The sequence below is a fragment of the Acerihabitans arboris genome (assembly GCF_010131535.1).
GTDB classification, from domain to species: Bacteria; Pseudomonadota; Gammaproteobacteria; order Enterobacterales; family Enterobacteriaceae; genus Acerihabitans; species Acerihabitans arboris.
Window position 1 is genome coordinate 288,068 of the sequence record NZ_WUBS01000003.1, and the last position, 57,671, is coordinate 345,738.

The 57,671-nt window shown below is 59.5% G+C and carries 48 protein-coding genes and 3 pseudogenes (1 of these 51 cut by a window edge); 32 read left to right on the top strand and 19 right to left on the bottom strand.

Going from position 1 to position 57,671, the window contains the following annotated elements:
* From GRH90_RS05645 to GRH90_RS05655, 3 genes are all read left to right on the top strand, one after another.
* A protein-coding gene (locus GRH90_RS05645) for an Lrp/AsnC family transcriptional regulator (RefSeq protein WP_162364950.1) crosses the window boundary here: on the top strand, window positions 1-169 show its 3' portion. The gene continues 338 nt to the left of window position 1, outside the view; 169 of the gene's 507 nt are visible here — the last part of the coding sequence; the start codon falls outside the window, past its left edge; the stop codon is at window positions 167-169.
* Window positions 170-339: 170 nt separating this feature from the next.
* Entirely contained in the window at window positions 340-2,400 is a 2,061-nt protein-coding gene (locus GRH90_RS05650; RefSeq protein WP_162365066.1) for a hydantoinase/oxoprolinase family protein, read from the top strand.
* On the top strand, window positions 2,390-4,372 hold the full coding sequence (locus GRH90_RS05655; RefSeq protein ID WP_162364951.1) for a hydantoinase B/oxoprolinase family protein: 1,983 nt from the start codon (window positions 2,390-2,392) through the stop codon (window positions 4,370-4,372). Before GRH90_RS05650 ends, GRH90_RS05655 begins: the two co-directional genes overlap by 11 nt.
* A gap of 100 nt (window positions 4,373-4,472) precedes the next feature.
* Here GRH90_RS05655 and GRH90_RS05660 read toward each other — a convergent pair whose 3' ends face one another.
* Entirely contained in the window at window positions 4,473-5,405 is a 933-nt protein-coding gene (locus GRH90_RS05660; RefSeq protein ID WP_162364952.1) for a sugar-binding transcriptional regulator, read from the bottom strand.
* 232 nt (window positions 5,406-5,637) lie between these two features.
* Between GRH90_RS05660 and GRH90_RS05665 the strand changes: the two genes are divergently transcribed.
* The 11 genes from GRH90_RS05665 (at window position 5,638) to frdD (ending at window position 14,644) form a co-directional block, all read left to right on the top strand.
* Entirely contained in the window at window positions 5,638-6,582 is a 945-nt protein-coding gene (locus GRH90_RS05665; protein WP_162364953.1) for a tagatose-bisphosphate aldolase, read from the top strand.
* Between the two features lie 100 nt (window positions 6,583-6,682).
* Window positions 6,683-7,219, top strand: coding sequence for a P-loop nucleotide/nucleoside kinase family protein (locus GRH90_RS05670; protein WP_246235905.1), 537 nt, complete (start codon window positions 6,683-6,685; stop codon window positions 7,217-7,219).
* A 232-nt stretch (window positions 7,220-7,451) separates the two neighbouring features.
* Window positions 7,452-7,895 (top strand): PTS sugar transporter subunit IIA, encoded by a 444-nt coding sequence (locus GRH90_RS05675; protein WP_162364955.1) that lies wholly within the window; start codon window positions 7,452-7,454, stop codon window positions 7,893-7,895.
* A 27-nt stretch (window positions 7,896-7,922) separates the two neighbouring features.
* Window positions 7,923-8,915 carry a 6-phosphofructokinase gene (locus GRH90_RS05680; RefSeq protein WP_162364956.1) on the top strand — a complete coding sequence of 331 codons (993 nt, stop codon included), beginning with the start codon at window positions 7,923-7,925 and terminating at the stop codon, window positions 8,913-8,915.
* 12 nt (window positions 8,916-8,927) lie between these two features.
* A complete protein-coding gene (locus GRH90_RS05685) occupies window positions 8,928-9,227 on the top strand; it encodes a PTS sugar transporter subunit IIB (RefSeq protein ID WP_162364957.1) in 300 nt (99 codons plus the stop codon).
* Between the two features lie 50 nt (window positions 9,228-9,277).
* On the top strand, window positions 9,278-10,543 hold the full coding sequence (locus tag GRH90_RS05690; protein ID WP_162364958.1) for a PTS sugar transporter subunit IIC: 1,266 nt from the start codon (window positions 9,278-9,280) through the stop codon (window positions 10,541-10,543).
* Window positions 10,544-10,560: 17 nt separating this feature from the next.
* Complete coding sequence (locus GRH90_RS05695) at window positions 10,561-10,866, top strand: hypothetical protein (RefSeq protein ID WP_162364959.1); 306 nt, start codon at window positions 10,561-10,563, stop codon at window positions 10,864-10,866.
* A 466-nt stretch (window positions 10,867-11,332) separates the two neighbouring features.
* Window positions 11,333-13,138 carry a fumarate reductase (quinol) flavoprotein subunit gene (frdA, locus tag GRH90_RS05700; RefSeq protein ID WP_162364960.1) on the top strand — a complete coding sequence of 602 codons (1,806 nt, stop codon included), beginning with the start codon at window positions 11,333-11,335 and terminating at the stop codon, window positions 13,136-13,138.
* The gene (locus GRH90_RS05705) at window positions 13,131-13,865 is read left to right on the top strand and encodes a succinate dehydrogenase/fumarate reductase iron-sulfur subunit (RefSeq protein WP_162364961.1); all 735 of its coding nucleotides are present in this window, start codon (window positions 13,131-13,133) and stop codon (window positions 13,863-13,865) included. Before frdA ends, GRH90_RS05705 begins: the two co-directional genes overlap by 8 nt.
* A 16-nt stretch (window positions 13,866-13,881) precedes the next feature.
* Window positions 13,882-14,280: a fumarate reductase subunit FrdC gene (gene frdC / locus GRH90_RS05710; RefSeq protein ID WP_162365067.1), complete on the top strand. Its 399-nt coding sequence runs from the start codon at window positions 13,882-13,884 to the stop codon at window positions 14,278-14,280.
* Window positions 14,281-14,293: 13 nt separating this feature from the next.
* Window positions 14,294-14,644, top strand: a complete 351-nt coding sequence (gene frdD, locus GRH90_RS05715; protein ID WP_162364962.1) for a fumarate reductase subunit FrdD — start codon at window positions 14,294-14,296, stop codon at window positions 14,642-14,644.
* A gap of 98 nt (window positions 14,645-14,742) precedes the next feature.
* On the opposite strand, the gene hybG is transcribed toward frdD, so the two are convergent.
* From hybG to hybO, 8 genes and pseudogenes are all read right to left on the bottom strand, one after another.
* Window positions 14,743-15,030: a hydrogenase maturation factor HybG gene (gene hybG / locus GRH90_RS05720; RefSeq protein ID WP_162364963.1), complete on the bottom strand. Its 288-nt coding sequence runs from the start codon at window positions 15,028-15,030 to the stop codon at window positions 14,743-14,745.
* Between the two features lie 17 nt (window positions 15,031-15,047).
* A complete protein-coding gene (hypA, locus tag GRH90_RS05725; protein WP_162364964.1) occupies window positions 15,048-15,389 on the bottom strand; it encodes a hydrogenase maturation nickel metallochaperone HypA in 342 nt (113 codons plus the stop codon).
* A complete protein-coding gene (hybE, locus tag GRH90_RS05730; protein WP_162364965.1) occupies window positions 15,382-15,909 on the bottom strand; it encodes a hydrogenase-2 assembly chaperone in 528 nt (175 codons plus the stop codon). The genes hypA and hybE overlap by 8 nt, the downstream gene beginning before the upstream one ends.
* A gap of 97 nt (window positions 15,910-16,006) precedes the next feature.
* A pseudogene (locus tag GRH90_RS05735) lies at window positions 16,007-16,480 on the bottom strand (HyaD/HybD family hydrogenase maturation endopeptidase); the annotation flags it as partial.
* Complete coding sequence (gene hybC, locus GRH90_RS05740; RefSeq protein ID WP_162364967.1) at window positions 16,480-18,183, bottom strand: hydrogenase 2 large subunit; 1,704 nt, start codon at window positions 18,181-18,183, stop codon at window positions 16,480-16,482. The pseudogene GRH90_RS05735 and the gene hybC, both read right to left, overlap by 1 nt.
* Complete coding sequence (hybB, locus tag GRH90_RS05745) at window positions 18,161-19,360, bottom strand: Ni/Fe-hydrogenase cytochrome b subunit (RefSeq protein WP_162365068.1); 1,200 nt, start codon at window positions 19,358-19,360, stop codon at window positions 18,161-18,163. Before hybB ends, hybC begins: the two co-directional genes overlap by 23 nt.
* A gap of 130 nt (window positions 19,361-19,490) precedes the next feature.
* A pseudogene (gene hybA / locus GRH90_RS05750) lies at window positions 19,491-20,474 on the bottom strand (hydrogenase 2 operon protein HybA); the annotation flags it as partial.
* 3 nt (window positions 20,475-20,477) lie between these two features.
* A complete protein-coding gene (gene hybO / locus GRH90_RS05755) occupies window positions 20,478-21,605 on the bottom strand; it encodes a hydrogenase 2 small subunit (protein WP_162364969.1) in 1,128 nt (375 codons plus the stop codon).
* A gap of 502 nt (window positions 21,606-22,107) precedes the next feature.
* On the opposite strand from hybO, the gene GRH90_RS05760 reads away from it, so the two are divergent.
* The 8 genes from GRH90_RS05760 (at window position 22,108) to glpC (ending at window position 32,843) form a co-directional block, all read left to right on the top strand.
* Window positions 22,108-23,721 (top strand): sensor histidine kinase, encoded by a 1,614-nt coding sequence (locus tag GRH90_RS05760; protein ID WP_178113024.1) that lies wholly within the window; start codon window positions 22,108-22,110, stop codon window positions 23,719-23,721.
* Window positions 23,722-23,725: 4 nt separating this feature from the next.
* Window positions 23,726-24,448 carry a two-component system response regulator DcuR gene (gene dcuR / locus GRH90_RS05765; RefSeq protein ID WP_162364970.1) on the top strand — a complete coding sequence of 241 codons (723 nt, stop codon included), beginning with the start codon at window positions 23,726-23,728 and terminating at the stop codon, window positions 24,446-24,448.
* A gap of 728 nt (window positions 24,449-25,176) precedes the next feature.
* On the top strand, window positions 25,177-26,517 hold the full coding sequence (locus GRH90_RS05770) for an anaerobic C4-dicarboxylate transporter (protein ID WP_162364971.1): 1,341 nt from the start codon (window positions 25,177-25,179) through the stop codon (window positions 26,515-26,517).
* Between the two features lie 79 nt (window positions 26,518-26,596).
* Complete coding sequence (gene fumC / locus GRH90_RS05775) at window positions 26,597-27,994, top strand: class II fumarate hydratase (protein ID WP_162364972.1); 1,398 nt, start codon at window positions 26,597-26,599, stop codon at window positions 27,992-27,994.
* Between the two features lie 154 nt (window positions 27,995-28,148).
* Window positions 28,149-28,544, top strand: a complete 396-nt coding sequence (locus GRH90_RS05780; RefSeq protein WP_162364973.1) for a tautomerase family protein — start codon at window positions 28,149-28,151, stop codon at window positions 28,542-28,544.
* Window positions 28,545-28,719: 175 nt separating this feature from the next.
* Window positions 28,720-30,384 carry an anaerobic glycerol-3-phosphate dehydrogenase subunit A gene (glpA, locus tag GRH90_RS05785; protein WP_162364974.1) on the top strand — a complete coding sequence of 555 codons (1,665 nt, stop codon included), beginning with the start codon at window positions 28,720-28,722 and terminating at the stop codon, window positions 30,382-30,384.
* Entirely contained in the window at window positions 30,374-31,660 is a 1,287-nt protein-coding gene (glpB, locus tag GRH90_RS05790; protein ID WP_162365070.1) for a glycerol-3-phosphate dehydrogenase subunit GlpB, read from the top strand. The genes glpA and glpB overlap by 11 nt, the downstream gene beginning before the upstream one ends.
* Window positions 31,644-32,843 carry an anaerobic glycerol-3-phosphate dehydrogenase subunit GlpC gene (gene glpC / locus GRH90_RS05795; RefSeq protein WP_162364975.1) on the top strand — a complete coding sequence of 400 codons (1,200 nt, stop codon included), beginning with the start codon at window positions 31,644-31,646 and terminating at the stop codon, window positions 32,841-32,843. The genes glpB and glpC overlap by 17 nt, the downstream gene beginning before the upstream one ends.
* Here glpC and robA read toward each other — a convergent pair.
* Window positions 32,815-33,723 carry an MDR efflux pump AcrAB transcriptional activator RobA gene (robA, locus tag GRH90_RS05800; RefSeq protein ID WP_162364976.1) on the bottom strand — a complete coding sequence of 303 codons (909 nt, stop codon included), beginning with the start codon at window positions 33,721-33,723 and terminating at the stop codon, window positions 32,815-32,817. The two genes, glpC and robA, sit on opposite strands and share 29 nt — an antisense overlap.
* 715 nt (window positions 33,724-34,438) lie before the next feature.
* Here robA and ompF point away from each other — a divergent pair.
* From ompF to GRH90_RS05820, 4 genes are all read left to right on the top strand, one after another.
* Window positions 34,439-35,530: a porin OmpF gene (gene ompF, locus GRH90_RS05805; RefSeq protein WP_162364977.1), complete on the top strand. Its 1,092-nt coding sequence runs from the start codon at window positions 34,439-34,441 to the stop codon at window positions 35,528-35,530.
* A gap of 472 nt (window positions 35,531-36,002) precedes the next feature.
* Window positions 36,003-36,977 carry an SIS domain-containing protein gene (locus tag GRH90_RS05810; protein WP_162364978.1) on the top strand — a complete coding sequence of 325 codons (975 nt, stop codon included), beginning with the start codon at window positions 36,003-36,005 and terminating at the stop codon, window positions 36,975-36,977.
* A gap of 9 nt (window positions 36,978-36,986) precedes the next feature.
* On the top strand, window positions 36,987-37,829 hold the full coding sequence (locus tag GRH90_RS05815; RefSeq protein WP_162364979.1) for a PfkB family carbohydrate kinase: 843 nt from the start codon (window positions 36,987-36,989) through the stop codon (window positions 37,827-37,829).
* A gap of 73 nt (window positions 37,830-37,902) precedes the next feature.
* On the top strand, window positions 37,903-38,637 hold the full coding sequence (locus GRH90_RS05820; protein ID WP_162364980.1) for a GntR family transcriptional regulator: 735 nt from the start codon (window positions 37,903-37,905) through the stop codon (window positions 38,635-38,637).
* Here GRH90_RS05820 and GRH90_RS05825 read toward each other — a convergent pair.
* Together GRH90_RS05825 and GRH90_RS05830 are read right to left on the bottom strand one after the other, a co-directional pair.
* Window positions 38,634-40,001 carry an MFS transporter gene (locus GRH90_RS05825; RefSeq protein ID WP_162364981.1) on the bottom strand — a complete coding sequence of 456 codons (1,368 nt, stop codon included), beginning with the start codon at window positions 39,999-40,001 and terminating at the stop codon, window positions 38,634-38,636. The two genes, GRH90_RS05820 and GRH90_RS05825, sit on opposite strands and share 4 nt — an antisense overlap.
* Window positions 40,002-40,098: 97 nt before the next feature.
* The gene (locus GRH90_RS05830; protein WP_162364982.1) at window positions 40,099-41,262 is read right to left on the bottom strand and encodes an L-talarate/galactarate dehydratase; all 1,164 of its coding nucleotides are present in this window, start codon (window positions 41,260-41,262) and stop codon (window positions 40,099-40,101) included.
* 217 nt (window positions 41,263-41,479) lie between these two features.
* Between GRH90_RS05830 and GRH90_RS05835 the strand changes: the two genes are divergently transcribed.
* Window positions 41,480-42,433, top strand: coding sequence for a LysR family transcriptional regulator (locus GRH90_RS05835; RefSeq protein ID WP_162364983.1), 954 nt, complete (start codon window positions 41,480-41,482; stop codon window positions 42,431-42,433).
* Here the strand turns inward: GRH90_RS05835 and GRH90_RS05840 are convergent.
* The 3 genes from GRH90_RS05840 to GRH90_RS05850 all read right to left on the bottom strand — a co-directional run bounded on the left by GRH90_RS05840 (window position 42,430) and on the right by GRH90_RS05850 (window position 47,104).
* On the bottom strand, window positions 42,430-44,139 hold the full coding sequence (locus GRH90_RS05840; RefSeq protein ID WP_162364984.1) for a putative bifunctional diguanylate cyclase/phosphodiesterase: 1,710 nt from the start codon (window positions 44,137-44,139) through the stop codon (window positions 42,430-42,432). The two genes, GRH90_RS05835 and GRH90_RS05840, sit on opposite strands and share 4 nt — an antisense overlap.
* Window positions 44,140-44,334: 195 nt before the next feature.
* Window positions 44,335-45,216: a MurR/RpiR family transcriptional regulator gene (locus GRH90_RS05845; protein ID WP_162364985.1), complete on the bottom strand. Its 882-nt coding sequence runs from the start codon at window positions 45,214-45,216 to the stop codon at window positions 44,335-44,337.
* 91 nt (window positions 45,217-45,307) lie between these two features.
* Window positions 45,308-47,104 carry a glycerol-3-phosphate dehydrogenase/oxidase gene (locus GRH90_RS05850; RefSeq protein ID WP_162364986.1) on the bottom strand — a complete coding sequence of 599 codons (1,797 nt, stop codon included), beginning with the start codon at window positions 47,102-47,104 and terminating at the stop codon, window positions 45,308-45,310.
* Between the two features lie 240 nt (window positions 47,105-47,344).
* On the opposite strand from GRH90_RS05850, the gene GRH90_RS05855 reads away from it, so the two are divergent.
* Complete coding sequence (locus GRH90_RS05855) at window positions 47,345-48,640, top strand: NCS2 family permease (RefSeq protein WP_162364987.1); 1,296 nt, start codon at window positions 47,345-47,347, stop codon at window positions 48,638-48,640.
* Window positions 48,641-48,801: 161 nt separating this feature from the next.
* Here GRH90_RS05855 and GRH90_RS05860 read toward each other — a convergent pair.
* Window positions 48,802-49,395 (bottom strand): annotated as a pseudogene (locus GRH90_RS05860) (DNA-3-methyladenine glycosylase family protein); the annotation flags it as partial.
* Between the two features lie 157 nt (window positions 49,396-49,552).
* On the opposite strand from GRH90_RS05860, the gene GRH90_RS05865 reads away from it, so the two are divergent.
* Window positions 49,553-50,503, top strand: a complete 951-nt coding sequence (locus tag GRH90_RS05865) for an L-lactate dehydrogenase (protein WP_162364989.1) — start codon at window positions 49,553-49,555, stop codon at window positions 50,501-50,503.
* A 158-nt stretch (window positions 50,504-50,661) separates the two neighbouring features.
* On the opposite strand, the gene GRH90_RS05870 is transcribed toward GRH90_RS05865, so the two are convergent.
* The 3 genes from GRH90_RS05870 to GRH90_RS05880 form a co-directional block, all read right to left on the bottom strand.
* Window positions 50,662-51,150 carry a hypothetical protein gene (locus GRH90_RS05870; protein ID WP_162364990.1) on the bottom strand — a complete coding sequence of 163 codons (489 nt, stop codon included), beginning with the start codon at window positions 51,148-51,150 and terminating at the stop codon, window positions 50,662-50,664.
* 473 nt (window positions 51,151-51,623) lie between these two features.
* Window positions 51,624-51,980, bottom strand: a complete 357-nt coding sequence (locus tag GRH90_RS05875) for a DUF496 family protein (protein ID WP_162364991.1) — start codon at window positions 51,978-51,980, stop codon at window positions 51,624-51,626.
* A 133-nt stretch (window positions 51,981-52,113) separates the two neighbouring features.
* Window positions 52,114-53,193 (bottom strand): FUSC family protein, encoded by a 1,080-nt coding sequence (locus GRH90_RS05880; RefSeq protein ID WP_162364992.1) that lies wholly within the window; start codon window positions 53,191-53,193, stop codon window positions 52,114-52,116.
* A 582-nt stretch (window positions 53,194-53,775) separates the two neighbouring features.
* Between GRH90_RS05880 and GRH90_RS05885 the strand changes: the two genes are divergently transcribed.
* The 3 genes from GRH90_RS05885 to GRH90_RS05895 are packed head-to-tail and all read left to right on the top strand — an operon-like array spanning window position 53,776 to window position 57,524.
* Window positions 53,776-54,531, top strand: a complete 756-nt coding sequence (locus GRH90_RS05885; protein ID WP_162364993.1) for a gluconate 2-dehydrogenase subunit 3 family protein — start codon at window positions 53,776-53,778, stop codon at window positions 54,529-54,531.
* A 6-nt stretch (window positions 54,532-54,537) separates the two neighbouring features.
* Window positions 54,538-56,304: a GMC family oxidoreductase gene (locus GRH90_RS05890; protein WP_162364994.1), complete on the top strand. Its 1,767-nt coding sequence runs from the start codon at window positions 54,538-54,540 to the stop codon at window positions 56,302-56,304.
* Window positions 56,301-57,524: a c-type cytochrome gene (locus tag GRH90_RS05895; protein ID WP_162364995.1), complete on the top strand. Its 1,224-nt coding sequence runs from the start codon at window positions 56,301-56,303 to the stop codon at window positions 57,522-57,524. Before GRH90_RS05890 ends, GRH90_RS05895 begins: the two co-directional genes overlap by 4 nt.
* The last annotated feature ends 147 nt before the right edge of the window (window positions 57,525-57,671 follow it).

Sequence of the window (57,671 nt, forward strand, 5' to 3'; positions counted from 1 at the left end):
TTTTATTACCCGCAGCATCGAGCATTACCAGGAAGTGATCGAAGGGCTGCTGGATGCCAAGGTGGGCATCGAAAAATATTTCAGCTATATCGTGATCAAATCACCGATCGTGAAAAGCAGCGTGCCGCTGCGATCGCTGATTTCGCGCCATACGTCGCTGGAGAATTAATCCCGCGGCATAAAATTTCTTCACACAAATAAATTCCCCCTGAATACGCTGTTGCCACCCCTGTTTGCCGAAAAACGCGGCGGATGAATTCCGTACACTTGGTGAATATCCCGCCGCGCCTGCAAGGAGTTGCCATGGTTTTGCCGCCAGATCCCGCTGGAAGACCCCCAATAACCTATCGTATCGGCGTTGATATCGGCGGTTCCTTCACCGATTTTGCGGTGCTGGACGAGCGTGACGGCAGCCTGCGCACGCTGAAGGTGCTATCGCGCCCCGACCGTCCGGGCAGCGAAATCACCACCGGGCTGGCGCTGCTGCAGCGGCGCGACGGCATCGATCCGCGCGAGGTCGGCTACTTTACCCACGGCACCACGGTGGGGGTGAATACGGTTATCCAGCGCAAGGGGGTGCGTCTGGCGCTGTTTGCCACCGAGGGATTTTGTGACGTGCTGGAGCTGGCGCGCCTGAAGATCCCCCATATCCACGATCTGTTTTCACGCCGCCCGGATCCGCTGATCCCCCGCGATCGGGTATTCGCCATCGGTGAACGCACCGACGGCGGCGGCGCGGTACTGAAAGCCGTCGACCGCCAAAGCGTGCTGGACGCCATCGCCGGCGCCCGCCGCGCCGGTTGCCGGGGCATCGTGGTATCGCTGCTGCACAGCTACCGCAACGGCGGCAACGAGGCGGAGGTCAAGGCCATCGTGGCGCGGGAAGCGCCCGACTTATTAACCTGCTGCTCGGCGGACATCTGGCCGATTATCCGCGAATATGAGCGCACCATCACCGCGGTGATTAACGCCTACGTGCAGCCGGTGGTCATCGGCTATCTCGACGCGTTTGAACAGGCGCTGGCGAACATGGGCGTGCCGGCGCCGGCGCGGATTACCAAATCCAACGGCGGTGTAATGAGCCTGGGCCAGGCCCGGAGCGAATGTGTGCAGATGGTGCTGTCCGGCACCGCGTCGGGGGTAATCGGCGCCGGGTATATCGCCGGGCAGTGCGGGCTGGACAAACTGCTCAGCCTGGATATCGGCGGCACCAGCGCCGACGTGGCGGTGATTATCAACGGCCGGCCGGAGTACGGCAGCGGGGAAATTATTGGCGAATTCCCGATTTTTATTCCCTCGGTGGCGGTCACGTCGGTCGGGCAAGGCGGCGGCTCCATCGCCTGGATCGACACGCTCGGCGTATTGCAGGTGGGACCGCACAGCGCCGGATCCCTGCCGGGGCCGGTGTGCTTCGGGCGCGGCGGCACCGGGGCCACGGTCACCGATGCTTTTGCCGCCTGCGGCCTGCTGGGGCACGGGGATCTCGGCTATAGCACGATACAGGTGGACGTGGCCGCCGCCCGCGCCGCGATAGCGTTGCTGGCCGCGCCGCTCGGCATCGGCATCGAGGAAACGGCGGAAAATATCATCCGCCTGGCGATCTCCAGCATGTACGGCGACACCAGCGGCCTGGTGTCCCGTTTCGGCATAGATCCGCGCGAGTTCTATTTCCTGGCCTTTGGCGGCGCCGGCCCGATGATGGCCTGCTTCCTGGCGCGGGAGCTGAATATGAAAGGGGTGGTGGTGCCGCCGACGCCGGGCGTGCTGTCGGCCCTCGGCGGCCTGGTGGCCGATATAAAAAACGACTTTATCCGCACGCTGTACTGCGAACTTGACGACAGCGTCGCCGCCATCCTGACGCATAATGCCGGGCTGCTGCAACAGGAGGCCGAAAGCTGGCTGGCGCGGGAGCATGGGCCGGCGCTGCCCCGCCGCCTGCGGTTTTCCGCCGATATGCGTTATCGCGGCCAGTCGTTTGAAATCGACGTGGCGCTGGAGCAGGACTGGCTGGCGCTGGGCGACCGGCAGGCGGTGCGCGAAGCGTTCGACGCCGCTCACGAACGCCTGTTCGGGCACCACGACCCGGCCGCGCCGGTGCAGGTGATCACGCTGCGACTGGTGTTATCCTCGCCGACGCCCAAGCCGCGGCTGGCCCCGCTGGCGGCGGCCAGCGGGCCGGTGGAAGCGCATGCCCGGGCCGACGCGTGGATGGACGGCCGGACGCATAGAGTTGACGTAGTGCGCCGCGCCGCCCTCGGCGCCGGCCATAGGCTGGACGGACCGGTGATTATCATCCAGGACGACTGCACCACCTGCGTACCCCCGGCGATGACGGCGACGGTGGACCGCTTCGGCAACCTGATTATTACCCCGCGACAAGGAGCCGACCATGGCAATTGACGGCCGCAACCTGCAAATCCTGGCGAACTACTGCGCCGCCGCCGCCGACGCCATGGCGTTTACCCTGATGCGCACCGCCCACTCCACATTTGTAAAGGAAACCGAAGACTTTTCCTGCCAGATTGTCAGTCGCGCGGGGCTGGCGTTCGCCTCGCCGCGCAGTTTTGGCGCGCCCTGGTACGGCGGCATCGATTACGCCCCGGTGCTGGCGCTGATCGACGATTACCAGGACGGCGACATCTGCATTACCAACGACGCCTACGCCGGCAACGTCGCCACCCATTCGCCCGATATCCATATCTGGAAACCGGTATTCCACCAGGGCGCCATTGCCTGTTTTGTCGTCGGCCATATCCACAACACCGACGTGGGCGGCGCGGTGCCGGCATCGCTGTCGCGTTCGCTGACCGACATCGTGCAGGAAGGCCTGCGCATTCCGCCGTTGAAGATCGTAACCGGCGGCAAACTCAACCAGGAGGTGGCGCGCATCATGCGCCTTAACGTGCGGGCGCCGGAGCAGAACTGGGGCGATTTCAACGCGCAGCTCGCCTCGGTCAACATCGGCGAGCGCAAGGTGCATGAGATCATCGACCGCTTCGGCATCGATGATTTCCTGCTGGGGATTGAAAGCATCCTGGATTATGCCGAACGGCAGGCGCGCGCGATTATCAAAACCATTCCCGACGGCGAGTATTTTTACGCCGACTACGCCGACGAGGATGGCGAAAACGGCTATCCGTGCCGGATCGCGGTGACGCTGCGGGTGCGCGGCGATAGCCTGGAACTGGATTATACCGGCAGCGATCCGCAGCTGATGTCCTCGCTCAATATGCCCACCGGCGGACGCGAACGCCATCCGCTGGCGCTGGTCGGCGTCACCTACGTGCTCGCCACCCTGGACCGGTCGCTGCTGCTCAACGCCGGCACCCTGCGCCCGACGCGCGCCATCCTGCCGCCGGGCACCATTATGAACTGCGAAGCGCCGGCGGCGGTCGGCATGCGTTCGCTGACCTGCGCCATGTCGCAGATTGCCACCGTCGGCGCCTTTGCCCTGGCGATGCCGCACCGTCTGCCGGCCAACTCGCCGGGGGGCAACTCGATCATCAATATCCGTACCGTCGACCGCCATAACCGCATCGTCGTCGCTTCGCTGGGCCCGGTGGGCGGCGGCGCCGGCGGCACGCCCAGGCACGACGGCCCGGATGGATCCGGCGGCCTGTCGGCGTTTTTAAAAAATACCCCGATCGAAATCAGCGAAGCGGAAGTGCCGATCCTGTTTAATCGTTACGGACTGGTGGCCGACAGCGCCGGGGCGGGTGAATATCGCGGCGGCCTGGCGACCCTGATGGAGTTCGTGGTGTCGGCGCCCAATACCACCGTGACCGCGCGCAATCGCAACCGTTCGGTATTTTCCTCGGCCGGCGCGGCGGGCGGCAAGCCGGGTCGCACCTCCAGCTTCCTGACCAACCCGGGGCGCTATAACGCCGTCGGGCATGGCAATACCGATGTGATCGCCTGCGGTCCCGGCGATGTCATACGGATCGTGGGGCCGGGAGCGGGGGGTTACGGCCCGGCGCGGCAACGGGCGGCGCAGGCGGTATTGCGCGATTGGCAATGCGGATTTATCAGCCTGGAGGCGGCGGCGCGGGATTACGGCGTGGTCATTCGCGACGGCGCCGTGGACCCGGCGCAAACCGATCGCCTGCGTGGGGTAATGGCGGCGGACGATCCGGGCGATCACTTTGACGTCGGCGACGCCCGCCGGAATTTCGAGGCCGTCTGGAGCCCGGCGCGATACGCCCTGCTGACCGCGTTCCTGGCCGCCGCGCCGGTAATCTGGCGCCATTTCCTCAAGCATAAGGTCTTTGCCGCCGTCGCCGCCGGCACCCACGGCGAACAGCCCCTGGAGCGGCAGATGGACCGGCTGTTCGCCGATCTCAGGCGGGAGTTCCCGGCCATTTACGGCGGTTAGGCCCGCGCTCAGCGTGGCGGGAACGCGGGCCTGGGCCGGCGGGCGCAGATACCGGCGTCATTCTACGCCGCGGAAAGGCAGGCGCCTATACCGGCGTCGTTCAGGCCGCCGGCAGGCGGTCCAGTATCGCCTGCGCCGTATTGACGTCGGTCACCAGGCAATTGATCATGCCCGATCGCACCGCGCCGATAATGCCGGCGGCTTTCTCTGGCGTGGCGGCCACGCCGACGGTCAGCGGCGTGCGCCTCAGCTGTTCCGGCGAGGCGGCAATCATCCGCGCCTCCCCTTCCCAATGCAGCACTTCCCCGCTCTCGGTGACGTAATGGCGCAGCACGTCGCCGGCCGCCCGGCTCAAGGTTGTTTCATCCGCGGTGGCGGTGGTGGATTCGCCGGGTTTCGGCGCATGGGTCAGGCCGATGCCGACCACCGCCACATCCAGCCGGTCCCATAACGAAATAATATCCTGCACGCTGCGATCGGCGAGAAACGCGTCGCGCAGCTCGGCGGACGAAATATAGGGCGCATGCAGGAAATGGGGCTTGCCTTCCATCTGCTCGGCGGCGCGGCGCACGAATTCGGTGATCTGGAAATGAGGCGCGGCCTGCTGCATACCGCCGTTCAGCGCCACGGTCAGGATGCCCGGCATGCGCGGCATGCCCGCCAGGGTCACCTCCCGTACCGCCCGGCCCCAGCCGATGCCCAGCACCGAGCCGGCGCCCAGTCCCGCCTGCTCCAGCAACGTCGCCAGCGGCGCGGCCAGCGAACCCAGCACATTGGCCGGCGGCGCATCCACCACAAACGCCTTCTTTAATCCCAGACGCTTAATCAGATCCGCCGTCATATTCTCGGGGGAAGAGAGCGCCACCACCTCGATGCGCACGATGCCCGCGGCGCGCGCTTTATTCAGCAGTCGTGAAATAGTCGCGGTGGAGACGTCGAACTTGCGCGCAATCTCCACCTGGGGCATGTCGGACTCGTAATGCAGCTTCGCCACCATATGCATCATGGCGCGCGTGGCTGCAAGATCTTGCAAAATTGGCTCTTTCAGCTTGAAATTCCTTTCTGTAATGTATTACACTCAGCAAATCGATTGGGGAATTATTGCGCAATACGGTGGAAATTGCAATCGGTCCCCAGGGAGAAACCCCTTATAAACCGGCGGATTGGGGAATTTTCCTCCCTTTTTCTCAAGGATGATGAAGGCGATAGGTAAATGGTAAATGAGCGTTTTTTGTCTGTAATAAATTTCATCAAAGGAGAATTTCATGTCAAAAATGTCCACCTCAGAATTACGCAGCTATCAACAAATCTGTGGCAGCGACGGCGCCATGATGGTTATCGCCTGCGATCAGCGAGGTGCCATGCGCAGCCTGCTATCCAACGATCCCGCGCGGCAGGCGCAGATTTCCGAACGCGAGCTGGGCTTTATCAAGGCGGATATCACCCGCTACCTGGCAAGCCAGGCTTCATGCGTACTGGTCGATCCGGTCTGCGCGGTGCCGCAGCTGGTGGATGACGGCATTATTGCGCGCGACACGGCGCTGCTTATCGGCCTTGACGCCTCCGGGTTTGACACCACGCCGGAAGGCTACCGCCTTTCCCGGCTGGCTGCGAACATCAGCGCCAGGCGGGTACGCGAACTCGGCGCCACCGGCGGCAAAATCATGGTCTACCTGCGCTCGGATCGCGAAGGAGCGAACCAGCACAATATCGACATACTGCGCCATTGCATCGAGGATTTCACCCGCGAGGATTTATTGTTGGTGGTTGAGTTCCTGACGTATAAACTCGATGATGAAACGGACGAGGAATTTAAGCAGAAAATCCCGGAGCTTATCTACGGCGGCACCAAAATCTGCCTTGAATGCGGGGCCAAGGTGCTGAAGTTGCCTTATCCCGGTTCGCCGCAGGCCTGCGCGGACATCACCCAACTGGCCGGCGACGTACCCTGGGCCGTGCTCTCCGCGGGAGTGGATCACGCCACGTTCCTTACCCAGGTCGCGGACGCCATGAGCAAAGGCGCCTCCGGGGTGATTGCGGGCCGTTCGTTATGGAAAGACTGTATTTCCCTGGATCGCAGCGCCACCAGGGAAAAACTGGAAACCCTGGCCATTCCACGGCTGAATGAGCTCCAGGCCGTGATTAAACAATACTTCCACGCGGGCCGGCAACACGACGACGCGCGGTCTGGGCAGGTAAAACATGTCTGACAAGAGCGCGGCGAACGACATCAATCGGTTTACCCGGGTAAACGACGCCAAGGTGTCGCCTCATGGGCAACAGGTCGATGAAAACGGCAAGCGGATTATCATGGTTAACGGTATCCCCGCCTCCGGTAAAAGCGCCCTCGCCGAACGTCTCTCGCAGCAGGCCGGCTGGCTCAAGCTCTCCCTTGACGGCATAAAAAATCCGTTCCTGCAGCATCTCGACGGCGTGGATCGGGCCTTTAACCGTACGCTGGGAAAAGCGAGCTACCAGGTGATTTGGTCCATCGTGGCGGATGCCCCGGCGGGCAGTACCTTTATTGTTGACGCCTGGTTCGGTTTCCAGCCCAGGGAGCTGCTACGGGATTACCTGGCGCAGGCGGGCGTGACGCGCCTGGTTGAAGTCTGGTGCCAGATTTCCGCTGAACGGGTCGCCGGCCGGTATGCCGCACGGCTCGGGGAAAGGTTGCCCGGCCATCCCGGCGCCGAGTATATCGCCGAATTGCGGGCGCTGGCGGAACGCGCCGGGCCGATGCAATTAGGGCCGGTATATTCCGTCGATCAGGATCGGGACCAGCCGCCGGACGTTGGCATTATTTATGACTGGATATTACACCAGCTGCCGCGGTCAAAAATAGCATAACCACTTAATGTAAGGATATTACCGGCCATGAGCCTGAAATAATATGGCACGCCGTCTTAGATGGCCGCCTGAATATATAAATAGAGCCAATAGTATTGCTCGTGATTATTTTTATAACATGCATTCATTAATATTTACATTAAGGTAGAAATAGATAAAGATAGATCACAGTTTTTATCAGTTAAAAAAACCATACTAGTATAAATCCATACTTATCCGAATAAGGGTCTTTATGTTAACGGACTGGATTAATAAAAGTAATGTTCGCTTAATTAATCGGGCGAAAGACTGGCATAGCGCGGTGGCGTTATCCGTGCAGCCATTGATCGATCAGAACGCGGTCGAGAGCCGGTACCTTCAGGCTATTTTCACCATGCACGAACAAATTGGTCCTTACTATGTCCTGGGCGAAGGCATCGCCATGCCCCATGCCCGCCCTGAGGAAGGCGTAATTAAAACCGCGCTGTCCCTGGTTATCGTTTCGGAAGGAGTGGAGTTCGGCAGCGAAGACAACGATCCGGTATATATCATTTTTGCCCTGGCGGCGGTCGACAGCCATTCACATATTGAAATGATCGTGAGCCTGTCGAAACTGTTTTGCGATGAGGAGGCGGTGAACACATTAAAACTGGCGCAGGATGAACAGGAAATTTTGGCCATACTTAGCCAATTCTGAAAAAAGAATAACGAAAAGTGAATCTTGATGAAAAAAGTAGCCATTATCGCCAGTGGCGGTGATGCCGTGGGGATTAACTCCGCCATCAACGCATTATTACAGCGCGAAGAGCTGGATATCATTGCTTTTCACGGCGGTTATGACGGCATTATTGAACAATTGCCTTTTATCCTGTCGTCAGGCGATGTCCAGGGCGCGGTGTCCTGCGGCAGGAACCTGCTGAGAAGCGCGCGCAGCCGTTCGCCGCTGACCCGTGGAGGACGCGATAGCCTGCGCGATCGCCTGCGGCGCCTGGCGGTTGACCAGTTGGTGGTGTTTGGCGGCGGCGGTTCGTCACAGGCGGCGTGGCTGCTGGATCAGGAAGGATTGCCGACGGTGGTCCTGCCGATGTCCATCGACAACGATATCCAGGGCACGCAGTACAGCATCGGCTTTAACAGCGCGGTGGAAGTGGTTACCCAGGCCCTGGATCTGCTGCATAACACCGCGCAGAACATGGAGGGACGCGTGTTCATGCTGGAAGTGTTCGGCGCCGACGCGGGACATATGGCGCTGGCCGGCGCCCTGGCCGGAGGGGCGCACGCGGTGATATTGCCCGAGTTCCCGCTGGATATCGACCGGCTGAGCGCCAGGCTGGCGGCGCGCCTGTCCGAACCGCACGGTTATGCGCTGGTGGTGTGCGCCGAAGGGTATCCGATGGCGGACGCGCATTTTGCCGGTTCCCAGGGGGTGTCGATTAAAATCGGCCGTCTGCTGGAAAACCGGCTTGGCTTCAAAATACGTCACACCGTGCTGGGATACTGCCAGCGGGCCGCGTCGCCGTCGGTCCAGGATCGGTTATTAGCGTTAACCCTGGCGCAGCGGGCGGCAAACGCCATTCTCGCCGGTGAGCATGGCATATTGATTGGCATTCAGGATGGACAGGCCGTGAGCTGTCCGCTGGAACAGGCGTTAAGCGGTAAGCGTCAGCTTGATGCCGGACTGGTGGCGGCGGCGATTAACCTACAGATGATCACCTAAGGAACCTTTATTATGAAAAAATTATCAATTCTGGCGGTATGCGGGGCAGGACTGGGCAGCAGTTTTGCATGTGAAATGAGCATTGAGGCGGCCTTGAAAGATCTGGGCGTGGATGCGGATTTATCCCATTGCGATATTTCCAGCGCCACCTCGACCAGGGCGGACATTATCATGACCGGCGAAAATTTTCGATCGCAGTTCCAGCACTATACGATAAACGCCACCATTATTTACCTTAAAAGATTAGTTGATAAGAACGAAATAAAAGAAAAACTAACGCCGGTATTACAGGAAAAGGGCTACCTGGCTTGATACTTATTAAATAATAATCCGATTATTGCGAACCCTACAGGGGACTCATTATGTCTTTTCTCCATTTTATTGTCAACGATGTACTCGGCCAGGCGTCCATACTGATATCCCTGATTGCCATGATTGGGCTTATTGCATTAAAGAAAAGCCCCGGCCAGGTTATTACCGGCACGATGAAAACGCTGTTGGGATTTTTAGTCCTGCTGGCCGGCGCCAATATTATCGTTAATGCGCTGAACTTCCTGGGCGACGTTTTCCAGAAAGGATTTCATATGCGCGGGGTGGTCACCGACGTAGGTTCCATCGCCGGTATCGCGCAGCAAACCCTCGGACGGGAAACCGCCCTGATCATGGTTCTGGCGTTTATGATAAATATCTTAATCGCCCGTTTCACACGTTATAAATATATTTTCCTTACCGGCCAGGCTTCACTGTGGATGGCCACGGTCTGTTCGGTCATTGGTTATATGGGCGGGCTGCGGGGAACGGAATTAATTATTATCGGCGGCGTTATAGCCGGCGTCATGGCAGTCGGCATGCCGGTGCTGGCGCAGCCCATCGTGCGCAAGATAACCGGCTCGGACGATATTGCGCTGGGCCATTTCTGCACCATCGGTTATATCGTGCAGGCGGGCGTGGCCAAGCTGACCGGCGATGTCAGCAAAAGCACCGAGGATCTCGAGTTGCCCCAATCGTTTTCCTTTCTGCAGGATACCTATCTTTCCATGATGGTGGTGATGATCCCGGTGTATCTGATCCCATCCATTGCCGCTGGGCCAGCGGTGATTGCACCTTATGCCAACGGCGTCAACTACCTGGTGTACGCCTTCCTGCAATCGGTGCAGTTCGTGGTCGGGGTCTATGTGCTGCTGGCCGGCGTCAGGCTGCTGCTGGCGGAAATCGTACCGGCGTTTCGCGGCATCGCGCTGCGCATCGTGCCGAACGCCATTCCGGCGCTGGACTGCCCGGTGCTGTTCCCCTATGCGCCGAACGCGGTGATCATCGGTTTTATTTCCACCACCATCGGCTCGATTATCGGCATGTTCCTGTTCCCGAGCATCGGCCTGGCGATGATCCTGCCGGGCATGCTGACCAATTTCTTTGCCGGCGGCACCGCGGGTATCTTCGGCAACGCGGTGGGCGGCAGGCGGGGCGCCATTATCGGCGGCGTGTTCCATGGGCTGTTTATAACGCTGCTGCCCGCTCTGCTGTTGCCGCTGCTCGGCCAGTACGGCTTTTCCAACGTGACGTTCAGCGATTCGGACGTTATCGGCGTCGGACTGGTGTTCGGCCATATTCTTAACTTTTTCCATTAATCGCGTGCGGAGGATCTATGGTCTCGTCGATTGAAGCCATTCTGGCGCAGGACCTGGCGCCGAAAGAGTGCGCCAAGGCGCTTAACGAGCTGGGTAAAACCTTGTTTGAGCAGCAGGATGCGGACGGCGCCATCGCCTGCTGGGAAAAAAGCGTCGAGTGCTACGGCAAGCCCGGCCCCGCCCAGGCGCAGCTGATGAAGGCCTATAACCTGAAACGGCGGCAGTGCTCGGAGCACGGCGATAGCGCGGGCATCGAGACTTTTTCCCAGAAGATCGATGCGCTGATGCAGCAAAGCAAGGACGCCATCCGATATGGCTTCTGACGCCTGGGGCTGATGTGGCTAAAGCGGCTTATATTGCTGATAAAACACAAGACTGATAACAAAGCGGCGCCTGCGGGCATCATGGGCGGGATGATATCTTCTTCTTGCCCATCTTGCCTTCTCCAGGCTCGTGCGCACATTTGCCAGCGCTAACCTGCATCCGGCCCCCGCTCGCCAAAGTAGTTGAACGCCTATTATTTCGCTTTCCCACCGATTTAACAAAATGATTTCACTTTGCTTTTTTGTTGATCTACGTCATACCTATTATCATCCATACTCGCATTATTACCCATACAGAATATATTATTATCAAGTGAACTTTAGGCATCATTCAAAGAATCAAATTAATTAGTGTGCTTAATTTAGTTAATTTAAAAGTTTCAGTTATTTTAATTATTAAAGTCAATTAAATATCCAGCTGCGTTTTGTTGATTTTAATGCAATGTCCGATGAGCAGGAGAATAAAGTGCAAACCTTTAACGCCGATATCGTCATCGTCGGGGCGGGGGGCGCGGGTTTACGCGCAGCCATTGCCGCCGCGCAGGCCCATCCCAACCTGACTATCGCCCTGGTATCGAAAGTATACCCTATGCGCAGCCATACCGTGGCCGCCGAGGGTGGATCCGCCGCCGTCACCCAAGATCATGACTCCTTTGACTCCCATTTCCACGATACCGTTTCCGGTGGCGACTGGCTGTGCGAACAGGATGTGGTCGATCATTTTGTCCGCCACTGCCCGGAGGAGATGACCCAGCTCGAACTCTGGGGATGTCCCTGGAGCCGTAAGCCCGATGGCCGGGTTAACGTTCGCCGTTTCGGCGGGATGAAAATCGAACGCACCTGGTTTGCCGCCGATAAAACCGGCTTCCATATCCTGCACACGCTGTTCCAGACCTCGCTGAAATATCCGCAGATTAAACGCTTCGACGAACACTTCGTGCTGGATATCCTGGTGGACGACGGCCAGGCGCGCGGCCTGGTGGCCATCAATATGATGGAAGGCACGCGCATCTGCATCCGCGCCAACGCCGTGGTCATGGCCACCGGCGGCGCCGGCCGCGTTTACCGTTATAACACCAACGGCGGCATCGTCACCGGCGACGGCATGGGCATCGCCCTGCGTCACGGCGTGCCGCTGCGTGATATGGAGTTCGTCCAGTATCACCCGACCGGCCTGCCCGGTTCCGGTATCCTGATAACGGAAGGCTGCCGCGGTGAAGGCGGCATCATGGTCAATAAAGACGGCTACCGTTATTTGCAGGACTACGGCATGGGCCCCGAAACGCCGCTCGGGCACCCGGAAAATAAATATATGGAACTGGGCCCGCGCGACAAACTGTCCCAGGCGTTCTGGCACGAATGGCGCGCCGGCCGCACCATCGCCACCCCGCGCGGCGACGTGGTCTACCTGGACCTGCGCCACCTGGGCGAGAAAAAACTGCTCGAACGGCTGCCCTTTATCTGCGAGCTTTCCAAGGCCTATGTCGGCGTCGATCCGGTCAAGGAACCGATTCCGGTTCGTCCCACCGCCCACTACACCATGGGCGGCATTGAGACCGATGGGCAGTGCGAAACCCGTATCCGTGGGCTGTTCGCCGTCGGCGAGTGTTCCTCGGTGGGCCTGCACGGCGCCAACCGCCTCGGCTCCAATTCGCTGGCCGAGCTGGTGGTGTTCGGCCGCCTGGCGGGTGAGCAGGCCGCCGCGCGCGCGGCCGGGGCCTCCGCCGCCAATAATACCGTCCTCGACGCCCGGGCGCGGGATGTGGAAACCACCCTGCAGGGCCTGATGGACCAGCGGGGCACGGAAAAATGGTCGGCCATCCGCGATGAGATGGGCCTGTCGATGGAAGAAGGCTGCGGCATTTACCGTACCCCCGAACTGATGCAAAAAACCATGGATAAGCTGGCCGAGCTGAAAGAACGCTTTAAGCGGGTGGCCATCACCGATACGTCCAGCGTGTTTAATACCGACCTGCTTTACACCATTGAATTGGGCAACGGGCTGGAAGTGGCCGACTGCATGGCGCACTCGGCGTTTCACCGCCGGGAATCGCGCGGGGCGCACCAGCGGCTGGATGAGGGCTGCACCGAGCGCGACGACGTGAATTTCCTCAAGCATACCCTGGCGTTTTATAACCCCGACGGCGCGCCGCGCCTGGAATACAGCGACGTGAAGATCACCACCCTGCCGCCGGCCAAACGCATGTACGGCGGCGAAGGCGCGGCCGCCGCGGTGCAGGATAAAAAGGATAAGGAGCAGGCCAATGGCTGATACGAACACGCTGAAGCTTGAGGTGATGCGTTATAACCCCGAGCGGGACGAGGCGCCCCACCCCGTCGTCTACGACGTGCCCTATGACGAGCAAACCTCGCTGCTGGACGCGCTGGGGTATATCAAGGACAACCTGGAGCCGGATCTGTCCTTTCGCTGGTCGTGCCGGATGGCCATTTGCGGATCCTGCGGCATGATGGTGGACAATGTGCCTAAGCTGGCCTGTAAAACCTTTTTGCGTGAATATCCGCGCGGCATGAAGGTCAAGGCCTTGGGCCACTTCCCCATCGAGCGCGATCTGGTGGTGGACATGACCCACTTTATCGAGAGCCTGGAGGCGATCAAGCCTTATATTATCGGTAATAACCGCCGGCCGTCTGAAGGGACCAACCTGCAGACCCCGGCCCAGATGGCCAAATATCATCAGTTCGCGGGCTGCATCAACTGCGGCTTATGTTATGCCGCCTGCCCGCAGTTCGGGCTGAATCCTGAGTTTATCGGCCCGGCGGCCATTACGCTGGCGCACCGTTACAACCTGGACAACCGCGACCATGGCAAAAAGGATCGGATGGCGCAGTTGAACGGTGAAAACGGCGTCTGGAGCTGCACGTTTGTAGGTTACTGCTCGGAGGTGTGTCCTAAGCATGTGGATCCCGCCGCCGCTATCCAGCAGGGCAAAGTGGCGAGTACCCAGGACTTTATGATCGCCATGCTGAAACCTCGCTAAGGGAGTGAGAAACATGATAACAACCAAACGCAAGCCTTATGTCCGCAGCATGCCGGCCAACTGGTGGCAAAAACTGGGGTTCTACCGTTTTTACATGCTGCGCGAAGGCACCGCCGTGCCGGCGGTATGGTTCAGCCTGGAGCTGATCTACGGCCTGTACGCGCTGAAAGCCGGCGAGGCGAACTGGGATGGTTTTGTGCATTTCCTGCAAAACCCGGTGGTGCTGGTGCTTAACCTGCTGACGCTGCTGGCGGCGCTGCTGCATACCAAAACCTGGTTTGAGCTGGCGCCCAAGGCCACGGTGCTCATCGTCAAAGATGAAAAGGTTGGTCCGGCGCCGTTTATCGCCACGCTCTGGGGCGTAACGGCGGTGGTGACGGTGGTGATACTGGCCGTGGCCCTGGCCTTCGTTTAATCAGGAGAACGTTATGAATCAGAACCCCAAACGCGCCGATGAGCCGGTATTCTGGAGCCTGTTCGGCGCCGGCGGCATGTGGAGCGCCATCGTTGCGCCGGTGATTATCCTGCTGGTGGCCTTTTTGCTGCCGCTGGGCTGGTATCCGGGCGAGGCGCTGAGCTACCCGCGCATTCTCGCGTTTAGCCACACCCTGATAGGCCGCCTGTTCTGGCTGCTGATGATTGTCTTGCCGCTGTGGTGCGGACTGCATCGCATCCACCACTGCATGCACGACCTGAAAATCCATGTGCCGGCCGGCAAATGGGTGTTTTACGGACTGGCCGCCATCCTGACCGTGGTCACGCTGGTGGGCATCTTATAACAGGCTTAGGTTACACGCCGTATCCGCTGGTAAAACAAAATGCCCCGCCGCCCGAATCCCGGGTCGCGGGGCAAGGTAAGTACCGGGCCGGCGTTTTTTTAATCCAGCGCTCGCCGCGCCCCGTCCTGTTTCATCTCCTCCAGCTCCAGGCCGACCAACTGCATGGACCGCAGCGCCTCCAGCGTTTCGCGCGCCTCCTGTTCATCCAGCAGGCTCATGGCAAAACCCACATGCACCAGTACCCACTGGCCGACCAGGGCGGCGGGTTCGCCCTCGCATACCAGCGCGATATTAACCGCGCGCTGTACCCCGCAGACCTCGATCCGGGCCGGCTGATGGATATCGGCCCCGACGGCCACGATCTTCCCGGGAATGCCTATGCACATAACGTCTCCAATGGCTGCTATTCAAGCTCCAGCTGCCTGACGCGCAGGCTGTCGCCGCCGCTGACCTGCAGCTCGTGGCCGCCGCAGCGCGGACAGCCCGCGCCGTGGCGCGAAATCTCGACGGCGGCGCCGCAATGCCAGCACCAGGCCGGCGCCGCCCGCACCGCCAGATGCAGCATGCTGCCCTCGGCCAGCGTGCCGCGGCACGCCGAGCCAAACGCGAACCGCAGGGCGCTTTCCTCGATGCACGACAGCGCTCCCAGCTCCAGCCAGACCCCGGTCACCCGCCGCGCCCCGTGTCGCCCGGCCTGTTGCCCGATAAGCGCCAGCGCCTCATAGCACAAGGAGAGTTCATGCATGCAAGGTTCCCCGGCCGCGGGTCAGCCAGGCGCGGCGATCGGCATCCGGCGGAGCGTCGCCATCGCGCACCGGCAGCGACAGGGCCATCTTGACGCAGTGCTGCGCCAGCGCCACCGCCTCGATACCGGTAAGCCCGGCATCCAGCGGCGACATCAGGGAGCACGACAGGTACGGCCCCCGGCCGGCCAGTTCGCCCTTGATAAACGTGACATTGCCGCAGGGCAAGGCCAGCGCCAGCCGCGCGCCGTTGTCCGTGGGCTGCCAGTCCTGGCCCGGGCCGGGCAATACCCACAGGCTCAGCATCCAGGGCGTCAACAGGCAGCCGAGCCACTGCCGCTCGAACAGGGTAAAACCGCAGGCGCGCACCGGCACGTCCGGGCGGAAAAACGGCAGATCGCGCATGTCTTCCCCGGCGATACGCCGGAACAGCGGCTCCAGCCAGGCGGCGGGCGTGGCGTCAACGCCCGCCGCGGCATCATGACCGGGTGCCGGGACGGTATGGTTGTCATGCGGCGGCATGGGTGTCTCCATTAGCGTCGTTATCCTTATCGTCTGGCAGGGAGCCGGGGCCTGCGTCGCCGTTGGGCAAACGGCCGGGTCCCGTGGCGTTGAGCGCGCGCGCCGTGACGGTCACGCCGCTATGCTCCAGGGCGGCAATCACCTGCCCCAACGCCGGCTCCAGCGCCTGCGATACCCTGTCGGTCAGGCCGATATGCATGGCCAACGACTGCGGCTCCACGCCCACCAGGGTCAGGCGCCGTGGAAACTCGTCCAGCAGGCGCAGCGCCATCAGCGCGTCGGCCAGGCCCAACTGGTGCGGCGAGAGCTTTTGCGTTAAAAAGGCGGGAACGTCCCCATCGCGCAGCACCACCACGTCGCCGGGCGACTTGCCGGCCAGCACCGCGTCGGCCACGATCAGGTGATCGCGGCCGGACATCGTCTCCAGCAGCTCCATGCCCGAGGTGCCGCCGTCCAGGATATCGATGGCGGGCGTGAACGTAAAACCGCGCTCCAGCGCTTCAATGACGCGCACGCCCACCGCCTCGTCGCTTAACAGCAGGTTACCGATCCCCAGCACCAGGATAGCCATCACAGCACCCTCACCCGGTTCAGTTCGCCGCCGGTGGCGTCCACCAGGTGCACGGCGCAGGACATGCAGGGGTCGAAAGAGTGAATGGTCCTGACCACCTCCAGCGGTCGGGCCACGTCCGCCACCGGCGTGCCCACCAGCGCCTGCTCGTAAGGGCCGGGCACGTCCTGCCCGTTGCGCGGACCGGCGTTCCAGGTGGAAGGCACCACCGCCTGGTAATTGGCAATCCTGCCGTCTTTGATCACCACCCAATGCGACAGCATGCCGCGCGGCATTTCGCCGAAACCCACCCCGCGCAGCTCTTTATCCAGCGGGATATCCGGCTTGACAAAGGTCCGGTCGTCGCCCCGGCCGATATTGTCCACCAGCAGTTGCCACATCGCGCTCAACGAGTCCTTCAGCACGCAGCAGTGCACGGTGCGACCGATCACCCGCCCCAGGGTGGAGTGCAAATCCTCCTCGCCCAGCGTCTTGCCGGTAAGCCGACGGTAGGCGCCGCCCAACTGCGAGAAATGCGTTTTCGCTCCCTCATGGCCCGCCGCCAGGCCGCACAGCAGCCAGGCCAGCGGGCCGACCTCCACCGTCTGGCCGTAGAATATCGGCGATTTTACCCAGGAATATTTACCGTCCTCCTGCCAGCCGGTATAGTTGGGCCGAGTACGGCCCTCCCAGGGCGCGAGCGGCTCATCATCCTGGTACCAGGCGTGTTTGGCGCTCTCCTGGATACCGTCCATCAGGAACGGATCGGTATGGCTGGTGATGGCGCGGAACCGGGCGGCGTCGCCGTCCTCGAGGTAGCCGCCCGTAAGCCAAAAGGTCTCGCCTTTGCCATCCAGCGGCAGCTCCGGCACGCTAAGGTAATGCCGCGCCCCCCGCCCCAGCGTCAGCCAGCCCGGATAGTGGGCGGCTATCACCACGCAGTCCACCTTATAGACCTGCTCGATAAACTCGCCCAGCCGGTCGATAAAGGTCTTGACGTACATCAGCCGTTCCAGGTTCAGCACGCTGGGCATGTCCAGGTTGATGGGATTGGCCACGCCGCCGACCGCCAGGTTCTGGATATGCGGCGTTTTGCCGCCGAGCATGGCGACGATACGATTGGCGTCGCGCTGGCACTCCAGCGCCTGCAGGTAGTGGGCCACCGCAATCAGGTTAACCTCGGGCGGCAGCGCCATCGCCGGATGCCCCCAGTAGCCGTTGGCGAAAATGCCCAACTGGCCGCTGGCCACCAGATCCCTGATTTTCCGCTGGACTTTGGCGAACTCGGCCGCGCTGTTCAGCGACCAGGTGGACAAGCCTTTCAGCAGCGCTTCGGCTTTTGCCGGGTCCGCGTCCAGCGCCGAGGTAATATCCACCCAGTCCAGCGCCGACAGCTGGTAAAAATGCACGATATGGTCGTGGATGCTGTGGGCCGCCAGGATCAGGTTGCGGATATACTGCGCGTTCACCGGCACGCTCATGCCGAGGGCGTTTTCCACCGCGCGCACCGAGGCAATGGCGTGTACCGTGGTGCACACCCCGCAGATGCGCTGGACGATCATCCAGGCATCGCGCGGATCCCGCCCCTGGAGGATCTCTTCCATGCCGCGCCACATGGTGCCCGACGACCAGGCCTTGACCACTTTTCCCTGTTCAATTTCGCAATCGATGCGCAGGTGTCCCTCGATACGGGTAACCGGATCAATGGTGATGCGTTGGCTCATGCTCTACCTCAATCGGACGATCGTTATGGCTATGTCCCGGCGCCGACAGCACCGGCAACAGGCGAATCAATACTATGTAGGCGCAGACTTCAATGGCGACGAATCCCACCGAAATCAGGATTTCACTCGCGGCGGGGAAATAGCGGTACCCGCCGCCGGGATTGAAGGCGACCAGGGAATAATCCAGCCGCCACAGCGCCGCCCCCGACAGCATGCACAGCCCGCCGATAAACAGCGCGCGCGCGTCCCGGCGGCAGCGTTGCCAGCGCAGCATCAGCAACGGCAGCAGCAGCAGGCCGATTTCCGTCCAGAACAGCGCCGCGTAACGATCGCCGGTCCACAGGTAGCCGGTTTTGCCGCGCCAGATAAGCTCGGCAAAGCGCAGCAGGATAAACAACAGCAGAAAAACCGCGATAATCCGCGTCAGGCGCGCCAACAGCGGCGTGTCATCCGCCCCCCTGCCCGACAGTCCGGCCCGCACCAGCGATCCTTCAAACACCACCATCGAAAATCCCATGATAAAGGCGGTCAGCAGCGAGAACAGCGGCAGCATTTCATAGCTTTGCCACAACGGATGCACCTTGATGCCGGCGGCAATCATCAGCGATCCCATGGAGGATTGGTGCATGGTGGGCAGCAGGACGCCCAGCGACAGGATCAGGAACATCGCTTTATCCAGCCATTTGCGTGGAGCGCGCCATCCCCACTTTTCACATAACACCGGCGCGAACTCCAGCGCCATGATGCCGATGTAGATGGTCATGCACACCGCGGTTTCAAACAGCACCGACGACGTATTGAAATAGCCGGGGAGATAAAAATAAGGCAGGTTCCAGTAACGCCCGACGTCGATGGTGATCGAGAGCCCGCCCAGCGAATAGCCGAACAGGCTGGCCAGCAGCGCCGGACGCATCAGCGGGTGAAACTCGCCCCGGTTGAAGACATACACCGCCCAGGCCAGCGCCCACCCGCCGCAGGCCAGGCCGGTGCCCACCAGCAGATCGAAGGCGATCCATAATCCCCACGGATAACCGCCGTTCAGGTTGGCCACCCCGCCGATGCCAAGCCACAGCCGCTTGAGGATAAGCCCGGCGCACAGTATGGCCAGCGGCGCCAGGTACATAATGGGCCTGGCGAACAAACGTCCGCCCAGCGGTTCGGCCTTATGCGTCGTCATCATTCTTCTCCCCCGGTGGTGTTACGCGGGCGTCCCGGCCGTCTTTGGCGTCGCGGGCGCGCGGGATGCCTTGATTGCCGACGCTGGCCTTCACGTCGCCGCCGCCAGGCGCGCCGGACGCGTCCGGCTTATCGTCGGCGCCGGTGTCGTCGCGGGTATTGCGGCGCACCAGCAGCGCCAGCCCGGCAAACACCGCCAGCGGCAAGACCATGCCTTTATACAACGTATGCTGGATATGCTCCGAGCGCGCGCCGGTGGACAGCTCCGCCAGCGGCGGCAGATCGAGGTTTTGGTACGGCACCCCGGCCAGCACCAGCACCTGGGTGCCGCCGCCCTCTTTCTCGCCATAGATGTGCGGTTCATAGCGCGGCAAGGCGCGCGCATAACGATCCCGATCCCCAAGGGTCTGGCGGGGATACAGGTACTCCAGGCCCGGGGCCAGCGTCAGGCGGTGGCGGGCTTCGGCCAGCAGCGCTTCCCGGGTGCCGAAAATCACCGCGCCGGTGGGACAGACCTCGACGCAGCCGGGCAGGCCGCCGTTATCCAGACGGGCGACGCCGGGCTGGTTGCAGAGTTCGCATTTATGGATTTGGCCCAGCGGATTGTCATAATCGTATTTCGGCACGTTAAACGGACAGGCCACCATGCAATAACGACAACCGGTGCAGATATCGGCGTCGTAATGCACTACCCCGGTCGCGGGATGTTTTTTCAGCGCGGAAACCGGACATACCGACACGCAGTTCGGATCCACGCAGTGCATGCACTGCTTTTTGATATAGGCATAGCCGTCCTGCGGCTGGTCTTTGTTTTTGCCGGTGCCGGAAGTCCACACCTGGATAATATTGTTGGTATAGGGGCTGAGCTTGTCATTATTTGACCAGGTGGCCGCGCCGCCGGCGTAGGTTTTACCGCCGTCGGGTTTGGGGGAGTGGTTGACCTGCTGGCATTTCGCCACGCAGGCCTGGCAACCCACGCACAGGGTGGAATCATACAGCATGCCCAGCGCGCCCGGGATCGGCGGTTTATTTTGCGCCTGCGCCCGCGCGGCGGCGGGCACGCCGGCCAGCAGCGCCCCGGCGGATGCCAGTTTGAAAAAATGACGTCGGTTCACGGCTTAATCCTCCCGCGACGAATCGTCGGCCCGATCCTGCCGCTGCTTTTTCTGCGCCCGTCCCAGTTCGCGCACCGTCATCAGCCCCACTCCGGCCACCACGCCCAGCACGCCGCCGATAAGGCCGGCGGCGGTGGCGGACGCCGGCGCGCCCTCGGGCTGATGGACGCCGGGCTTTTCCACCCGGGGAGTGGGATTTTCCACATTGGCCAGCTGGAATATCCCCTTGGTAAAACCGATGCCCTGCTCATTACAGCCATAGCAGGGATGGCCGATGCCCACCGGCCAGATGCCGCCGCCCACGTCGCAAAATTCCAGGGTCGGGCAGTTGCCATAGGTTTCCGGTCCTTTACAGCCCAGATGGTACAGGCACCAGCCCTGGCGATGCCCCGCGTCGCCAAACTCGCGGGCAAAACGCCCTGCGTCGAAATGCGGCCTCCGCTCGCAGTTTTCATGGATCAGGCGCCCGTAGGCGAAGGTGGGCCGCCCGGCGGCGTCCAGGGCCGGGGCGCGACCCCAGGTAATGATATGGGCCACCGTCGCCAGGAAGTTATGCGGATTGGGCGGGCAGCCGGGGATATTGATGATGGTTTTGCCCGGCAGCGCCGCCTGCAGGCTGACCGCCCCGGTGGGATTGCTGCCGGAGGCCGGCACCCCGCCCCAGGCGGAGCACGAGCCGATGGCGATTATGGCGGCGGCGCCCTGCGCGCATTCACGGATATGCTCGACAATCGGCTTGCCGGCCACCATGCAGTACACGCCGCCGTCCTTAAGCGGGATGGACCCGTCCACCACCAGCACGTATTTGCCCCGATATTGTTCCACGGCGCGATGCTTATTTTCCTCGGCCTGGGTGCCGAAGGCGGCGGAAAGCACCTCGTGATACTCAAGGGAAATATCGTTAAGCAGCAAATGTTCCAACGTCGGATGCGTCGCGCGCAGCAGGGATTCGGTACAGCCGGTACACTCCTGGGCGCCAATCCAGAGAACCGGCGGCCGCGTCGGTCGCGCCAGCGAGCGGGCCATTTCGCCCGCCGCCCGGCTGCTCAGGCCCATGGTCGCGGCCAGGGCGGCGCAAAGTTTTAAAAAAGCGCGGCGATCTACCCCTGGGCGGGTAATCCGATTATTCATATCGATTTTGGGCCTCTCACATTAAAACACTGCTCAAGTACGGCTGCGTCATTGTGACCCTGTAATTAATATGAGCGGGTTAAATTGATCTCTATCAATTTACGGTCAAATGACATTTTATTTTTTTGTTATTTGTGACCAATAACATCTTTAAGTGAAATTTTATTTAAACCTCACTTTAATTATTTTTTCCTAGGCTGAGCCTATGGGAATCATATTTCTACGGCGCACTTCATTAAATAACTATTCTGTTATTTTATTAAGTAAAATAATCATAATTTGGGGATACGCCCTTGCCCGTGGCATAATCGACAGGGGTTTTTATGCGCTTCCATGGCTATTTTTACCGGTAATGTGAAGCAGGCCTGCGTCAGGAAGGCGCGAAATCCTTAACATCTCCTCTCATTTTGTGGCGTAATGATGTCGGGACGAAATTACATGCCCACGGCGCTATTTTGGTTAGCGCCTAACGGGATGGTCTCTTAATGACTACGGAGGAAACATGGCTATAAGCCGGCGTAAAACGCCGCTGACATTGAGCACCTCCGTCATTTTAATGGTATCGGGTGTCATCGTTTCGGTGTTGGTGGTGGTACATATGCTGTTTTTCAGCCAGATCAGCGAACTGGCCGAGAATAACGTGCGCGATAAAGCCTTCGCCATCGCCCGCACCCTGGCGTTGGATCCGGAAATAGTGCAGGGATTAAGCGGCCAGGGCAAGACGGGGGCCATCCAGCAGGTGGCGGAAGCGGCAAGAATCCGCAACGATCTGTTTTTCATCGTGATTACCGATATGAACCGGATCCGTTTTTCACATCCGAATGCCGAACTGCTGGGCAAGGTCTATGTCGGCGACGATATCCTGCCGGCGCTGCAGGCGCGGGAAAACCAGGCGATTAACCTGGGCACGCTGGGCCGGGCGCTGCGCATCTATACGCCGGTCTACGACGCCGCGCGGCGCCAGATAGGCGTGGTGGCGATCGGCATTTCCCTGGACACGGTACAGGCCATCGTCAACGGCAGCCGCTGGAACCTGCTGTGGACCGCGCTTATCGGCGCCATCGTGGGCGGCATGGGCACCTGGCTGCTGGTGAAAGCGCTTAAACGCATCATGCTGGGGTTTGAACCCTATGAAATCGCCCGGCTGTTCGAGGAACGCAACGCGATGCTGCAATCGGTCAAGGAAGGCGTAATTGCCGTCGACGCCGACGGGCAGATTACGCTTATCAACGACGAGGCCAAGCGGTTGTTCAAGCAGCACGGCCCCTGGGAAAACCTGCTGCTGGACGCGGCGAGCAAACACTGGCCGGCGCAGCTTTTTTTGCGCAATGTGCTGCAAACCGGCAAACCCCAGCGCGACCGTGAGAGCCATATCAACGGTAGCGTGCTGTTAACCAATACCGTGCCGGTGATAGTGAACGGGGATATCGTCGGGGCCATTGCCACGTTCCGCGATAAAACCGAAGTCGCCCGCCTGCTCGAGCGCCTGGACGGCATGTCGGCTTATGCCGATACCCTGCGGGTGCAATCCCACGAATTCATGAATAAACTGCATGTGATCCTCGGCATGCTGCACCTGAAAAGCTACCGGGCGCTGGAGTCCTACATCCTGAAAACGGCCAATAATTATCAAAACGAAATCGGCACCCTGATTCGCATTGTCAAATCACCGGTGATCGCCGGCTTCCTGCTCGGCAAGATCAACCGCGCCCGCGATCTGGATATCGGCCTGGTTATCACCGAGGACAGCTGGCTGCCGGATACCGATGATAATGACGCCACCGCTTGCCTGATCACCGTATTGGGCAATGTGATTGAAAATGCCATGGACGCCCTGGCCGATCGCGAAAGGGGCACCATCACCGTCAGTTTCCTGTATCGGGATGATATGCTGTTGGAGTGTACCGTGATTGACGACGGTCCCGGCATCAATCCGGCCGTGGGGGACACTATCTTCCAGCGCGGATTCTCCACCAAAGGCACAGGACGCGGCATCGGTCTGTACCTGGCCAGGCAGGGCGTGGAGCGGCTGGGAGGCTGGGTGAAGTTTACGTCTGAACCGGGGGTGAGCACCCGGTTCGACATCATGTTGCCTTATCGGATAAAAACGGGTTAACCCTATGATAAACACTTTGATTGTCGACGATGACGCCATGGTTGCCGAGTTGAATAAATGCTACCTGAGCCAGGTCAGCGGTTTTCAATACCATGCCACCGCCTCTACCCTCCAGCAGGCCAGGGCGCTGCTGATGGAGGCCGGGGATAACATCGATCTGGTGCTGCTGGATATCTATATGCAACAAGACAATGGTCTGGACCTGTTGCCGACCATCCGCGAAATCAGCGAGCAAACCGATGTACTGATTATCTCCTCGGCCACCGATGTCAATACGGTGAAAAAAGCGTTCAAATACGGCGTGGTGGATTATCTTATCAAGCCCTTTCAGTTCTCCCGCTTCGAACAGGCGCTGGTCAGCTACCGCGAGGAGGTCAATTTGCTCGACCTGCGCGAAAACTGCGCCCAGTCCGATATCGATCATTTGATTCATCACAAGGGCGCCGAAGCCGATCACGGGCACAAAAAACTGCCGAAAGGCCTGACCGCCATCACCCTGCGCACCATCGGCGAATGGATAGAACAAAGCAAGGATCGCGAATTTTCCACCGAGATGCTGGCCAACGCCATCAATATATCCAAGGTTTCCTGCCGCAAATACCTGATATATTTGTCTGAGTCGGATATTCTCTCCACCAGCATCTTTTACGGCTCCATGGGCCGGCCGGTCTATTTTTACCGCCTATTGCCGGAAAAACTGGAGGCGCTGCGCCAGTGTTATCAGTAAACCGCATTTTGTATCATTATCCCGGGTATCGCTTGCTTTTCACCGGGAGCGCCGCCGGCCGGCGGCATATTTCTGTATGTTGCTTGGCGGCTGAGGTATAAAGGGCCGTTTTATTGCTTAGGTTCACAGCACGGCATTGGCATCTCTATTTTTTTCCGTATGTGAACGGGTTGTCTTACTGCTTTGCGTAACACTTGCCGGTGCTTCCATACATTTGCTATTGCTATTGCCATTATCGGCAATAACGGCGCGACAAGGTTCTTAGCGTTAATTACAGATAATACATTATCCATACCAGATAATGCTTTTATTTGTCGTGTTCAATTAATGTCGCTGCGGGTAAATCACAGGGCGCGGCGGCGGGCTTCTCATAAATCGTCTGGCGCAATCATCGGCGCTCGACAATGTTAGCGTTACCAACAGAATGTCGCCAAGGGGTCCCCGCCAACCTGCGGTTCGGCTCGCCGCGCTGGAAAGCGCCGGGCGCGTTAAATATCATTCCATCCCCGGCCTAAAATGAAATTTATTGTTTTACATCATAGACATTAACATATAATCAACAATATTGTCTGCCTGAATAAGACAGGCCATAACATAAAAACGTTAAATTATATTATTAACTAAAAAAACCTGCGGTATGTGATTCAGCACAATTAATAGGGTTTTAAACAGGGTTATTTGTTACGCAGTGAATTTTAATAAAGTTATATAACTAAGGAAAAGTAAACATGGCATTTTTTATTCAACTGGCCGTCATTCTGGCCTGTCTGTTATACGGAGCAAGAAAGGGCGGCATCGCGCTGGGCCTGCTGGGCGGCATCGGCCTGGTTATCCTGGTATTTGTTTTTCAGCTCGAGCCCGGCAAACCGCCGGTCGACGTCATGCTGGTGATTATTGCCGTGGTGGCCGCCTCCGCCACCCTGCAAGCCTCCGGCGGGCTGGACGTGATGCTGCAAATCGCCGAACGCCTGCTGCGGCGCAACCCGAAATATGTCTCGATCGTGGCGCCCTTCGTCACCTGCTGTTTAACCATCCTGTGCGGCACCGGCCATGTGGTCTACACCATTTTGCCGATTATCTACGACGTGGCGATTAAAAATAACATCCGTCCCGAACGCCCCATGGCCGCCAGCTCGGTCGGCGCGCAGATGGGCATCATCGCCAGCCCCGTCTCGGTGGCGGTAGTCTCGCTGGTGGCGATGCTGGGCAACGTCACCTTCCATGGCCGCCACCTGGGTTTCCTCGACCTGCTGGCCATCACCATCCCCTCCACCCTGTGCGGCATCCTGGCCATCGGCATCTTCAGCTGGTTTCGCGGCAAGGATCTGGACAAGGACGAGGTGTTCCAGAAATTCATCTCCGACCCGGAAAACCGTCACTACGTTTACGGCGATACCGCCACGCTGCTGGACCAGAAGCTGCCGCGCAGCAACTGGGTGGCGATGTGGATTTTCCTGGCGACGATTGCCGTGGTGGCGCTGCTCGGCGCGGTGCCGCAGCTGCTGCCGGCGTTCGGCGGCAAGCGGCTGTCGATGGTATTGGTTATCCAGATGTGCATGCTGTTTTCCGGCGCGCTGATTATTATCGCCACCAAGACCAACCCGGCGGCCATCTCGAAAAACGAAGTGTTCCGCTCCGGCATGATCGCCATCGTGGCGGTCTACGGTATCGCCTGGATGGCGGAAACCATGTTCGGCGCCCACCTGGAGCAAATCAAGGCAACCCTGGGCACCATCGTGAGCGAGTACCCCTGGGCCTACGCCATCGTCTTGCTGGTGGTCTCCAAATTCGTTAACTCCCAGGCCGCGGCGCTGGCCGCCATCGTCCCGGTGGCGCTGGCCATCGGCGTCGACCCGGCCTATATCGTCGCCTCGGCGCCGGCCTGCTACGGCTATTATATCCTGCCGACCTATCCCAGCGATCTGGCGGCAATCCAGTTTGACCGTTCCGGCACCACCCATATCGGCAAGTATGTCATCAACCACAGCTTTATCCTGGTGGGCCTGATCGGCGTATTTGTGTCCAGCGTCTTCGGCTGGATCCTGGCGGCCGCCTACGGCTTTTTATAACGCGATTTCCCTCGCGCGGCGCGGCAAACGGAAGACCCGGCGCGCGATCTGTTTTTGCTTATCTCAAGAGGATTAAATTATGGAAAATATCCGTACTGAAAAAGACTCCATGGGCGCCATCGAGGTTCCCGCCGACCGCCTGTGGGGCGCGCAGACCCAGCGCTCCCTGGAACATTTTCGCATCTCGCAGGAAAAAATGCCGGTGGAGCTTATCTCCGCGCTGGCGATGACCAAACGCGCCGCCGCCCGGGTGAACCTGGACCTCGGCCTGCTGGACCGGGATAAGGCGCAGGCGATTATCACCGCCGCCGATGAGGTGCTGGCGGGAAAACATCCGCGGGAGTTTCCGCTGTCGATCTGGCAAACCGGCTCCGGCACCCAAACCAATATGAACATGAACGAGGTGCTGGCGAACCGCGCCAGCGAGCTGCTGGGCGGCCCGCGCGGCGATGCCCGCCTGGTGCATCCCAATGACGACGTCAATAAAAGCCAAAGCTCGAACGATGTCTTCCCCACCGCGCAGCACGTGGCGGCGGTCATCGCCCTGCGCACCCATTTATTGCCGGAGCTGGCCAAACTGCAGGCGTGCCTGGAACAAAAGGCCGGCGCGTTCAGTGATATCGTCAAAATCGGCCGTACCCATTTACAGGACGCCACCCCGCTGACCCTGGGACAGGAGATTTCCGGATGGGCGGCAATGCTCGGCCACGGCGCGCGGCATATCGAGGCGGCGGTGCCGCATCTGTGCGAACTGGCGCTGGGCGGTACCGCGGTGGGCACCGGCCTGAACACCCACCCGGAGTATGCCGTGCGGGTGGCGAAAGCCCTGGCGGAGCTGACCGAACTGCCGTTTGTCACCGCGCCGAACAAATTTGAAGCGCTCGGCTCCTGCGACGCACTGGTGCAAGGCCACGGGGCGCTGAAAGGGCTGGCCGCGTCGCTGTTTAAAATCGCCAACGATGTGCGCTGGCTGTCCTCCGGTCCGCGCTGCGGCATCGGCGAGATCGCCATTCCGGAAAACGAGCCGGGCAGCTCGATCATGCCCGGCAAGGTCAACCCTACCCAGTGCGAGGCCATGACCATGCTGTGCGCCCAGGTAATGGCCAATGACGTGGCGGTGAATTTTGGCGGCGCGTCGGGTAATTTTGAACTGAACGTCTTCCGGCCGCTCATTTCGCACAACCTGCTGCAGTCCATCCGGCTGCTGGCCGACGGCGTCAAGAGTTTTACCCGGCATTGCGCCGGCGGCATCGAACCCAACCGGGCGCGCATCAGCCAGCTGCTGAATGAGTCCCTGATGCTGGTCACCGCCCTGAACACCCATATCGGTTATGACAAAGCCGCCGAGATCGCCAAGAAAGCCCATAAGGAAGGGCTGACGCTGAAGGCCGCGGCGCTGAAATTGGGTTATGTTTCGGCAAGCGAGTTTGACCAGTGGGTGCGACCCGAGGCGATGATAGCCAGTTCCGTTAAATAATGGCGCGCGCGGGCGACTATCCTTAAGTCAGGAGGCCGGCCTTGCGCGCGTTCCCGCCGCCAATAGTCCCGGCGGCGGGCTCCCGCCGAATACCCAGCTACAAAACCCGGACGCCGCAACCCATGGCGCCCTCTCTTTCAGACGAGACAAATCCATGCCCTATCTCCAGCTTGATGTAAACGGCCGCTACCCGGCGGCGGAAAAACAACGGCTTGCCGCCAGCCTGTCGGCAACCTATGCGTCCATGATGTCGGTGGATATCCGGCGCATCAGCGTCGCCGTTCGCGAACTTGGCGACGGCGGCGTCTGGCGCGTTGCCGAAACGGGCGGCGAACCGGTGCCGGTGTCGGTGCTGATGCTCGATATCCGGCGGGGAAGGACGCCGGAGCTGCGCATGGAGGTGGCCAGGGCGCTGTGCGCGCACTGTATTGCAATCCTCGGCCTGCGCGAGGACCGCCTGAACGTGGAATTCACCCAGCATACGGGCGACGAGATGTACCACCCCGCCCTGGGCGGCTATAGCCCCGAGTGGCAATCCGGCGAAGAATAACGCCAGCGGCGGGCAGGGACCGGCAGCGGCGTGCCGCCCAAAAACGTGGGTAATCGCGCTTTTTATTTTCGTTTATCGTTCGTTATTGTTCTTTATCACACAAATTGGGTCATTTTTATGCGTTAATCTTCAGATACCCATCCGCCATGTAGGGGATTGAGCGTCAGGAGGTTGTATGCAAGATCGTCATTCCTACGAGGATACGGACGTTATTATCATCGGCGGCGGCGCCACCGGCGCGGGCATCGCCCGCGACTGCGCCCTGCGGGGGCTGCGCTGCCTGCTGCTTGAGCGCGGGGATATCGCCGCCGGCGCCACCGGGCATAACCACGGCCTGTTGCACAGCGGCGCGCGTTACGCTGTCACCGATGGCGAATCCGCCCGCGAATGCATCAAGGAAAACCGCATTCTCAAGCGCATAGCCCGTCACTGCGTCGAGGCTACCGACGGCTTATTTATTACCCTGCCGCAGGATTCGCTGGATTATCAGCAGCGGTTTATCGCCGCGTGCCTGGACGCCGGCATCGATGCGCAGGCCATTGACCCCCAACTGGCCCTCAGGCTGGAGCCGGCGGCCAATCCGGCGCTTATCGGCGCGGTCCGGGTGCCGGACGGCACCGTCGATCCGTTTCGCCTGACCGCCGCCAACATGATCGACGCCCGCGAGCACGGCGCGCGCTTTTTAACCTACCACAGCGTCACCGGGCTGATCCGCCGGGGCGATCGGGTGCGCGGCGTGCGCGCGCTCGACCATAAATCCGGTCAAACCCATGACATCTACGCCCCGGTGGTGGTCAACGCGGCCGGGATCTGGGGGCAGCATATTGCCGAATACGCCGACCTGCGCATCCGGATGTTCCCGGCCAAGGGGGCGCTGCTGATCCTGGGCCACCGCATCAACAACCGGGTGATCAACCGCTGCCGCGCCCCGGCCGACGCCGATATCCTGGTGCCGGGCGATACCATTTCCCTGATCGGCACCACCTCCACCCGCGTCGACTACGGCGATATCGACCGGCTGACGGTTACGGCCGCGGAAGTGGACCTGCTGATGCGGGAAGGCGCGTTGCTGGCGCCGCGGTTGGCGCGTACGCGCGTGCTGCGCGCGTACGCCGGCGTCCGGCCGCTGGTGGCCAGCGACGACGATCCCTCCGGGCGCAGCGTCAGCCGCGGCATTGTCCTGCTGGACCATGCGGAGCGTGACGGAATGGAGGGGTTTATCACCATTACCGGCGGCAAGCTGATGACCTACCGCCTGATGGCGGAATGGGCGACGGATAAGGTCTGCGCCAAGCTGGGCGTGACCGTGCCCTGCGCCACGGCGCAGCACGCGCTGCCCGGATCGCGGGAGCCGGCGCAAGAGTCCGGCCGCGCCGGCGGCGGCCCGCTGCCCGCCAGCATCTCCGGTTCCGCAGTCTATCGCCACGGCGATCGCGCCAACCAGGTCCTGTGGGGCGACCGTCTGGCCAACAGCCTGGTGTGCGAATGCGAGGCGGTTACGGCGGGAGAAGTGCGCTACGCGGTGGACTCGCTGAAGGTGAATAACCTGACCGACCTGCGCCGCCGCACGCGCGTGGGCATGGGCACCTGCCAGGGCGAACTGTGCGCCTGCCGCGCCGCCGGGCTGTTGACCCGTTTTAACGTCGCCACACCGCGCCAGTCCATAGGCCAGCTGTCGGCGTTCCTTAATGAACGCTGGAAGGGCATCAGGCCCATTGCCTGGGGAGACGCGCTGCGGGAAAGCGAATTCACCAGTTGGGTATACCGCGGCCTGTGCGGATTGGAAGGCGACGCCCAGGGCTCTACCCAGGATAAGGCGGAGGCCGATGATGAAATTTGACGCCGTAGTGATTGGCGGCGGCCTGGCCGGATTAAGCTGCGCCATCAGCCTCGCGGAACAGGGCCTGCGCCCGGCGGTGGTCAGCGCGGGCCAGAGTGCGCTGTTTTTTTCCTCCGGCTCGCTGGATCTGCTGGCGCGCCTGCCCGACGGCACGCCGGTGGCCTCGCCCCCCGAGGCGCTGGCGGCGCTGGCGCAGCAGGCTCCGCACCATCCCTATAGCCTGCTGGGCGCACGGGAGGTCATGGCGCGGGCCGCTCAGGCGCAGGCATTGCTGGCGCGCTGCGACATTGCCCTGGTCGGCCGGCCGGCGCAAAACCATCTGCGCGTGACCCCGCTCGGCACCCGCCGGGCGACCTGGCTCAGCCCGCGGGAGGTGCCGGTGACGCCCTGGGACGGCGCCCTGCCCTGGCAAAAAGTCGTCATTGTCGGCATCGAGGGTTTCCTGGATTTCGAGGCCAGCATCGTCGCCGCCTCGCTGGCGGCGGAACAGGGCCTCGCCGCCGGCACGGCCTGCCTGCGCCTGCCCGCCCTGGACCGGCTGCGCGCCAACCCAAGCGAATTTCGCGCGGTCAATATCGCGCGGGTGCTGGATCTGCCGGAAAGCTTTCCGGCGTTGGCCGCCGAACTGTCGCGTCTGGCGGGGGATGCGCAGTGCCTGATCCTGCCGGCCTGCATCGGCCTGGACTCTCCGGAGCCGCTTGAGCGGCTGCGCGCCGCCGTGGACCGGCCGATTTACCTGCTGCCGACCCTGCCTCCCTCGTTATTGGGCATGCGTTTGTACCAGGCGCTGCGCCAGCGCCTGAACCGGCTCGGCGGCGTATTCATGCCGGGCGATAGGGTGCTGAAGGCGCAGTTTGACGGCAGGCGCATCGTTAGCGTCACCACCCGCAACCACGCCGATATTCCGCTGCGCGCGCGCCAGGTGGTGCTGGCCGGCGGCAGCTTCTTCAGCAACGGGCTGGCCACCAACCGCGAACGCGTCTATGAACCGGTGTTTGGCCTCGATGTCCATAGCCACGCCGATCGCGACGCCTGGAGCCGCGCCGATTTTTTCGTCCCCCAGCCCTATCTTCAGTACGGGGTCAAAACCGATAACCGCCTGCGGGCGCTGCTCGGCGGCGAACCGATAGAAAACCTGTATGCCGTTGGCGCGGTGCTGGGCGGATACGATCCGTTAAGCCAGGGCTGCGGCGCGGGGGTCTCACTTGTCAGCGCGCTGCACGCCGCCGGGCGGATTGCCCTATCGCTTGAGGAAAATCATGAGCCTGCCCTTTGATAACAGCTTCGAAAGCTGCCTGAAATGTACCGTCTGCACCACCTATTGCCCGGTGTCGAAGGTCAATCCGCTCTATCCGGGGCCGAAACAGGCCGGGCCGGACGGCGAACGGCTGCGCCTGAAGGACCCGGCGCTATACGATGACGCGCTGAAATACTGTTCCAACTGCAAGCGCTGCGAGGTGGCCTGCCCGTCCGAGGTACGGATAGGCGATATCATCCAACGGGCCAAAGCCCGCTACAGCCCGCGCAAACCCACGCTGCGCGACGCCATTCTCAGCCATACCGATATCATGGGCACGCTGTCCACGCCCCTGGCGCCGGTGGTCAATATGGCCACCGGGCTGAAACCGGTACGCCGGTTGCTGGACACAGCGTTAAAAATCGACCATCGCCGCCAGTTGCCGAAGTATTCGTTCGGCACCTTCCGCCGCTGGTACCGCCAGGAGGCCGATATCCAGCGGCAATACGCCGAACGGGTGGCCTTTTTTCACGGCTGTTTCGTGAATTATAACCACCCGCAGTTGGGCAAGGACTTGATTAAGGTGCTTAACGCCATGGACATCGGCGTGCAGTTGTTAAAGCGCGAGAAATGCTGCGGCGTGCCGCTTATCGCCAACGGCTTTATCGCCCAGGCGCAAAAGCAGGCGCGGGTGAACGCCGCCTCGCTTGAGGGCGCGGTGCTGGAGGAGGGCATGGCGGTGGTGGGCACCTCGTCAAGCTGCATCCATGCCCTGCGCGAAGAGTACCCCCACCTGCTGGACGTGGATACCTCGGCGGTGCGCGCGCGGGTCGAGCTGGCCACCCGTTATATCTATCGCCGGCTGGAGGCGGGCAAGACGCTGTCCCTTAAAGCCCTGCCGCTGCGGGTGGCATACCATACCCCCTGCCATATGGAAAAAATGGGCTGGACCCTTTATACCCTGGAGCTGCTCAGGCGCATCCCCGGTCTTGAGCTGGTGGTGCTGGACTCGCAGTGCTGCGGCATTGCCGGCACCTACGGCTTTAAATCGGAAAACTACGCCACCGCGCAGGACATCGGCGCCCCGCTGTTCCGCCAGATCGAACGCAGCGGCGTTGATATGGTGGTAACCGACTGCGAGACCTGTAAATGGCAAATAGAGATGTCCACCGGCAAACCCTGCGAGCATCCGATTACGCTGCTGGCCCGCGCGTTGGCGTAATGCCGTCGTCCGCCGGCCGCATAATGGGAATCAGGTAATCACAATGGATATCGCCGCGACCGGCATCATCCGCTGATGTCGGCCAGCGGTGGAAACGCTCGATATCGTAGCCGTCGCGACGCACCAGCCGCATCATCGGCAGGCAGACGCCGTAGAGATCCATAATAAAGCCCTGCAGCCCCTCGGGCGCGCCCTGGTAGGTAAACTGCGCGTAGTCGCCGGCATTCAGCATCAGGTTTTGCAGGTTATCGCGTTTTACCGGCAAATAATCTGGTTCGGCGGCGGTGGTATAAAACACCTCGTTTTCACCGTTTTTATCCCCGGAGGGACGCGAATAACACAGGCCGTACAGCACCGGCGGATTGCTTTGCGCCTGTTCCAGAAACGTGCGCCAGAACTGCGTGCGCAGTTCGCTGCGAAACTGGCTTAACTCCTCAAGCCTGCAGGTATAGCTGCGGGTGATGCCTTCCAGCCTGAGCGCCGGCAGCACCACGATGTCCGCCGGGGTATAGGCGGCGGCGCTGCGTATCGGCGGCTGCATGCCGTAAAAATCCCAGCGCAGCGAGCGCCGGTAAAAGGCGGGCGTCTGCTGGAACTGCTTTTTAAACGCGCGGGTAAAGGTCTGCTGCGATTCAAAATGGTATTGCAGCGCAATGTCGGCCAACGTTTTGCTGGTCAGCCGCAGCGCCATGGCGGCATTGGACAATCGCCGGGCGCGGATATACGCGCCGAGCACCTGGCCCGTCGTCTCTTTGAATTTGCGTTGCAAGTGCCATTTGGAATAACCCGATCTGCTGGCCACATCATCCAGCGACAGGGGTTGGTCCAACTGCCCTTCCAGCCAGGTCAGCAGATCGCAAATAATCCCGGTTCGGTTCATAAAAACCTTTCTACCTCGAAAAACCTTTCAACCTTGGTGGAATACCAGGCAAAAAGAAATAACCCAAGCGATTATTCACTCTTTATTCCTAAGATTCTACATCTCATTTTTTTAAGTAATCAGACTGTTAAGGGAAATTGAACTGCTTTTGGCAAAATTCGTGCCGTATTTACATAACATGACATTTCTTGCAGAGAAATAAGCATTTCCAAAATATACCCTTGAACCATAAATGCTATTTTTGACCATAAATGGCAATTCATCTATCGATGGAAATCATTTTGACATATCGTGTCATAATCAACGACAAATGCTATTTTTAACCCTTAGTGCCATTATCCGCGCAATAACAATTTTTTACCTTTTATAATAAATTGAAAAACACGCCGGTATAAAAATGCCATTTTTTGCCGTAAGTGTTATTTTTGACAATTAATGCCATATAAATTTTCTTTATTAATTTCAAAGCAGGGTTGTTAATTACAATATTTAAACCGCGATCACAAAATTTCATATTTAGCGTTTCGTTTTTTTAATAATTGGCGTTAATATTTCTACTCCCATTGGTGCTTCCTGTGTCTACTCGATGCGCTTCCGCCTTGGCCGCGGGATGAAAAAGGCCAAGGCAACAACCAATCCTTATCTTCAGTGTTCAAGCAGTGGCGCGGGCATAGGCCCGTATTAAATAAAAAATACTTTATAAGGTATCCTTTCAATGAAATATAGCATCCTTGCAGTGATAATCCCGGCATTGTTAGCTTCGGGGGTCGCTAGCGCGGCCGAGGTATATAACAAAGACGGCAATAAACTGGATCTATACGGTAAAGTGGACGGTCTGCATTACTTCGCCGACGATGACGGGTACGCATCCGATGGCGATCAGTCTTACGTCCGCTTTGGGTTTAAAGGCGAGACACAAATAAACGATCAGATTACCGGCTACGGTCAATGGGAATATAATATCCAGGCCAATAAGTCCGAAGGCGGCAGCGATGCCACCGACGGCACCAAAACCCGTTTGGGTTTCGCCGGGTTGAAATTTGCCGATTACGGCTCCTTTGATTACGGCCGTAATTACGGGGTAGTCTATGATGCCTTGGGCTGGACGGATATGTTACCTGAGTTCGGTGGTGAAACCGCTTACTCCGATAACTTTATGGTCGGTCGTACCACCGGCGTGGCCACCTACCGCAATTCCAATTTCTTCGGTTTGGTCGACGGCCTGGGTTTTGCCCTGCAATACCAGGGCAAGAACGATCGGGATGATATTCAGCGTTCCAACGGCGACGGCTACGGCGGTTCAATTTCTTACCTCTCGCCCATCGGGGTCGGCGTTGTCGGCGCGTACGCTTCCTCGGATCGCACAGACAGCCAGAACGTGGCGGCCTACGGCCAGGGCGACAGGGCCGAGCAGTGGGCCACGTCGCTTAAATATGACGCCAACAATCTGTATCTCGCCGCCACCTATGGCGAAACGCGTAACTCCACTTATATCAACGGCACCACGCCCACCGGCGTCAACGTAGTGGGTTTTGCCAATAAAACCCAGGACATATTGCTGGTGGCCCAATACCAGTTCGATTTCGGCCTGCGTCCGTCCATCGGCTATACCCAATCCAAGGGTAAGGATGTTGAAGGCATCGGCGACGTTGATTTGATTAAATACTATGAAGTCGGCGCCACCTATTACTTCAACAAAAACATGTCGACCTATGTTGACTATATTATCAACCGTATCGACGATGATAACCAACTTGGCATTAACAGCGGCGACGTTGTAGCGCTGGGCCTGGTTTACCAGTTCTAGTCAGTTGATACCGGCGCGATGCCCGCATCGTATGCGGGCATCCTGGCAAGATCCTGAAAACGCCCTGAATCCTGCCCTGGAGGCCGTGGCGCGCGGGCATGGCGCACATCCCTGGGCGCTTATGCGCCAACCGCGGGCCAACGCCCCGCCGTTGCTCCAATAGGCTCCCGGCGTCTTTATCCCCGGTCTGCGCTTTTTTCATCTTGCCCATCCTTCCCGCCTCAAGCACTTGCGCAGGTTTTCCCCTGCCCCAATCGTTCCTGTTTATGCCTCTTGAACACCTTTTACTTATCACTGTCGGCGGACCTTCCGCCGCGATCGACAAAAAAAGTGTGATCCAGCGCCAATATGACTTCATTATCGCTCCAATAATACGTATTATAACGTATTAACAAAGACGGCACACCCCACTCTACGCCAGTGGACCAGACGCTGTTACCGGATCCCTTTATCAATATCAGGATGTGATGCGATGAACGTCAATGAAATAATTACCGAAGTATCAGCCAGTTTGCAACGGATCGGGGGGATCGGACAGGTTTTCCTGGTGGCCTGCGGCGGTTCGCTGGTGGACATGTACCCGGCAAAATATTTCCTCGAAAGCGAGGCCGCCGCGCTACAGGTGGGCATGTACACCGCCAATGAGTTTGTCTGCGCCACGCCGAAAATCCTCGGCGCCAATTCATTGGTTATCGTCTGCTCCCACGGCGGCGATACGCCTGAGTCCGTCGCCGCGGCCAAACTGGCCCGCGAACGGCGCGCCGTGACCGTGACGCTGACTCATAACGACCGGGCGCAGCTGATCGAGCACGCCGATCATAATATCCTTTACGCCTGGGGCAACGATACGAACGTTATCGACAACCCGATGGCGATTATCCTGAGCCTGTGCGTGGAAACCCTGCGGCAGGTCGAGGGCTTTGCCGGATACCAGGATTTCCAGCAGGGATTACGGCAGATTAACGGCGTTATCGCCGCAGGCCGCCGCCAGGTTGCCGGACGCTGCGCGGATTTCGCCCGGCGCTTTAAGGACGAATCCCTGTTTTATATCCTTTCCAGCGGCGCCTCCTACGGCCATGCCTATGGTTTTGCCATCTGTTCGCTCATGGAAATGCAACGGGTCAACGCGTCGGCTATCCACTCCGGCGAGTATTTCCACGGTCCTTTTGAAGTGACCGACGGGGAAACGCCGTTTATCCTGATGATGAATGAAGGACGTACCCGCGTCATGGACGAACGCGCCCTAACCTTCCTGGAACAATACGCCGGCAAGGTCGAGGTGATAGACGCACGGGAACTGGGTATCGGCGCGCTGCCGCCAAGCGTGGTCGAATTCTTTAATCCGGTCCTGTTCTACAGCATCATGTGCGAATACCGCGCCGCGCTGGCCGATATCCGTCATCATCCCCTGGAAACCCGTCGCTATATGGGCCAGGTCGCATATTAAGGAGCCAGCATGAAGGTTATCGGCATCGGCGATAATGTCGTCGATAAGTACGAACATATCCGCACCCTGTATCCCGGCGGCAATGCGCTGAACTTTGCCGCCTATGCGCGGCTGATGGGATATGAGGCGGCCTACCTGGGCATCTTCGGCACCGACGGCGCGGCGGCCCACGTGCAATCGGTGCTGGCGCGGCTGGCGGTCGATGTCTCGCGCTGCCGGCAAGTCGCCGGGGAGAACGGCTTTGCGCGGCTGAAAAACCAGGACGGGGAGCGCATATTTCTTGACTCCAACGCCGGCGGCGTACGCAAAACCACGTCGATGGCGTTTATTTTTGACGATCTGCCCTACCTGCGGGAGTTTGATCTGATCCATACCGGCAGCTACAGCTATATCGACGCGCAGCTGCCCGCGCTGCGCAAGCTGGGCATCCCGCTCTCATATGATTTTTCCGATGATTTTGAGCTGGAGCATGCCTTAAGCCTGTGCGGCGAGCTGGATTTTGCCTTCTTCTCCTGCGCCGATTATACGGAGGAGCAAACCCGGGCCATCGTCCTGGCGGCGAGCGGGCGCGGCTGCCGCTATGTGACGGCCACCCGTGGCACCGAAGAGGCGCTGCTGTTCGACGGCCGGCAATGGTTCCGGCAACGGCCGCACTACGTCGCGCCGGTGGATACCCTGGGCGCGGGCGACTCGTTTATCGCCGCGTTTTTGCTCGGTTACCTGGAATTGACCGCGAGCGCCGGCGACGATGACGCGGGCCGGATAATCCAGGCTTGCCTTGGGCGGGCGGCGCGGTATTCCGCCGAAACCTGCCTCAGGGAAGGCGCGTTCGGTTATGGCGCCCCCTACTGATCCGGCGCATAGTCAGGGGATGCGCGCGTAGCCTATAATATACACCGGACAGGATAAGCAGCAGGGCGCGGAAATGTCGATAACCACCAGGAACAGCCTGCGGCAAAACGCCGCCGTGCCGTTATATAAACAATTAAAGGAACAGATCCTCAGCGACATCGGCTCGGGCCGGTTAAACGAAGGGGAAAAAATTCCCACGGAAGTCGAACTGAGCGAATTATATAATATCAGCCGCGTAACCGTGCGCAATGCCGTCAAGGAGCTGGTGGACGACAATATCCTGATCAAAAAACAGGGCAAAGGCACCTTTGTCTGCCCGGCTAAAATCGAGCGCAAGGTGGAGCATCTGCTCAGCTTTTCCGCCGCCTGCCAGGCCCAGCGCCTGACGACGCGCAGCCGGGTGGTCACGCATAAAATCTTGGCCGATTACCGCGATGTCAGGCAATGGCTGGCGCTTGACGACGACGACCAGATTTTATATATCCAGCGCATCCGTTATGCCGGCGACGCGCCGCTGATGCTGGAAAATAATTATTATTCCTATCATAAGTTCAAATTCCTGATCGCCGAGGATCTCAGCGGTTCCCTCTACCAGCTGCTGGCCGAGAAATACCATATCCACCCGACCCACGCCGGGGACACTACGCTGGAGTTGGTTAAGGTCCACGGGGGGCACGCCGCGCTGCTGCAAAAGCCGCTCGGCGAATCCCTGTTCCTGATGAAAACCCTGATCCTCGACGAACACCGGCATCCGCTGCACTACGGCGAGCAGTATATTATCGGCGAACGTTATCTCTTCAAGTTTTAACGCCGGCGCCGCGCGCCGGAAACGGGGACCGCCTCGATAATCGGCGATCGGTTTATCTCCAGCCGTTTTAGCGGCCCGACGATAAACAGATACGCGCAGGTACCGAGGATGCCCATCAACCCGACGTACAGGATAGCGTAATCAAACGAGCCGGTGGCCGATAAGATATAGCCAATCAGCAGCGGCGTGACGATACTGGCGATGTTACCGAAAAAATTAAATAATCCGCCGGCAATGCCCAGCACCTCCTTGGGTGACGTATCGCTTAATATGCACCAGCCCAGGTTGCCGAATCCTTTGGCAAAAAACGCTACGCTCATCACAAACACCACGAAGATATCCGAATTCACATAGTTGGCGCCGACGATAACGCTTGAGAAGACCATCCCCGCCATCACCGGCGTTTTCCGGGCAAAGGTCAGGCTGCATCCCCTGCGCAGCAGGTAATCGGAAAACAGCCCGCCAAGGATGCCGCCGATAAAACCGGCCACGGCCGGAATAGACGCCACCAGCCCCACTTTGATAATGGTCATGCCCCGGGCCTGGTACAAATAGGTGGGAAACCAGGTCAGGAAAAACCAGGTAATCGACGTCAGGCAGAACTGGCCGATATAGACTCCCGCCATCATGCGGTTACAGACCAGCGCCTTCACATGCTTCATTTCAATTGTCGTGGCGTTGCGTGCCGCCGCCAGATCGGGAATGCCGCCGCCGGAGCGGATATACTCGATCTCCGCGGCATTAACGCCCTTGTGCCGCACGGGATCGCGCACATACCACAGCCAGGCGAGGCCGATAACCATCCCTGCGCTGCCGATATAATAAAATATATAGTGCCAGCTCAGGGTTTGCAGGATCCATGTCATCAGGGGCGTAAACAACGCCAGGGAAATATATTGCGCCGCAGCGTAAATAGACGTGGCAAAGGCGCGTTCCTTATTGGGAAACCATTGTACCGTCAGCCGGCTATTGGCCGGAAAAGCCGGGGCTTCCACCGCGCCCATCAGGAAACGCAGGGCAAACAGAATAATAAACGGCGAGACAAACAAATACACATACCCCTGCATCACGGTAATCGCCGACCAGACGATCAGGGCGACGCCATAGACCAGCCTGGCTCCAAGCTTGTCCAGCACCCAGCCGCCCGGGATCTGCATCAGCACATATGCCCAGCCGAACGCCGAAAACGCCCAGCCCATCATGCTGGCGTCAAAGCCCAGCTCCTTGCTCATAAAAGGCGCGGCGACGGACAGGGTGGCCCGGTCGACATAATTAAATACCGTGGCCAGGAAAATAAAACCTAATATGATAAACCGGATATTCGACTTTTTTGCCTTGTCGGCCGCCTTGGTTTCCAATGACATAGGGGTATTCCCTCATAGTTATTTTTTATGCTGTAGGGTACGGTCCGCTTGGCCGGAAAAATGCGAGCATCAAACGGACGATAACGGGTCGGCGGGATTAGCAATCCCGACTGTCAACGGTAACCCGGGCGACGGTCCATGCGGCGGACTGCTCATGTAAGGTAAAGCCTAGTCCCGGCCGGTCCGGCACGATCATATGGCCGTCGCGTATGACAAAACGCTCGTTAAACACCGGCTCAAGCCACTCGAAATGCTCGACCCAGGTCTCATGGGCGTAAGCGGCGGCCAGATGCAAATGGATCTCCATGACAAAATGCGGCGCCAGCATCAGGCCGCGGTTCTCGGCCAGCGCGGCTATCTTCAGGAACGGCGTAATGCCGCCGATGCGCGGAGCGTCGTGCATCAGCAAATCAACCGAGCCGGTGTTGATGTACTCGGCCACTTCGTTGACGCTGGTGAGCATTTCTCCGGTGCCGACCGGCGTAATCAACTGGGCCGACAGCGCGCCATGGCCCTCGACGTCGTAGGCGTCCAGCGGCTCTTCTATCCACTGTAGCTCGAACTGCTCCAAGGCTTTACCCATGCGCAGGGCGGTGGCGCGGTCCCATTGCTGATTGGCGTCCACCATCAGCGGCACGTCATCGCCCAACGCCTTGCGCACCTGTTCCACCCGGCGCAGATCCAGCCGGCGGTCCGGGTGTCCCACCTTCATTTTGATGCCGCCCATGCCGCGGGCCAGGGACTGCGCCGATCTGTCGATAATTTCCTCCGCCGACGCCTGTAGATAGCCGCCCGACGTGTTGTAGCACCGCACTTCGTTACGGTGGGCGCCCAGGAGTTTGGCCAGCGGCAGCCCGGCCCGCTTCGCCTTCAAATCCCATAGCGCCGTGTCCATGGCCGCAATGGCCTGGGTCGCCACGCCGCTGCGCCCAACCGACGCCCCCGCCCATACCAGCTTGCCCCACAGACGGGCGATATCATTGGGATCCTCGCCGATCAACACCGGCGCCACTTCCCGCGCATGGGCAAACTGCGCCGGCGCGCCGGTACGCAGCGTATAGGTAAATCCCAGCCCGCTGAAACCCTGCTCGGTATCGATTTGCGCAAACAGCAGCGCCACATCCTTCAGCGCTTTTTGCCGCCCGGTGAGGACCTTGGCGTCGCTGACCGCGATTGTCAACGGCACGTTGACGGAGGATAACGTAATGCTGCGGATACGATCGGATGGAAAACCCTCGCTCCCCGCTATTTGATGCGCCATGATGTGTCCTTTTGAGAAAGTTGGCAAAGGATTGGAACACGCGCCGGCGCGGATGATTAGCGCTTTAGTCCCTCCCGGTTAACGTCAAAAACCGGGGTGGTTTGCTGAAAATGCCCTGTATCGCACATTTTTACGGCGGTTCCAGCTGTTATCTTGTCGCGGGTGACTAATACTGTCTATTTCAATCAGGGCATGGATTAATACGGGGATTGAATCAATGTTTGAGTTGGGGCAGTTGCGCTGTTTCACCACGGTAGCCATGGAGTTGAGCTTCCGGCGTGCCGCCGAGCGGCTGAATATGACCCAGCCGCCGCTCAGCCGGCAGGTGCAGTTGCTGGAACATCAGCTAGGGGTGCGATTATTCGAACGCACCACCCGTTCCGTAACCCTGACGCCGGCGGGACGGGCTTTTTTTATCGAGGCGAATCAGTTACTGGAGCGCGCGCAAAGCGCCGTCGCCAACGTCAAGCGCATCGCCCAAGGAGAGATCGGCGCCATCAATATCAGCTTCGTGTCCTGCGCGGTATACCAATTCCTGCCCGAGGTGATAAACCGGGTAAAGCTTAGCCACCCGCAAATCGATATCAACCTGCGGGAGATGCCCACCACCGAACAGCTTGAGGGGGTTCGGTTACGCCAGGTCGACATCGGCATAGTGCGCGCCGGTCACAGCCGGCACGGCTATCTGTGCGAGAGCCTGCTGAAGGAGCCGTTTGTCCTGGCCGCGCCGCGCGGCCACCCGCTGGCCACGGCGGCGCGGCCAGGACCGCGGGATCTGGATCGGCAGCCGTTTATTACCTATGCGCTTTCATCCTGGCAGCCCTTTTACGAACTTTTCGCCGGCGTATTCCGGGCCAATAACGTCCAGCCGCGCTACGTGCATCAAATCGGTTCCACCGTCACCATACTTTCGCTGGTCAACGGGGGCATGGGGCTGGCGCTGGTCCCGGCATGCGCCGCGCGCATCCGTTTTGAAAACGTCGTATTCCGGGATATTGAGCTGGGAGAAGGCGTCTGCAGCGAATTATCGCTTATCTGGCGCGACGATAACGATAACCCGGTGTTGCCGGTGCTGCTGGAAGCGCTGCGCCGGACGGTGGACGGCACGTCGCCCCCGGGCGGCTGGCCAGCCGGGGATAAGGCGGCGCAACGGCGGGCGCCCGCGCGCTAGTCCTTAATCTCCAGGTGCGGGCCTGAGGAAAGATCCTTGTTGCGTTCGATGTCAGCAAACAGCTGTTCCAGTTTCTCCTCCGACAGCGGTTTGGAAAACAAAAATCCCTGCAGCTGCGTGCAACCGGCGTCCACCAGGAACTGTTGCTGCTCCCGCGTTTCCACCCCTTCGGCAATCACCTGGAGATTAAGCTTTACCCCCAGATGGGACACCGCGGTAACAATGGCGGCGGTATCTTTCAGCTGGGTCACGAACTGCACGAACGAACGGTCGATTTTTACGCTGTCGACGACAATATCCTTTAATAAGCTGAGGCTGGAGTAGCCGGTGCCGAAATCATCCAGGGAAATCCTCACCCCGGCCTCGCGCAGCAGCACCAACTGATGCTTGCTATTGGCATCGGAGTTCATGATCGCCGTTTCGGTCAGTTCCAGCTCAAGGCGCTCCGGCGGGAACCGTTCTTCGGCCAGCAGCGCGAGCACCATGCGGGCAAAACCGCCGTCGCGCAGCTGGATGGGCGAGACATTGACCGAGAGCGATAGGTCGCCCCAGCGCAGCATTTCGCGGCACGCCTGGCGCAGTATCAGCTTGCCCAGCGGAATAATCAGCCCGGTTTCCTCGGCCAGCGGCACAAACTGTACCGGCGAGATCTCGCCCAGCTCCTTATCCTGCCAACGCGCCAGCGCCTCGACGCCGATAATCTGGTTGTCGGCGGCGCGGATGAGCGGTTGATAGGCGCAGGTAATATCCCGGCCCGAGGACAGGGCGTTGGCCAGCGCCTTTTCCATGCGCCGCTTGCTGCTCAGGCTGGCGTCAAGCGATTCGGAGTAGAAACAGTGCACGTTTTTGCCCTGCCGTTTCGCTTCATACAGGGCGGCGTCCGCCTTGCGCAGCAGTTCGCCGGCGGTGATCACCGCCTCGGTAATCACCGTCACGCCGACCGATACCGTGACAAAAGGCGACGCGCCGGTGAGGGTAAACGGCGTTTGCGTCAGGTTGACTATTTGCCGGCACAGGCTTTCCGCCTCCTCGCGCGCGACGGGCCGGTCGGTGAGCAGGGAAAATTCATCGCCGCCCATCCGGGCCACCAGGCTGTTCTTCGGCGCCACGCCCTGCAGGCGGCGGGCAAATTCGCACAGCACAAAATCCCCGGCCTGATGGCCGTAGGTATCGTTGATATTCTTAAAACCGTCGAGATCCATCAGCAGCAGCAGGCCGCCGGTCTCGCCGGCATGCCTGCCGACGCCTGGCACCACGACCTGGTTTAGCTGTTCATACAGCGCGGTGCGGTTATGCAGGCCGGTGAGGATATCGTGGTAGGCCAGGTAGCGGGTCTGGGCCTCGGATTCCCGCAGGCTGGTAATATCGTTTAGCGAGACCAGCACATACGGCGCCTCATGGAAGACGAGGCGCGAACAGCGCACCATTATCGAGATCAGCACGTTGTCCCGATTGAGCGCCTGATGTTCGTATTCTATCGACTCGCCGGTTTCCAGGACATAACGATCGCCTTCGGTGATTTTCTCCACCGAATGGTCGTCGAGATCGGCCAGGCCGGTCTGGCCCAGCATCTCCTCGACGGTTTTACCGAATAATTCGCAGGCCTGGCGGTTTAGAAAAACCACCCGCTGTTGTCCATCTTTCAGGAATGTGGCGTCAGGCAGCGCATTTAACACCGCCTGGCAGACTTCAAGATTGTTAAACATGGCGTGGGCGTCCTGTGTTATCGGTACCCCCAGACTAGCAGAATTTATGCCGGCCCGTATGCCGTATCCGTCTCGCCGGCCCGGCGTATTTCAAATCGATCCCCATCTCCGGCAGGCTGCGGGCGATATCGGTTAATTCACCTTTTTCATTTATGGGCTTACGCTTTTCATGGGCGATTATCCGTGCCCGGGCCATCAGGATTGAAACTGCCCAAGCTCATGCTGCAATAGGCGGTTGGCCGCCAGGCGCTGTTCGATATCGCCGCCCAAACGCTCGACCACCGCCGACAGCAGCAGGTTAAACAGACAGCTAAAGGGCGCCAGCGAATCCCAGAAGTTGCCGGTGTCGGTTTTTAACTGCAGCAGGTCCATCGGGTAATCGCGCGCCCAGGGACAATAGACGTCGGTGAGCAGCGCCAGCTTGAGACCGCGCCGGCTGGCCACCTCGCAATATTGCCGGGCGATAACCGAGTAGGCGCGGGTATCGGTCACCACCAGGTAGGGATTGGCGAATTCGGAATTCAGCGACTCCACATAGGTGCCGGACAGGCCGTCGGCAAACCACACGCGCGGACGCAGATATTCCAGATGGCTGAAAAAGGCGTTGGCGATGCCGCGCGTGGACTGGATGCCCACCACAAACACCGCGTCGGCCTCGACCAGATGCCGGGTAATATTGGCGAAGCTTTCGCTTTGCGCCAGCAGGTAGGCATGCTCGATCGCCGCCAGTTCCCGTGCCAGCGATAACCGCAGTTTTTCCCGCTGCGGCTGTGCGCTGAACTGGCGATAGGCGTCGAGACGATCTGTGACGCCCCAGGGTTGGTACAGGCCGCCGCCCTCCTGGCGCAACCCGCGCTTAACGTCGTCCAGGTTGCGATACCCAAGGCGCCTGAGGTAGCGGCCGACGGTAATGCCGCTGGCGGCGGCGCTGCGGGCGATACTGTCGGCGGTTTCAAAGGGGATCTGCGCCAGGTTGGCCAATAGCCAGCCGGCGATGCGCTTGCCGGTCGGCGTCTCTGCGGCAAACGAGGCTTCGATACGGGCAACAATCCCATGTTCAGGGGGCTTGATCGTCATGTTGTTTCGTTGACACCATGGCAATGGTTGTTATCGTAATAACAATGCAGATTTTATGCCAATACATGCCGGCATCGTTGGTCTTATTTTATCAAGGCGCGCCTTCGGCGGGCGGGATGGATGAGGGTGCCGTGCTTGACGCCGCGAGCCAGGACAGGCCGTGGTAAGCGGCCAGATGCGCGCCGGCGGCGCGCAGGCTGGCGTTTCTCTCGCTCTCGCTTAAGCCCAGCGCCTGCGCCAGTATGCCGGTAACCTCCTCCACCAGCGCCGGGGTCAGCTCACCTGAGATGGCCATGGCGGTGCGGCGCACCAACAGATCCTCCGGCCTGACCACCTGCTCGCGGGCAATCAGGAAACGCAGCTCGTTGACGGTATAACCGGGATGATGGCGCAACGGCCCATCGGGAGTTTGGCTGACGAAGGCCAGCAGCGCGACAGCACGGCTGCCGTAGCGGACTACCCATTGGGCTACCCGTGCCGGATCAACCTGATACTGTACGGCCAGGCCGCTTATCCAGGCCGCCTGCCCGGCCCGGGCGGGCAGATCCCGGCCGCCGCCGATGGGCAGGTGTTCCGTGGTAACCCGCCGCCGTTCCCCCAGGTGGCGCAGCGCCAGATCCGCCGCCTCGGCGCCGAATGCGCGGAAAGTGGTCCATTTGCCGCCCACCAGGCACAGGGTGGAAAACGGCCGGCCCGGCGCCGGGGCAATGACCTTAAGCGAGTGGCTGCGTGAAATCCGCCCGCTGACGGTCGTATCACTCACAGGCAGGGGGCGAATGCCGCAAAAGGTATAGAGGATATCCTGCGCGGCGATGGAAATATGCGGAAAAACAAACCGCAGCGAGTCCAGGATATAACGCTTTTCATCCTCCGCGCAGATCACGTCGTCCGGATTATCGGTGCGGATATCCGTGGACCCGACCAGCACGTTGCCAAAATAGGGGAACAGGATACAGACCCGCCCCTCGTGGTTTTCGTAGTACACCATGCCGTCGTTCAACGCCGCCAGCAGCCGGGCGTTGCGCACGATAAGATGCGATCCTTTGGTGCCGCCGATAAGCTTCGGCACCGGCGATATCGGGCCCAACACCCCGTTAAGCCGGTCAATCCAGGCGCCGGTGGCGTTAATCACCAGCTCCGGCGCCAGGGTAAAGGTTTCCCCGCCGTTGATATCGCGCAGCGTCACCCCGCCGTCGCGCGCATCCGCCAGGCTAAGGTAATTAAGCGCCAGCGCCCCGGGATTGGCACGTTCGGTGTCTTCGATAAGCTCGAACCCCAGCCGCTCCGGATAATTGATCCAGGCATCATAATAGATGGCGCTGCATTTAACCCAATCGCTGAATTCCGGCCAGCGGCGGCGGGTTTCGCCGCCGCCCGCCAGCCGGTGGGGCGGCATGACGCCCTGCGCGCGGGTATATAGGTCATAAAGGGCCAATCCGGCCTTGATCACCAGGGCGCCGCGGCGCGACGGCCGCCCGGTAAGGCCGATAAATCGTTTACCGGCGTTAACCAATCCCGAGAAGTAGGTGTCAATGGGCACGGTGGTGCGCAGCGGCTTTACATAATGAGGGGCATTGTCTAGCAGCCGGTCGCGCTCGACCACCGACTCTTTCACCAGGGCGAACTCACCGGACTCGAGATAGCGCAGCCCGCCGTGGATCATGCGCGACAGCGCGCCGCTGGCCGCCTGGCACCAATCCCCCTGCTCCACCAGGATGGCCGGGATGCCCTGCAACGCGAGTTCGCGAAAAGTACTGATGCCGTTAATCCCCCCGCCGACGATCAGCACCGGCGTCGTGCGCCGGCGGCGCAGTTCGGCCAGGCGCGCGGCGCGGCCGGATAATCTATCCGTCCCCGGTTCCGGCCCGGGGCCTCTATGGTTCACCATGCTGCTCCTCCTTATGGGGAAAAATGCCGCACCATAATAATGCGCCCGCACCATAAAAGTGAGGGCATGGCACACTTATGGCGCCGATATCTGCGCAAACGATTACGTTTTTTGCTGCTTAGACGGCCTTAATCCCTATATAATGCGCCTGCCTCATCCATTGCCGCCTTTGGCATGCTGGCGCAATAGTGGCATAGCGATTGCTTTGGCTGTGCAGACAACTTCAATGAGAAAACTCCCATGTTAGAAAAACTATTTAAATTAAAGGCTCATCGTACCAACGTACGAACCGAAATTCTGGCCGGGCTGACCACCTTTTTGGCAATGGCGTATATTTTGTTTGTTAACCCGTCGATCCTGAGCGCCACCGGCATGGATAAAGGCTCGGTGTTTGTCGCCACCTGCCTGGCCGCCGCCATCGGCTCGGCGCTGATGGGCTTTATCGCCAACTACCCGATCGCGCTGGCGCCGGGCATGGGGCTGAACGCCTTCTTTACCTACACCGTCGTATTGCACATGGGCTACACCTGGCAGATTGCGCTGGGCGCGGTATTTTTATCGGCGCTGATCTTCTTCGCCCTGTCGATCTTCAAGATTCGTGAATGGATTATCACCAGCATCCCGTTGCCGCTGCGCTCGGGCATTGCCGCCGGGATAGGATTGTTCCTGGCCATTATCGCCCTGGAAGGCGCCGGTATCGTCGTGGCGAATCCCGCCACCCTGGTTGGCCTGGGCGATCTGGGCAAAGCGGGCCCGTTGTTCGCCATGCTGGGTTTTGTGCTGATCGTGGTGCTGGAAGCCCGCCGGGTGCCCGGCGCGGTGCTGATCGGCATCCTGGCGGTGACCTTCCTGTCCATCGCCATGGGCTACAGCCAGTTCTTCGGCGTGGTATCCATGCCGCCGTCCATTGCGCCGACCTTTATGCAGCTTGATATTCGCGGGGCGCTGAACATTTCCCTGGTCAGCGTAGTGTTCGCGTTCCTGTTCGTGGATGTGTTTGACAACTCTGGCACCCTTATCGGCGTAACCAAACGCGCCGGCCTCACCGACGAGGCGGGCAATATCCCGCGCATGGGCAAGGCGTTGATCGCCGACAGCGCCGCGGCGCTGTTCGGCTCACTGCTCGGCACGTCCACCACCACCAGTTATATCGAGTCGGCCGCGGGCGTCAGCGCCGGCGGCCGCACCGGCCTGACGGCGATAGTGGTGGGCATCCTGTTCCTGCTCAGCTTGTTTTTCGCGCCGCTGGCCTCTAGCGTGCCGGCGTTTGCCACCGCGCCCGCCCTGCTGTTCATCGCCGTGCTGATGACCTCGGGCCTGGCGGAAATTGACTGGAAAGACATTACCGTCGCCGCTCCCGTCACCGTGACCGCGCTGACCATGCCTTTGACCTACTCCATCGCCAACGGCATCGCCTTCGGTTTCATCACCTGGACGGTGGTGAAATTGCTGGCCGGACGCACCCGCGACCTGAACGCCGCCCTGATCGTACTGTCCATTCTGTTTGTCATCAAACTGGGCTGGCTGAGCGCCTGATCCGCGTCCCGCCGCTGCCCCACCCCGCACGCCCCCGCGCATGCGGGGTATTTTTCGGCGCGAACCACCCGGCCATGGCGTTATTTAGCCGTCGTGGCCGCCGGCTGGACGATAAGCGCATTAGCCGGGGGAACCGGCAAACGCGCGCTGAACCCGGCTGCGGAATAAGCCCAAAGATACAACGAGGCGGTGGTGCCATAAGGGGAGTAGCGGCGGCGGTAGCGCTCGAAGCGTTCGCGGGGTAGTTCCTTATGCCGGTAGAGGTTCATCATGCCGCGACGAATGGCCAGATCGCCCCAGCTCACCACGTCGGGCCGCCCCAGCGAAAAGATCATCAGCATTTCCGCGGTCCACACCCCGATGCCCGGCAGGCGCGACAGGGCAGCAATCACCTCCCGGTCCGAATAGCCCGGTATCGCCGCCAGATCCAGTTCGCCGCTCATGGCAGCGGTGGCCGCGCCTTTGATATAAAGCGCTTTTTTCATCGTCATGCCGCAGGACTGGATCTGCCCGGCGGTCAACTGTTCAATCGCGGCCGGGGTCACGGTGCCCGCCAGCACGGTCAAGCGTGCGTTTACCGTCAGGCCGGCCTTGGTGGAAATCTGCTGGTCGACAATATTCCTGACCAGGGCGGCAAACAGATCCGGCATCAACGGCCGGGTAATGATGCCGATGCGCTCAATGGCCTGCGCCATGCGTTTATCTTTTTTCGCCAGCCAGGACAGCTCTTGGTGGCCGTACTCAAATATAGCCATAACATCACTCAGCGGGTCACCGCTACGGGTAAGATATCGTCACAATAAGAATAGCATTTTGTCAATTAGACCATAATTCATTTAAAGTCGTTAGCTACCGGCGGCGCGGCATGACCCGCGTGATTGTCTTTTAACCCTGTTTATCGAGGTAAGATGCATGAAACCACGCAAGGTAATGATCATTGGCGCGGGCAACGTTGGCTCTTCCGCCGCTTATGCGCTGCTGAACCAGCAGATTTGCCAAGAGATCATCCTGGTGGATTTAAACCAGCAGCTGGCGGAAGGCCATCGCCAGGATCTGGCGGACGCTGCGGCCTACATGCCCGGCCGTATTGTTATCAGCTCACGGCCGGCGGCGGACTGCCGGGATGTCGATATCGCGGTCATTACCGTTTCCGGCGGCGCGCTGAAACCGGGCCAAACGCGGCTTGACGAGCTGGACGCCACCGCGCGCATCGTCGGCAATATCGTGCCGGAAATGATGCGCAGCGGCTTCCAGGGAATCTTCCTGATCGCCACCAACCCGTGCGATATCATCACCTACCAGGTCTGGAAGCTGTCCGGCCTGCCGCGCAATCAGGTGCTGGGCACCGGCGTTTGGCTGGACACCACGCGTTTGCGGCGCATCCTGGCCGAGCAGCTGGATATCGCGGCGCAAAGCGTTGACGCCTTTATCCTTGGCGAGCACGGCGACACCCAGTTCCCGGTATGGTCGCACTCTTCGGTCTACGGCATGACGCTCGATGAGTATAGCCGGCTGAAAACCGGCCATGAGCTGGATTTTGCGCAGCTAGGCGAGCGAACCCGCCAGCTGGGCTTTGAAATCTATTCCCAGAAAGGCTGCACCGAATACGGCGTCGCCGGCACTATCACTGAAATCTGCCGCAATCTGTTTACCAGCAGCCACCGCGCCCTGACGGTATCCTGCGTGCTCGACGGGGAATACGGCAAGCAGGGGCTGGCGATCGGCGTGCCCGCGGTGCTGGCCCAGCGCGGCGTCGAGCAGATCATCGAGCTGGATTTTAATGAAGAGGAGCAGCGTCAGTTCGATGACTCCGCCGCCACCATCAAAAAAAATATAAAGCGGCTGGCGGTGGTGCATCATTAAGCTGGTTATCCCATCAACACGCCTGGTTCGCGTTCGGTTATCGCGGGGCTGGCGCGCCATGCAGCGCTCCGGCGGCCTGGGAAGGCCGCTTCCACCCCATTGGCACGCTTACGCTTTAACGCACGCCGGGTTTAGGTTCGGCATTGGCGGGCCGGTCATTATTTATAGGCGAGGCGCAGTAAACGCCTGACCGCCCGCTTGACTCTCTGTTTCATATCCGTTTTGATAAACCGGTAAACGCTGCGATCGCCCCTATCCTGCTGTTGGCACAGTTTGTCCTCGTTTACCGCCCGGATGTTTTCGGCGCTGAGACAGTGCTGCCGATGCGTGCAGGGACATTGCGCCAGGAAATACCTCATGGCGCAGGCCGATACCGGGCAAAAAGGATTTGCCGCCTGTGCCGCCGGCGACCACGCCCCCGAATAATAAGCGGGCAAAGCGGACGGAACCAGCGGCGCCGACTTTCTGGCATTCTCCATTGATTGAAATAATATTATTATTGTAAACAATAATAAAACCGGGCGTATAATCACGCCGAGTTGATATTTCCTGATGGTCATGAAATTGCTTACCTGCGTTCTGCTTATGCCGTTGTCGGCTCCCTTTCCATCCGAAATAGTTCTGGATGCGGGAGATGTTTCTACCATCCTCTGCCGGTAAATAGATAACTAGTGGTAATCATTCATAAATAAATATCATTGAATACACTATTATCATAGTAAGATACATATAATTATATGTCCGGTAAAATATTGTATACATGATAATTTATTACTTACTTTAATATTACCGGATCAATCTTCAATGTTATTCATATAAAGGGGAGTGTGCAATGGTGACGCTGCGAATTTCTTAAATAATAATCATAAAATTGAGTATATGTTATCATTTTTTCTTATTTTTTGAGCATTCTATTTATTCACTATGGATTATTATTTTTTATTAAATGAAGAAGCTAATTCAAGTATTCATTGTTTTTAATATTTTGGGGCAAAAAAAAAGGCCGGATCAGATCCAACCTCGGGCGATGCCTGTGCGCGCGGTCTCGCCCGGTCCCCCGGGGGTTGGGCAACGCTGGCGACAACCAAGGTTGCCGCCAGATGACCGGCGATGAAAACGGTCAGGCGGATTTACCGGCCTCGGGCACGCCGGCGGCGGCCATGGCCTTGACTTCGCCGATAGCCTTCAATTTTTTCGACAGCTCGCGGCGTTCTTTCGACAGCTCGGCATTTTTGATGATGTAGTCATCAACGCGATCTTCATAGTCGGTACGCATGCTGGCGATGATGGCCTGCACTTCTTCAATGGTCATCCCCGGCTTGAGGTAGTCGCTCAGGTTGTCCAGCAGCAGGACGCGCTTTTGGTTATCGCGGATTTTTTTCTCGTTATCGGCGATTTCACGCTGCAGCTTATTTTTGCGGCGGAACATTCGCACAAACTCCAGAACATCCTGGAATGAAGGCTTGGTGTGATCCATTTCAATTTCCTTGCTTAAGTCATCGGTTGAAAACGGTGCAGTGACGCATGGATAGTCATTACCTTACAGAGTAGCAGCTATCCGGCGCAATGGCATTTCGCTATTTTACCCGCTTTTACCGCCGGACCATAATTCATTCTTCCTGTTGCGGCAATGGCTTACGCAGCGCCTGGCATAGCAGCCGCGCCATCTGCTCCAGCTGTTGCGTCAGCTTCAGGCTCAGCCAGACGTAACCGAATATCGGCGCCTCGACCTCGTTACGCTTGCTGGCCTCCTCCATTAATAGCTTAAGTTCGGCGGCAATAACCGCCAGTTCGCCGCTATTGGCGACAATCGGCGCCGGATTACCCTGGCGCAGCGCGTCGGCAAGCGTCACCAGCGCCCGCAGGGTGACCATTTGGGTACTGCGCAGGGTGGTGGCGTTAAGTAAAATAAAATGGCTTTCGCGCGAGGCCCACCAGGCGTCGATTTGCAGCTCCAGTACGCAGACAATATTACGATTCAGGTTCTGGATGGCGTCGAACACCGCTTTGGGCACCGCGCTCTCCTTACTGGCCGGCGCCACCAGGGCGCCCATCTTGGCCACGTCGCCCAGCAGCGTTTTCAACCGCCCGTCCAGGCGGGGGCGCTCGATAATATTCGGCGAGAGGTAGGCGGCGTAGATCTTGCTTAAGGCTATCAGGCTGAAACTCATCTGCATCCGCCAGTGGATAAACGCCCGCTGCGGATAGATGCTGGTAAACAGCAAGGCCAGCAGCGAACCGATAATCACATCCCCGCTGCGCCAGAGCGCGGTTTGCATATCGCCCGCGCCGGCGCCGCATACCACCGCCAGGGTTATGCCTATCAGCAATGCCAGGTAAGGGCGCTTGCCAAGCGTAAGGTAACCGCAGATAAACATCACGATGCCGCACCAGATTAGCATCAACGGCAGGGAATAGAGTTCCAGGCGCAGGCCGATAAGTCCTGAAACGGCGCCGAACATGGTGCCGATAATACGTTGTACCGCCCGCTGCAGCACATTGCCCCAAAAGGATATCGGTCCCATCACCACCACCAGCGTGATCAGCGGCCAGGTTCCCTCCGGGATATCCAGCAGGCGGATGATCATAAAGGTCAGGACAAAGGCCAGTCCGATGCGCAATCCGTGGGCGATGCGGTAATGCTGGTAAATGGTATGTTCCAGAGAGGAGATTTTTCTATCCAAACGCACGGGAAATCGACCTGACATGATGAAGCGGGAGGCCTAGTTTAAAGAAATTAACTGCTTTTAACATCAATAATTAGGCTTACATATTTCAAGGTGTAACGTCGCCGCTAAAACAACTCTTTTCTGTTCGGGTATCGTTATCTGACTATAATTTATTTAATCATAAATATATTACTAATCATTGGTTTCGCGCCGGTAGCCGCGCTTCATTTCCTGGCGGAAAGCGCCCGGCCGGGTATCGCCCGCGCCGTCCGGCAGCGCCGGCGGGCAAACCGTCCTGGTTTAATTTGCTTACAACTTTCAACATCGTCATGAACACGGCGAAAGACAGGATAACGCATGAAATTTCAAGCAACTGCGTGGCAATGCCACTCTATTTTCCCGCCGTGCCGCAGCGTTTTACCGACGCCTGGGAACCGGTACCATTGCAAAGTTGCGTAATTGTTAGCAACATATTCATAATTTGCTACATAGCAGAATCCTTTATAGTAATGGGGTTTATCACCCTGGTGATCCATGTCGTCACAAACACATAAACAGCGCGGGGCGTGAACGCACCCGCCACGATAAATACGGGAAGCCTATATGCGCAAGAGAAAAAAAACGCTGCCGGGAGTGACCCGCAGGCAGCTTCTTTCCTATTCCGCCGCGACCTTTGCCATCGGCGCAAGCGTCGGCGCCAAGGCAGCGACCCTGACCGGCGCGCCGGGCTGGCAGCCCTTCGCCCACAATCCGACGGAAACCTTTGCCGGGCAAGGCTGGCTGTTTTTCAACGATAAGGAAGTGGCGACGCTTGAAGCCATGGTCGAACGTTTTATCCCTGCCGACGAACTTAGCGTCAGCGGCAAGGACGCCGGATGCGTGGTATTTATCGACCGCCAGATGAAGGGTTTTTACGGCACCTTTGCCCGGCTTTACCGCGAAGGTCCGTTCCAGGAAGGGACCCCCGAACAGGGCGATCAGTCGCCCCTGGTGCCCCAGCAACGCTATCGCATCGGCCTGGCCGATTTGGAAGACTATTGCCGGCAGACCTTTCAGAAAACCTTTCCCGAACTTCCCCCCGAACAACGCGATAAAATCTTGACCGGTCTGGAAAAAGGCGGCATCAAGCTGGCCAATATCGATGCCAAGCTATTTTTCAAACAGGTGCTGGACAATACCATGGAAGGATTTTTTGCCGATCCGATGTACGGCGGCAATCGCGATATGGTGTCATGGAAAATGATTGGTTTCCCCGGCGCCCGCTACGATTACCGCGATCTTATCGAACAACATAATCAAGACCTTCATTTAACGCCGGTAAGCATTGGCGGCAGTGAGCAATGGAAAACCAAGGGATAAACCGACATGGCAAAGAAACTTCCCAAAACCGATGTTGTGGTAATTGGTCTGGGCTGGGCGGGGGCAATTATTGCCAATGAGCTGACCGACGCGGGCCTGGAAGTGATCGCAATTGAACGCGGCCCGTGGCGCGATACCGCACGGGATTTTAACGTCGCATCCGTAACCGATGAGCTGCGTTACAATCGCAGCCAGGAGCTGATGCTGCGCACTAAACAAAATACCATCACCGTACGCAACGATCCGTCGCAGACCGCCCTGCCCATGCGCAGCTGGGGCTCGTTTCATCCGGGCAACGGCACCGGCGGCGCCGGCAACCATTGGGCGGGCATTACCTTCCGCTTCCAGCCGGAGGAATTCCGCCTGAAAAGCCATCTGCTGGAACGTTACGGCGCCGACGCCATGCCCAAGGAGCTGACCCTGCAGGATTGGGGCACCGACTGGGAGGAGATGGAGCCGTTTTACATGCAGTTTGAACGGCTGGCGGGCACCTCGGGTTATGCGTCCAACCTGAACGGCGTCAAGCGCGACGGCGGCAACCCTTACGAGGGCATGCGCTCCGGCGAATATCCGACGCCGCCGATGAAGCAGCCCTACGGCCCGACGCTGTTTGCCGAAGCCGCCAGGAATCTGGGGTATAAAGCCTTTCCCGTACCCTCATCGCTGGTCTCGCAGGCCTACACCAATTCCCTGGGCGTCGCCATGGGCCCCTGCACCTACTGTGGTTTTTGCACCAACTACGGCTGCGCCAACTACTCCAAGGCCAGCGCCATCACCACCGTGCTGCCGGTGCTGGTACGTAAGGAAAATTTCTCCGCGCTGACCAACAGCGAGGTCATGAAGGTCACCCTTGATTCCACCGGCAAACGCGCCACCGGCGTGGTCTATATCGACTCCTCCGGCGACGAATGGGAACAGCCCGCCGATCTGGTGATCGTCACGGCCTTTACCTTCGAAAACGTGCGTCTGATGCTGTTGTCCGGCGTGGGCAAACCTTACGATCCGGTGACCGATACCGGCACCACCGGCCGCAACTACGCCTACCAAACCGCCAACTCGGTACAGCTGTTTTTTGATAATAAAAACTTCAATCCGTTTATCGGCGCCGGCGCGGTAGGCATGGGCATCGATGATTTCAACAACGACAATTTCGATCATGCCGGACTGGGCTTTTTCGGCGGCGGCAGCATCCGCGTCACGCCCATCGGCGCGGCGCCGATTTCCTACCATCCCACCCCGCCCAGCGCGCCGACCTGGGGTAGCGAGTTCAAACGCCAGGTGAAGAGCAACTACCTGAGCAGCATGAGCATTGGCTGTGAAGCCAGCAGCTACAGCACGCGCACCAATTATCTGTCTCTGGATCCCAATTATAGGGATCCGCTCGGGCGTCCGTTGTTAAGGGTGACCTTCGATTTCTCACCCAACGATCTCAAGATGGCGGCCTATTGCACCGGCAAGGTCGGCGACATCGCCAAGGCGATGAATCCGCGCGAATATTATATGCGGCCGATGAAGGGCCACTGGAACTCGGCGCCCTACCAGTCGTCCCATATCGTCGGTGGGTTTGTCATGGGCGCCGATCCCGCCAACAGCTCGGTGAACAAACATCTGCAGGTGTGGGATGTGCCGAACCTGTTCGTGGTCGGCGCCTCCGCGTTCCCGCAGAATCCCGGCTATAACCCCACCGGCACCGTGGGCGCGCTAGCCTTCAAGGCCGCATACGCCATTCGCCACTATTACCTGCAACGCCCCGGGGAGATGATCACCGCATGAAAAAGCTGATTTCAGTTTATGCCGGCCTGTTGGCGCTGACCGCCTGGACGGGGCATGCCCTGGCGCAACCGGAGTATGACCAGGTGGAAAAAGGCCGTTACCTGGCGGTGGTGGGCGACTGTACCGCCTGCCATACCACCGATGCGTCCAAGCCTTTTGCCGGCGGCTTTCGCATTGACACGCCTTTTGGCGCGCTGCTCGGCGCCAATATCACCCCGGATATGGAAACCGGCATCGGCAAATGGACCTTCGACGATTTCCAGCGGGCCATGTCGGAAGGGATAGGCCATGGCGGCAAGCGCTTGTACGGCGCGATGCCGTTTACCGCCTATACCAAAATGAGCCGGGAAGATAACCAAGCGCTGTGGGCCTATCTGCAAACCCTGCAGCCCATTAACCACCCGGTGGAATCCAACCAGCTACCGTTCCCCTTTAACATTCGCGCCAGCCTGATAGGCTGGAACTGGATTAATTTTGATAAGGGCGCCTTCACGGCCGATCCGAAAAAATCCGCGGAATGGAATCGCGGCGCCTACCTGGTGGAAGGCCCCGGCCACTGCGGTACCTGCCATACGCCGAAAAACCTGCTGGGCGGCGACAAAAACGCCAACTTCCTGCAGGGTAACAATCTGGGCGCGTGGTGGGCGCCGGATATCACCAATAACCAGCATACCGGCATCGGCAAATGGAGCGAAGAAGACCTGGTTGCCTATCTGCGCACCGGCGTCAACCGTTACGATATCGCCTCCGGCCCGATGGCGGAAGAGGTGGAACACTCTTCCCAGCATTGGCACGATGCGGATCTCAAGGCGGTGGCGGTTTACCTGAAGGGCGCCGCTGCCTCCGGTTCCAAGGCGCCCGAGGCGCTTAAGGCCGATGACGGCCGGATGGTGGCGGGCAAGGCCATCTATTTCGATCGCTGCTCGGCCTGCCATAATCCCGCAGGCACCGGCGAAGCCAATCTCTTCCCGCGCCTGGCCGATAACCCGCTTATCCGCGCGCCCAACGCCACCTCGTTGATAAACGTGGTGCTGGCCGGCAGCCGCGCGGGCGCCACCGACAGCCGCCCCACCGCGCCCGCCATGCCCAGCTTCGCCTGGAACCTGGATGACGCCCAGGTGGCCAATGTCCTGACCTATATCCGCAATAGCTGGGGCAACGCCGCCGCGCCGGTTAACGCGGCGGACGTAAAGGACATGCGCAACACGCTGCGGCCCTGATGCGCGGCGATACATAACCTCCTGGCGGGGCGGGCCGGCCGGCGCCCGCCCCGCCAGGACGGCGCTCACCCCGCCGGCCGCGCCGCCGGGCTGTTGCAATCAATCGTCATAGGCACCCTGAATACACCACTTCAATTAAATACATTA

What these genes read in the sequence shown, in the direction of transcription:
- GRH90_RS05670 (WP_246235905.1), top strand. Translation starts at nt 6,683, where the DNA reads ATGGTTAACGGTATCCCCGCCTCCGGTAAAAGCGCCCTCGCCGAACGT.
- GRH90_RS05830 (WP_162364982.1), bottom strand. Translation starts at nt 41,262, where the DNA reads ATGGCGCATCAAATAGCGGGGAGCGAGGGTTTTCCATCCGATCGTATC.
- GRH90_RS05770 (WP_162364971.1), top strand. Translation starts at nt 25,177, where the DNA reads ATGGCATTTTTTATTCAACTGGCCGTCATTCTGGCCTGTCTGTTATAC.
- hybG (WP_162364963.1), bottom strand. Translation starts at nt 15,030, where the DNA reads ATGTGCATAGGCATTCCCGGGAAGATCGTGGCCGTCGGGGCCGATATC.
- hybB (WP_162365068.1), bottom strand. Translation starts at nt 19,360, where the DNA reads ATGACGACGCATAAGGCCGAACCGCTGGGCGGACGTTTGTTCGCCAGG.
- GRH90_RS05835 (WP_162364983.1), top strand. Translation starts at nt 41,480, where the DNA reads ATGTTTGAGTTGGGGCAGTTGCGCTGTTTCACCACGGTAGCCATGGAG.
- GRH90_RS05780 (WP_162364973.1), top strand. Translation starts at nt 28,149, where the DNA reads ATGCCCTATCTCCAGCTTGATGTAAACGGCCGCTACCCGGCGGCGGAA.
- GRH90_RS05875 (WP_162364991.1), bottom strand. Translation starts at nt 51,980, where the DNA reads ATGGATCACACCAAGCCTTCATTCCAGGATGTTCTGGAGTTTGTGCGA.
- GRH90_RS05685 (WP_162364957.1), top strand. Translation starts at nt 8,928, where the DNA reads ATGAAAAAATTATCAATTCTGGCGGTATGCGGGGCAGGACTGGGCAGC.
- GRH90_RS05850 (WP_162364986.1), bottom strand. Translation starts at nt 47,104, where the DNA reads ATGGTGAACCATAGAGGCCCCGGGCCGGAACCGGGGACGGATAGATTA.
- robA (WP_162364976.1), bottom strand. Translation starts at nt 33,723, where the DNA reads ATGAACCGAACCGGGATTATTTGCGATCTGCTGACCTGGCTGGAAGGG.
- GRH90_RS05870 (WP_162364990.1), bottom strand. Translation starts at nt 51,150, where the DNA reads ATGGTAGAAACATCTCCCGCATCCAGAACTATTTCGGATGGAAAGGGA.
- hybO (WP_162364969.1), bottom strand. Translation starts at nt 21,605, where the DNA reads ATGAATAATCGGATTACCCGCCCAGGGGTAGATCGCCGCGCTTTTTTA.
- GRH90_RS05690 (WP_162364958.1), top strand. Translation starts at nt 9,278, where the DNA reads ATGTCTTTTCTCCATTTTATTGTCAACGATGTACTCGGCCAGGCGTCC.
- GRH90_RS05890 (WP_162364994.1), top strand. Translation starts at nt 54,538, where the DNA reads ATGGCAAAGAAACTTCCCAAAACCGATGTTGTGGTAATTGGTCTGGGC.
- GRH90_RS05655 (WP_162364951.1), top strand. Translation starts at nt 2,390, where the DNA reads ATGGCAATTGACGGCCGCAACCTGCAAATCCTGGCGAACTACTGCGCC.
- glpC (WP_162364975.1), top strand. Translation starts at nt 31,644, where the DNA reads ATGAGCCTGCCCTTTGATAACAGCTTCGAAAGCTGCCTGAAATGTACC.
- GRH90_RS05885 (WP_162364993.1), top strand. Translation starts at nt 53,776, where the DNA reads ATGCGCAAGAGAAAAAAAACGCTGCCGGGAGTGACCCGCAGGCAGCTT.
- ompF (WP_162364977.1), top strand. Translation starts at nt 34,439, where the DNA reads ATGAAATATAGCATCCTTGCAGTGATAATCCCGGCATTGTTAGCTTCG.
- glpB (WP_162365070.1), top strand. Translation starts at nt 30,374, where the DNA reads ATGAAATTTGACGCCGTAGTGATTGGCGGCGGCCTGGCCGGATTAAGC.
- GRH90_RS05695 (WP_162364959.1), top strand. Translation starts at nt 10,561, where the DNA reads ATGGTCTCGTCGATTGAAGCCATTCTGGCGCAGGACCTGGCGCCGAAA.
- GRH90_RS05680 (WP_162364956.1), top strand. Translation starts at nt 7,923, where the DNA reads ATGAAAAAAGTAGCCATTATCGCCAGTGGCGGTGATGCCGTGGGGATT.
- GRH90_RS05760 (WP_178113024.1), top strand. Translation starts at nt 22,108, where the DNA reads ATGGCTATAAGCCGGCGTAAAACGCCGCTGACATTGAGCACCTCCGTC.
- GRH90_RS05845 (WP_162364985.1), bottom strand. Translation starts at nt 45,216, where the DNA reads ATGACGATCAAGCCCCCTGAACATGGGATTGTTGCCCGTATCGAAGCC.
- GRH90_RS05855 (WP_162364987.1), top strand. Translation starts at nt 47,345, where the DNA reads ATGTTAGAAAAACTATTTAAATTAAAGGCTCATCGTACCAACGTACGA.
- dcuR (WP_162364970.1), top strand. Translation starts at nt 23,726, where the DNA reads ATGATAAACACTTTGATTGTCGACGATGACGCCATGGTTGCCGAGTTG.
- GRH90_RS05825 (WP_162364981.1), bottom strand. Translation starts at nt 40,001, where the DNA reads ATGTCATTGGAAACCAAGGCGGCCGACAAGGCAAAAAAGTCGAATATC.
- GRH90_RS05895 (WP_162364995.1), top strand. Translation starts at nt 56,301, where the DNA reads ATGAAAAAGCTGATTTCAGTTTATGCCGGCCTGTTGGCGCTGACCGCC.
- GRH90_RS05705 (WP_162364961.1), top strand. Translation starts at nt 13,131, where the DNA reads ATGGCTGATACGAACACGCTGAAGCTTGAGGTGATGCGTTATAACCCC.
- hypA (WP_162364964.1), bottom strand. Translation starts at nt 15,389, where the DNA reads ATGCATGAACTCTCCTTGTGCTATGAGGCGCTGGCGCTTATCGGGCAA.
- GRH90_RS05665 (WP_162364953.1), top strand. Translation starts at nt 5,638, where the DNA reads ATGTCAAAAATGTCCACCTCAGAATTACGCAGCTATCAACAAATCTGT.
- hybE (WP_162364965.1), bottom strand. Translation starts at nt 15,909, where the DNA reads ATGCCGCCGCATGACAACCATACCGTCCCGGCACCCGGTCATGATGCC.
- GRH90_RS05675 (WP_162364955.1), top strand. Translation starts at nt 7,452, where the DNA reads ATGTTAACGGACTGGATTAATAAAAGTAATGTTCGCTTAATTAATCGG.
- GRH90_RS05810 (WP_162364978.1), top strand. Translation starts at nt 36,003, where the DNA reads ATGAACGTCAATGAAATAATTACCGAAGTATCAGCCAGTTTGCAACGG.
- GRH90_RS05840 (WP_162364984.1), bottom strand. Translation starts at nt 44,139, where the DNA reads ATGTTTAACAATCTTGAAGTCTGCCAGGCGGTGTTAAATGCGCTGCCT.
- GRH90_RS05815 (WP_162364979.1), top strand. Translation starts at nt 36,987, where the DNA reads ATGAAGGTTATCGGCATCGGCGATAATGTCGTCGATAAGTACGAACAT.
- hybC (WP_162364967.1), bottom strand. Translation starts at nt 18,183, where the DNA reads ATGAGCCAACGCATCACCATTGATCCGGTTACCCGTATCGAGGGACAC.
- fumC (WP_162364972.1), top strand. Translation starts at nt 26,597, where the DNA reads ATGGAAAATATCCGTACTGAAAAAGACTCCATGGGCGCCATCGAGGTT.
- frdD (WP_162364962.1), top strand. Translation starts at nt 14,294, where the DNA reads ATGAATCAGAACCCCAAACGCGCCGATGAGCCGGTATTCTGGAGCCTG.
- glpA (WP_162364974.1), top strand. Translation starts at nt 28,720, where the DNA reads ATGCAAGATCGTCATTCCTACGAGGATACGGACGTTATTATCATCGGC.
- GRH90_RS05865 (WP_162364989.1), top strand. Translation starts at nt 49,553, where the DNA reads ATGAAACCACGCAAGGTAATGATCATTGGCGCGGGCAACGTTGGCTCT.
- GRH90_RS05820 (WP_162364980.1), top strand. Translation starts at nt 37,903, where the DNA reads ATGTCGATAACCACCAGGAACAGCCTGCGGCAAAACGCCGCCGTGCCG.